The organism is Streptomyces thermocarboxydovorans, from assembly GCF_039524635.1.
Classification (GTDB): Bacteria; Actinomycetota; Actinomycetes; order Streptomycetales; family Streptomycetaceae; genus Streptomyces; species Streptomyces thermocarboxydovorans.
Genome location: NZ_BAAAGU010000025.1, coordinates 37541 through 86233, shown reverse-complemented (window position 1 = coordinate 86233; position 48693 = coordinate 37541). Strand labels below are relative to the sequence as shown.

General features: G+C 73.1%; 43 protein-coding genes, 2 pseudogenes and 1 riboswitch. Of the genes and pseudogenes, 30 read left to right on the top strand and 15 right to left on the bottom strand.

Going from position 1 to position 48693, the window contains the following annotated elements; translation table 11 throughout:
- Nucleotides 1-191: 191 nt before the first annotated feature.
- The 7 genes from ABD198_RS13900 to ABD198_RS13870 all read left to right on the top strand — a co-directional run bounded on the left by ABD198_RS13900 (nucleotide 192) and on the right by ABD198_RS13870 (nucleotide 9070).
- The gene (locus tag ABD198_RS13900; protein WP_344000900.1) at nucleotides 192-1658 is read left to right on the top strand and encodes an amino acid permease; all 1467 of its coding nucleotides are present in this window, start codon (nucleotides 192-194) and stop codon (nucleotides 1656-1658) included.
- Between the two features lie 10 nt (nucleotides 1659-1668).
- Entirely contained in the window at nucleotides 1669-2121 is a 453-nt protein-coding gene (locus ABD198_RS13895) for an Lrp/AsnC family transcriptional regulator (protein ID WP_033275118.1), read from the top strand.
- A 228-nt stretch (nucleotides 2122-2349) separates the two neighbouring features.
- Nucleotides 2350-3126: a hypothetical protein gene (locus ABD198_RS13890; RefSeq protein WP_344000897.1), complete on the top strand. Its 777-nt coding sequence runs from the start codon at nucleotides 2350-2352 to the stop codon at nucleotides 3124-3126.
- Nucleotides 3126-5306, top strand: a complete 2181-nt coding sequence (locus tag ABD198_RS13885) for a bifunctional polysaccharide deacetylase/glycosyltransferase family 2 protein (protein ID WP_344000894.1) — start codon at nucleotides 3126-3128, stop codon at nucleotides 5304-5306. The genes ABD198_RS13890 and ABD198_RS13885 overlap by 1 nt, the downstream gene beginning before the upstream one ends.
- Nucleotides 5307-5451: 145 nt before the next feature.
- Nucleotides 5452-6654 (top strand): MFS transporter, encoded by a 1203-nt coding sequence (locus tag ABD198_RS13880; protein ID WP_344000892.1) that lies wholly within the window; start codon nucleotides 5452-5454, stop codon nucleotides 6652-6654.
- Between the two features lie 83 nt (nucleotides 6655-6737).
- Entirely contained in the window at nucleotides 6738-8699 is a 1962-nt protein-coding gene (locus tag ABD198_RS13875; RefSeq protein WP_344000890.1) for a sensor histidine kinase, read from the top strand.
- Nucleotides 8696-9070 carry a DUF742 domain-containing protein gene (locus tag ABD198_RS13870; protein ID WP_344000888.1) on the top strand — a complete coding sequence of 125 codons (375 nt, stop codon included), beginning with the start codon at nucleotides 8696-8698 and terminating at the stop codon, nucleotides 9068-9070. The genes ABD198_RS13875 and ABD198_RS13870 overlap by 4 nt, the downstream gene beginning before the upstream one ends.
- Before the next feature lie 28 nt (nucleotides 9071-9098).
- Here the strand turns inward: ABD198_RS13870 and ABD198_RS13865 are convergent, their stop codons facing one another.
- Nucleotides 9099-9266, bottom strand: coding sequence for a hypothetical protein (locus tag ABD198_RS13865; RefSeq protein ID WP_344000886.1), 168 nt, complete (start codon nucleotides 9264-9266; stop codon nucleotides 9099-9101).
- A 324-nt stretch (nucleotides 9267-9590) separates the two neighbouring features.
- On the opposite strand from ABD198_RS13865, the gene ABD198_RS13860 reads away from it, so the two are divergent.
- Nucleotides 9591-10379 (top strand): carbon-nitrogen hydrolase family protein, encoded by a 789-nt coding sequence (locus ABD198_RS13860; RefSeq protein ID WP_344000885.1) that lies wholly within the window; start codon nucleotides 9591-9593, stop codon nucleotides 10377-10379.
- A gap of 65 nt (nucleotides 10380-10444) precedes the next feature.
- Nucleotides 10445-12157: a flavin monoamine oxidase family protein gene (locus tag ABD198_RS13855; protein WP_344000882.1), complete on the top strand. Its 1713-nt coding sequence runs from the start codon at nucleotides 10445-10447 to the stop codon at nucleotides 12155-12157.
- A gap of 23 nt (nucleotides 12158-12180) precedes the next feature.
- Here the strand turns inward: ABD198_RS13855 and ABD198_RS13850 are convergent, their stop codons facing one another.
- Nucleotides 12181-12867, bottom strand: a complete 687-nt coding sequence (locus ABD198_RS13850) for a DUF5995 family protein (protein ID WP_344000880.1) — start codon at nucleotides 12865-12867, stop codon at nucleotides 12181-12183.
- A gap of 169 nt (nucleotides 12868-13036) precedes the next feature.
- Between ABD198_RS13850 and ABD198_RS13845 the strand changes: the two genes are divergently transcribed.
- Nucleotides 13037-14152, top strand: a complete 1116-nt coding sequence (locus ABD198_RS13845; protein ID WP_344000902.1) for a glycoside hydrolase family 6 protein — start codon at nucleotides 13037-13039, stop codon at nucleotides 14150-14152.
- Here ABD198_RS13845 and ABD198_RS13840 read toward each other — a convergent pair.
- Complete coding sequence (locus tag ABD198_RS13840) at nucleotides 14134-15528, bottom strand: uracil-xanthine permease family protein (protein ID WP_344000877.1); 1395 nt, start codon at nucleotides 15526-15528, stop codon at nucleotides 14134-14136. The two genes, ABD198_RS13845 and ABD198_RS13840, sit on opposite strands and share 19 nt — an antisense overlap.
- A 132-nt stretch (nucleotides 15529-15660) precedes the next feature.
- Between ABD198_RS13840 and ABD198_RS13835 the strand changes: the two genes are divergently transcribed.
- Nucleotides 15661-16119, top strand: coding sequence for an acyl-CoA thioesterase (locus tag ABD198_RS13835; protein ID WP_344000875.1), 459 nt, complete (start codon nucleotides 15661-15663; stop codon nucleotides 16117-16119).
- Here ABD198_RS13835 and ABD198_RS13830 read toward each other — a convergent pair.
- The 3 genes and pseudogenes from ABD198_RS13830 to ABD198_RS13820 form a co-directional block, all read right to left on the bottom strand.
- A pseudogene (locus tag ABD198_RS13830) lies at nucleotides 16079-16594 on the bottom strand (MFS transporter); the annotation flags it as partial. The gene ABD198_RS13835 and the pseudogene ABD198_RS13830 sit on opposite strands and share 41 nt — an antisense overlap.
- A gap of 35 nt (nucleotides 16595-16629) precedes the next feature.
- Nucleotides 16630-17391 carry an SDR family oxidoreductase gene (locus tag ABD198_RS13825; protein ID WP_344000874.1) on the bottom strand — a complete coding sequence of 254 codons (762 nt, stop codon included), beginning with the start codon at nucleotides 17389-17391 and terminating at the stop codon, nucleotides 16630-16632.
- Nucleotides 17392-17564: 173 nt separating this feature from the next.
- Entirely contained in the window at nucleotides 17565-17897 is a 333-nt protein-coding gene (locus ABD198_RS13820) for a hypothetical protein (RefSeq protein WP_344000904.1), read from the bottom strand.
- A gap of 260 nt (nucleotides 17898-18157) precedes the next feature.
- A riboswitch (FMN riboswitch) is annotated at nucleotides 18158-18288 on the top strand.
- A 146-nt stretch (nucleotides 18289-18434) separates the two neighbouring features.
- Here ABD198_RS13820 and ABD198_RS13815 point away from each other — a divergent pair.
- The 9 genes from ABD198_RS13815 to ABD198_RS13775 all read left to right on the top strand — a co-directional run bounded on the left by ABD198_RS13815 (nucleotide 18435) and on the right by ABD198_RS13775 (nucleotide 25849).
- Nucleotides 18435-19049: a riboflavin synthase gene (locus tag ABD198_RS13815; protein WP_344000872.1), complete on the top strand. Its 615-nt coding sequence runs from the start codon at nucleotides 18435-18437 to the stop codon at nucleotides 19047-19049.
- A complete protein-coding gene (locus ABD198_RS13810) occupies nucleotides 19046-19687 on the top strand; it encodes a nicotinamide mononucleotide transporter family protein (RefSeq protein WP_344000870.1) in 642 nt (213 codons plus the stop codon). The genes ABD198_RS13815 and ABD198_RS13810 overlap by 4 nt, the downstream gene beginning before the upstream one ends.
- The gene (locus ABD198_RS13805; protein ID WP_344000867.1) at nucleotides 19684-20973 is read left to right on the top strand and encodes a bifunctional 3,4-dihydroxy-2-butanone-4-phosphate synthase/GTP cyclohydrolase II; all 1290 of its coding nucleotides are present in this window, start codon (nucleotides 19684-19686) and stop codon (nucleotides 20971-20973) included. Before ABD198_RS13810 ends, ABD198_RS13805 begins: the two co-directional genes overlap by 4 nt.
- A 50-nt stretch (nucleotides 20974-21023) precedes the next feature.
- Entirely contained in the window at nucleotides 21024-21509 is a 486-nt protein-coding gene (ribH, locus tag ABD198_RS13800; protein ID WP_167990762.1) for a 6,7-dimethyl-8-ribityllumazine synthase, read from the top strand.
- Between the two features lie 34 nt (nucleotides 21510-21543).
- On the top strand, nucleotides 21544-21816 hold the full coding sequence (locus ABD198_RS13795; RefSeq protein WP_004990764.1) for a phosphoribosyl-ATP diphosphatase: 273 nt from the start codon (nucleotides 21544-21546) through the stop codon (nucleotides 21814-21816).
- 51 nt (nucleotides 21817-21867) lie between these two features.
- Nucleotides 21868-22731 carry an ATP phosphoribosyltransferase gene (hisG, locus tag ABD198_RS13790; RefSeq protein WP_344000863.1) on the top strand — a complete coding sequence of 288 codons (864 nt, stop codon included), beginning with the start codon at nucleotides 21868-21870 and terminating at the stop codon, nucleotides 22729-22731.
- 66 nt (nucleotides 22732-22797) lie between these two features.
- The gene (locus ABD198_RS13785) at nucleotides 22798-23253 is read left to right on the top strand and encodes a PH domain-containing protein (protein WP_344000861.1); all 456 of its coding nucleotides are present in this window, start codon (nucleotides 22798-22800) and stop codon (nucleotides 23251-23253) included.
- 239 nt (nucleotides 23254-23492) lie between these two features.
- Nucleotides 23493-24824 carry a hemolysin family protein gene (locus tag ABD198_RS13780; protein WP_344000859.1) on the top strand — a complete coding sequence of 444 codons (1332 nt, stop codon included), beginning with the start codon at nucleotides 23493-23495 and terminating at the stop codon, nucleotides 24822-24824.
- A complete protein-coding gene (locus ABD198_RS13775; RefSeq protein WP_344000858.1) occupies nucleotides 24821-25849 on the top strand; it encodes a hemolysin family protein in 1029 nt (342 codons plus the stop codon). Before ABD198_RS13780 ends, ABD198_RS13775 begins: the two co-directional genes overlap by 4 nt.
- 77 nt (nucleotides 25850-25926) lie before the next feature.
- On the opposite strand, the gene ABD198_RS13770 is transcribed toward ABD198_RS13775, so the two are convergent.
- Both ABD198_RS13770 and ABD198_RS13765 read right to left on the bottom strand, forming a co-directional pair.
- Nucleotides 25927-27783 carry an AAA family ATPase gene (locus tag ABD198_RS13770; RefSeq protein ID WP_344000856.1) on the bottom strand — a complete coding sequence of 619 codons (1857 nt, stop codon included), beginning with the start codon at nucleotides 27781-27783 and terminating at the stop codon, nucleotides 25927-25929.
- Between the two features lie 431 nt (nucleotides 27784-28214).
- A pseudogene (locus ABD198_RS13765) lies at nucleotides 28215-28858 on the bottom strand (uridine kinase family protein).
- Between the two features lie 221 nt (nucleotides 28859-29079).
- Here ABD198_RS13765 and ABD198_RS13760 point away from each other — a divergent pair.
- From ABD198_RS13760 to ABD198_RS13750, 3 genes are all read left to right on the top strand, one after another.
- Nucleotides 29080-30456, top strand: coding sequence for a peptidase C39 family protein (locus ABD198_RS13760; RefSeq protein ID WP_344000854.1), 1377 nt, complete (start codon nucleotides 29080-29082; stop codon nucleotides 30454-30456).
- A 124-nt stretch (nucleotides 30457-30580) separates the two neighbouring features.
- On the top strand, nucleotides 30581-30721 hold the full coding sequence (locus ABD198_RS13755; protein WP_344000852.1) for an SCO1431 family membrane protein: 141 nt from the start codon (nucleotides 30581-30583) through the stop codon (nucleotides 30719-30721).
- Nucleotides 30722-31459: 738 nt separating this feature from the next.
- Nucleotides 31460-32632 carry an acyl-CoA dehydrogenase family protein gene (locus ABD198_RS13750; protein WP_344000850.1) on the top strand — a complete coding sequence of 391 codons (1173 nt, stop codon included), beginning with the start codon at nucleotides 31460-31462 and terminating at the stop codon, nucleotides 32630-32632.
- Nucleotides 32633-33009: 377 nt separating this feature from the next.
- On the opposite strand, the gene ABD198_RS13745 is transcribed toward ABD198_RS13750, so the two are convergent.
- On the bottom strand, nucleotides 33010-33444 hold the full coding sequence (locus ABD198_RS13745; RefSeq protein WP_344000848.1) for a hypothetical protein: 435 nt from the start codon (nucleotides 33442-33444) through the stop codon (nucleotides 33010-33012).
- 213 nt (nucleotides 33445-33657) lie between these two features.
- Here ABD198_RS13745 and ABD198_RS13740 point away from each other — a divergent pair, with 213 nt between their 5' ends.
- From ABD198_RS13740 to fxsA, 4 genes are all read left to right on the top strand, one after another.
- Nucleotides 33658-34098: an Lrp/AsnC family transcriptional regulator gene (locus ABD198_RS13740; RefSeq protein WP_344000846.1), complete on the top strand. Its 441-nt coding sequence runs from the start codon at nucleotides 33658-33660 to the stop codon at nucleotides 34096-34098.
- Between the two features lie 142 nt (nucleotides 34099-34240).
- Nucleotides 34241-35845 (top strand): amidohydrolase, encoded by a 1605-nt coding sequence (locus ABD198_RS13735; RefSeq protein ID WP_344000845.1) that lies wholly within the window; start codon nucleotides 34241-34243, stop codon nucleotides 35843-35845.
- A gap of 509 nt (nucleotides 35846-36354) precedes the next feature.
- Nucleotides 36355-37167: a polyprenol monophosphomannose synthase gene (locus ABD198_RS13730; RefSeq protein WP_344000843.1), complete on the top strand. Its 813-nt coding sequence runs from the start codon at nucleotides 36355-36357 to the stop codon at nucleotides 37165-37167.
- A gap of 104 nt (nucleotides 37168-37271) precedes the next feature.
- Nucleotides 37272-37838, top strand: a complete 567-nt coding sequence (gene fxsA / locus ABD198_RS13725) for an FxsA family membrane protein (protein WP_344000841.1) — start codon at nucleotides 37272-37274, stop codon at nucleotides 37836-37838.
- Nucleotides 37839-38008: 170 nt separating this feature from the next.
- On the opposite strand, the gene ABD198_RS13720 is transcribed toward fxsA, so the two are convergent.
- The 4 genes from ABD198_RS13720 to yczE all read right to left on the bottom strand — a co-directional run bounded on the left by ABD198_RS13720 (nucleotide 38009) and on the right by yczE (nucleotide 41553).
- On the bottom strand, nucleotides 38009-38383 hold the full coding sequence (locus tag ABD198_RS13720) for an RNA polymerase-binding protein RbpA (protein ID WP_125496038.1): 375 nt from the start codon (nucleotides 38381-38383) through the stop codon (nucleotides 38009-38011).
- Between the two features lie 278 nt (nucleotides 38384-38661).
- Nucleotides 38662-40017 carry an MFS transporter gene (locus ABD198_RS13715; protein ID WP_344000837.1) on the bottom strand — a complete coding sequence of 452 codons (1356 nt, stop codon included), beginning with the start codon at nucleotides 40015-40017 and terminating at the stop codon, nucleotides 38662-38664.
- Between the two features lie 52 nt (nucleotides 40018-40069).
- Entirely contained in the window at nucleotides 40070-40846 is a 777-nt protein-coding gene (locus ABD198_RS13710; RefSeq protein WP_344000835.1) for a glycerophosphodiester phosphodiesterase family protein, read from the bottom strand.
- A complete protein-coding gene (yczE, locus tag ABD198_RS13705) occupies nucleotides 40843-41553 on the bottom strand; it encodes a membrane protein YczE (protein ID WP_344000833.1) in 711 nt (236 codons plus the stop codon). The genes ABD198_RS13710 and yczE overlap by 4 nt, the downstream gene beginning before the upstream one ends.
- Before the next feature lie 64 nt (nucleotides 41554-41617).
- On the opposite strand from yczE, the gene ABD198_RS13700 reads away from it, so the two are divergent.
- Nucleotides 41618-43117, top strand: a complete 1500-nt coding sequence (locus ABD198_RS13700; protein ID WP_344000831.1) for an SCO1417 family PLP biosynthesis transcription factor — start codon at nucleotides 41618-41620, stop codon at nucleotides 43115-43117.
- A 511-nt stretch (nucleotides 43118-43628) separates the two neighbouring features.
- Here the strand turns inward: ABD198_RS13700 and ABD198_RS13695 are convergent.
- Together ABD198_RS13695 and ABD198_RS13690 are read right to left on the bottom strand one after the other, a co-directional pair.
- Nucleotides 43629-45356, bottom strand: coding sequence for a P-loop NTPase family protein (locus ABD198_RS13695; protein ID WP_344000829.1), 1728 nt, complete (start codon nucleotides 45354-45356; stop codon nucleotides 43629-43631).
- Nucleotides 45357-45405: 49 nt separating this feature from the next.
- The gene (locus tag ABD198_RS13690; RefSeq protein ID WP_167990790.1) at nucleotides 45406-45600 is read right to left on the bottom strand and encodes a hypothetical protein; all 195 of its coding nucleotides are present in this window, start codon (nucleotides 45598-45600) and stop codon (nucleotides 45406-45408) included.
- Between the two features lie 305 nt (nucleotides 45601-45905).
- Here ABD198_RS13690 and ABD198_RS13685 point away from each other — a divergent pair, with 305 nt between their 5' ends.
- Together ABD198_RS13685 and ABD198_RS13680 are read left to right on the top strand one after the other, a co-directional pair.
- Complete coding sequence (locus ABD198_RS13685; RefSeq protein WP_344000827.1) at nucleotides 45906-46298, top strand: ankyrin repeat domain-containing protein; 393 nt, start codon at nucleotides 45906-45908, stop codon at nucleotides 46296-46298.
- A gap of 324 nt (nucleotides 46299-46622) precedes the next feature.
- On the top strand, nucleotides 46623-48041 hold the full coding sequence (locus ABD198_RS13680; RefSeq protein ID WP_344000825.1) for a HEAT repeat domain-containing protein: 1419 nt from the start codon (nucleotides 46623-46625) through the stop codon (nucleotides 48039-48041).
- The last annotated feature ends 652 nt before the right edge of the window (nucleotides 48042-48693 follow it).

Sequence of the window (48693 nt, the reverse complement as noted above, 5' to 3'; positions counted from 1 at the left end):
CCACCGACCCCACACCGGCATCAGCGGCCGCCCACCAGCCAGCCGCGTCACCAACCTCTCCGAACAGCACACCTAGCTCATAGGGTTACGCGCTGTACGTGTGTGGCGGGGACCCCGCTCGACGGGTTCCCGCTGCCGCGGGCTCCGTCGGTCCCGGCCGCGCAGACCCGGAAGTGACAAGGAGTCAGCGCGTGCTCGATCAAGGCGCACCCTCACAGAGCAGCAGTACCACCGTCCCACCGTCCTCGGGTCTCGGTGCGCGCCTGATGCGCCGCAAGCCCGTGGAACGCCTGGTCGCGGAAGGCGGCCAGGGCGAGGGCGGCAGCCTGCGCCGCTCCCTCGGGCTGTGGCAGCTCACCATGATCAGTATCGGTGCCACCCTCGGCACCGGGATCTTCGTCGTCCTCGGTGACGCTGTCCCGGAGGCGGGCCCCGCCGTCACCCTGTCCTTCGTCATCGCCGGCCTGACGGCCCTGTTCTCGGCGCTGTCGTACGCGGAGCTGGCGGGCAGCATCCCGGTCGCGGGCTCCTCGTACTCGTATGCGTACGCAACCATGGGCGAGCTGGTCGCCTGGGTCTGCGGCTGGTGCCTGGTGCTGGAGTACGGCGTCTCGGTGGCCGCGGTCGCCGTCGGCTGGGGTGAGTACCTCAACGAGCTGCTGGACGGCACCATCGGCGTCACCGTCCCCGCCGTGCTGTCCTCCGCGCCCGGCGAGGGCGGCATCATCAATCTGCCCGCGCTGATCGTGGTGCTGCTGGCGATGGTGTTCCTGCTCGGCGGAGTCCGGGAGTCGGCGCGCGCCAACACCATCATGGTCGCGGTGAAGACGGCCGCCCTGCTGCTGTTCTGCGCGGTCGGCTTCATGGGCTTCAAGTCCGGCAACTACGCCGACTTCATGCCGCTCGGCATGGCGGGCGTGAGCGCCGCCGGCGCCACCCTGTTCTTCTCGTACATCGGTTTCGACGCCGCCTCCACCGCCGGTGAGGAGGCGAAGAACCCGAAGAAGGACCTGCCGCGGGCGATCATGCTGTCGCTGATCATCGTGACCGCGCTGTACGTGCTGGTCGCGGCCGTCGCCGTCGGCGCCTGGCACTGGACGAAGTTCGAGGGCTCCGACGCCTCGCTCGCCGCGATCATGCACGACGTCAGCGGCCAGAGCTTCTGGGGCACCCTGCTCGCCCTCGGCGCGGTCATCTCCATCGCGAGCGTGGTGCTCACCGTGCTCTACGGCCAGACCCGCATCCTCTTCGCGATGTCCCGTGACGGCCTGATGCCCAAGTCGCTGGGCAAGGTGCACCACACCACCGGCGCGCCGCGTCTCAACACGGTGATCGTGTCCCTGTTCTGCGGTGTCCTCGCCGCGCTGATCCCGCTCGGCAAGCTGGTCGACGCCACCAGCATCGGCACGCTCTTCGCCTTCGCGCTGGTCAACATCGCCGTGGTGGTGCTGCGTTACCGGCGCCCGGAGCTGGAGCGGACGTTCAAGGTGCCGTTCGGTCCGCTGCTGCCGGTGCTGGGCTTCGGCTTCTGCGCGTACAACATGTTCAGCCTCGACACCGTGACCTGGGTGGTCTTCGCATTCTGGATGGCCGCCGGTCTCGTGTTCTACTTCTCGTACGGCTACCGCCGTTCCCGGCTCGCAACGCTTGAGAAGTGAACGTCCCACAGTGCTGAACGATCTCGACGAACGCATCGTGCACGCCCTCGCCGAGGACGCCCGCCGTTCCTACGCGGACATCGGCCAGCTCGTCGGTCTCTCCGCGCCCGCCGTCAAACGGCGCGTGGACCGGCTGCGGGCCACCGGAGCCATCACCGGCTTCACCGTCCGCGTGGACCCGGCCGCCCTCGGCTGGGAGACCGAGGGGTTCGTCGAGATCTACTGCCGCAGCAACACCTCGCCGGAGACCATCCAGCGGGGCCTGGAGCGCTACCAGGAGGTCGTGGCCGCGTCCACCGTCACGGGGGACGCGGACGCGGTCGCCCAGGTCTTCGCCTCCGACATGCGGCACTTCGAGCGGGTCCTGGAACGCATCGCCGGGGAGCCGTTCGTGGAGCGGACCAAGTCCGTGCTGGTGCTCTCGCCGCTGCTGCGCCGGTTCTCCTCCGGCTCGCCGACCTGAGGCGACGACGGTCCGGGGCCGGGTGTCCGAGCCGGTGGCGGCGGAGATACGGACGTACGACCGCCGCGCCGGTGAAGGCGGGGTGCGGCGAGTTCCCCGGAGGGAGTTCCCGCGGGGCCGTATCGGTCGTAGCCTGATCACATGCCGCAAACCGCGCATTCCGGGCACCCAGGGCACGTTGGTCGAGCGAAGGTGCGGGCGCGGGCGCCGGCCGATGCCGGTACCCCCGTGTTCGTCGACTCATCCGGCCGCCGGGCACGGATGATCCGCCGCGGCGGATACGGGCTCGCCGGCCTCGCGGCCGCGTATCTGGCGGTGCTGGGGCTCAGTGTGATGGGCGCGACGCCGTTCGCCCCGGGCGCGATGCTTCCGCCCCTCCCCGAGACCGGCTCCGACGCACCGGGCCGGGACGGCTCGGGTGCGGCACCCTGGCTGCCCGGCGACGAACTGGTGCCGGGCCTGCAGCAGGGCCCCGGCGCCGACTCCGCTCCCGGGGTCCCGCCCGGACCGCTCACCGTTCCGCCCGGCGCGTCCGTGCCGCTGCTCCTGATGCCGTCAGGCGAACCGGGAGCCGCGCTCCTGGCGCCGGCCGGCGCCGCGGGAATTCCGTTGCTCGCCCCGCTGCTCGCCGCTCCGGGCGCCACCCCGGCGGCACCCGGATCCCCGGACGCAGCGCCGTCACCGGAGGAGCCCGCGCCCCCCGACGGGCCGTCCGGTCCCGACGCACCCGCGCCCGGCGACCCGTCCACCGGCCCCGAACCCCCGGCCGCCCCGGACCCCGGCGACGACCCGCCTGCCCCGCCCGCGCCGGAACCTCCCTCTCCGGAACCTCCCGCCCCCGAGCCGCCCGCCCCTGAGCCACCCGCCCCCGAGCCCGAGGTCCCCACGCCGCCGTCCGCCCCGCCGGACGACACACCGGCGCCCGACGCGCCCGACACCGAGGCCCCCTCCGCAGACCCGAGCGCCCCCGAGTCCTCCGATCCGCCGGCGGCCGAGGCGTCCTGATGCGCCGGCGCCCCCGGCCGCCCGACGGCCGCCCACCGGAGGAGCCCGGCCCGCGGCGGACCCGGGCGCCCCTGCCGCACCGGCACCGCTTCCGCGTCCTCGTCCCGCTCGTCCTGCTCGCTTTCGTCGCCTCCGTGCTGCTCGTCGAGGGCCTGACCACCCGGGGCTTCGCCGGTGACCAGGACCGCCGCGCCCCGCACTCCGCCCGCGGCGTCCCCCGCGAGGTCACCGGCGGCGGTCCCGTCGTCGACCTCACCGACGGCGTCCCACGCGACTACCGGGCACCCGCCCGCACGGTCGTGCTGACCTTCGACGACGGCCCCGACCCCACCTGGACGCCCCGGGTGCGGGCGGTGCTCGACCGCCACGACGTCCCCGGCACCTTCTTCGTCACCGGCCAGCAGGCCGTGCGCCACCCCGGCGTGCTGCGGCAGGTGATCCGCTCCGGCCACGAGATCGGCGTGCACACCTTCTCCCACCGCGACCTGGCCACCCAGTCCACCGGCGCCGTCGACCGGGAACTGGCTCTGACCCAGCTGGCCCTGGCCGGCGCCGGAGGCGTCACCAGCTCGCTGATACGGATGCCGTACTCCTCGACCACCTCCGCGCTCGACGGCCCCGAGTGGGCCGTGGCGAAGCGGCTCGCCGACAAGGGCTATGTGCTGGCCTTCATCGACCAGGACACCCAGGACTGGCGCCGCCCGGGTGCCCGGGCGATCGCGGACGCGGCCGTGCCCAGGGATCCGGACCGGGGCACCATCGTCCTGCTGCACGACGCGGGCGGCGACCGGTCCCAGACGGTCGAGGCGCTGGAGATCCTCGTGCCCCGGCTCAAGGAGCAGGGCTACCGCTTCACCACCCTCGCCGACGTCGTCGGCGCCCGGAGCCTCAACCGCCCGGTCGGGACCGAGGAACTGTGGCAGGGGAGGGTCTTCGTGGTGGCGGTCACCGTGTCGGCCGCGACCGTCTCGGTCCTCGGCACGCTGCTGCTGGTGGTCGGCGTGCTGGTGCTCGGCCGGGCCCTGCTGCTGATCGTCCTGGCCCGGCACCATGCGCGCCGCCGCCCCGGGCCCCGGCGCGGACCGCCCGTCACCCGGCCGGTCAGCGTGGTCATCCCCGCCTACAACGAGCGGATGTGCATCGCCAAGACGGTCCGCTCCCTCGCCGCCAGCGACCATCCGGTCGAGATCATCGTGGTGGACGACGGCTCCGACGACGGCACCGCCGACATCGCCGAGGCACTGGCCCTGCCGTCCGTCACGGTCGTGCGCACACCCAACGGCGGCAAGCCCGCCGCCCTCAACGCCGGCATCCGGCTCGCCTCCCACGACCTGATCGTCATGCTGGACGCCGACACCGTCTTCGCCCCCTCCACCGTCCGCCGCCTCGTCCAGCCGTTCGCCGACCCGGCCGTCGGCGCCACCGCGGGCAACGCCAAGGTCGGCAACCGGCGGCGCCTGCTCGGCCGCTGGCAGCACATCGAGTACGTGATGGGCTTCGCGCTCGAACGCCGCGTGTACGACCTGCTGCGCTGCATGCCCACCATCCCCGGCGCGGTGGGGGCCTTCCGCGCCGAGGCCCTGCGCGACGCCGGACTGCTCAGCGCCGACACCCTCGCCGAGGACACCGACCTCACCATGGCCCTGCACCGGGCCGGCCGGGAGGTCCGCTATGTGCCGGACGCCCTGGCGTGGACCGAGGCCCCGCACACCCTGCGCGAGCTGTGGCGCCAGCGCTACCGCTGGAGCTACGGCACCATGCAGGCCGCGTGGAAGCACCGGCACGCGCTTGTCGAGCGCGGCCACGCGGGCCACTTCGGCCGGATCGGGCTTTCGCTGCTGGCCCTCTTCCAGATCGTCACACCGCTGCTCGCCCCGCTGATCGACGTCCTGACCGTCTACGGTCTGGTCTTCGGCGACCCCGTGCGCACCATGCTGGCCTGGACCGGCGTGCTGGCCGTGCAGACCCTCAGCGCGGCCTGCGCCTTCCGCCTCGACGGCGAGCCGCTCCGGCCGCTGTGGGCGCTGCCCCTGCAACAGGTCGCCTACCGCCAGGTGATGTACCTGGTGCTGCTCCAGGCCTGCCTCACCGCGGTCAACGGATACCGGCTGCCCTGGCAGCGGCTCAGGCACAGCGGGGACGTCCTGCTGCCGCCGCAGCCGTCACCGCGCGGTCCCTGAGCACCTCCCGCCCGGTGCCCTCAGCGTCTACCATCGGTGACATGATCCGGCGACATTGATCCACCCGCCCTGCCTCCCGAGGGCCGCCTCGGCCGCCGTGCGCCTCAAGCGTCCGGTGACCGAACCGCCCCCTTGGGAAGGCCTCATGACTCTCACGCCCGCGCGCGTGCCCGGTCTCCGCGTCCGGCGGCTGACCAGCACGCTGTACGGTTACGCGTTCCTCGAAGACTTAGTCCTGCTCTACCCGGTGTACGCGCTGCTGTTCAGCGACGCCGGGCTCGCCGTCTGGCAGATCTCCTCGCTGTTCGCCCTGTGGTCGCTGACCGCCGTGCTGCTGGAGGTGCCCTCCGGCGCCTGGGCCGATGCGGTCTCCCGCCGGCTGCTGCTGTGGCTCGGCCCGCTGCTCACCGCCGCCGGCTTCGCCCTGTGGGTGCTCCGGCCGTCCTACGGCGCCTTCGCGCTGGGCTTCGTGCTGTGGGGCACCGGCGGGGCCCTGGCCTCCGGCGCGCTGGAGGCGCTGGTCTACGACGAACTGGAGCACCTCGGCGCCGCCGACCGCTACGCCCGGGTGATGGGCCGGGCCCGCGCGGCCGGACTGATCGCCGTGATGGCGGCGATGGGACTGGCGGGGCCGGTCCTCGCGCTGGGCGGACACACCGCGGTCGGTGCCGCCAGCGTGCTGGTGTGCCTGGCCACCGCGGCCACCGCCACCCGCTTCCCCGAGCACCGCACCCCGTCGGCCGGGCACGAGGGCTGGACGGCGACCCTGCGGGCCGGGCTCGCCGAGGCCCGCGCCGACCGCTCGGTGCGCGGCGCGCTGCTGCTCGTCCCGGCCGTGGGCGCGGTGTGGGGCGCCCTCGACGAGTACACGCCGCTGCTGGTGCGGGAGACGGGAGTCGCCGACGCGGCGGTGCCCTACCTTCTTCTGCTGATCTGGGCGGGTGCCACCGCCGGGAGCCTGCTGGCGGACCGGGGCGAGCGCCTGGGCACCCGCGGCCTCGCCGCGCTGCTGGCCGGCGCGGGACTTGCTCTCGCCGCCGGTGCGGCGACCGGCAGCCCGGCCGGACTGCTGCTGGTCGCCCTCGCCTTCGGCGGATTCCAGGCGGCGACCGTGCTGGCCGGTGTGCGGCTGCAGCGGCGCATCGAGGACAGCGGGCGGGCCACCCTCACCTCGGTCGCGGGACTGGGCACCGAGGTCGCCACGATCACGGTGTACGGCGGGTACGCTCTGGTCGCCGCATCCGGCGACCACGGCACGGCCTTCACCGTCTTCGCCCTGCCGTATCTGATGACGGCGGTGCTGCTGGTGCTGCTGAGGCCATTGCGGTCCGGGCGGCGCATCCCGTAGGTTGTCCGCCGATTCCTACCGGCGGGTAACACTGGGTGGTCACCGGATGGCCGCCCGACGCCCACAGCCTTCGGGGGAGATGTATGCGCCGGATCTTCGGCCGTCCCGCCACGGTCCGCTCGCGGATCGTGGCCCTCGCCCTCGCTCCGGCCCTCGCGCTGCTGGCCCTGTGGAGCTTCGTCATGGTGTCCGTCACCGGCGAACTGCGCGCGCTGATCCGCCTCGAGAGCGTCTACGAGGAGTTCGGCACGCCGGTGGACACCGCCGTCGGGCAGATCCAGATCGAACGCCGGCTCGCCGCGGCCTTCCTGGGCGGCACGGATCGCGCCGCGGGCCCGGTGCTCATGGAACAGCAGCGCCGCACCGACCGCGCGCTGACCGCCATGCGGGACGCCATCCGCGACGGCGACCGCGACCGGCTCTCCGAGCGGCAGCGGCAGTCGCTCGACGCCATGGCCGCCAGGAGCGACGACCTGGAGAGGCTGCGCCAGCGCGTGCTCTCCCGCGACCTGACCTGGGACCGGGCGGTCGAGGAGTACAGCGCCCTGGTGGAACCCGGCTTCGACGTCCAGTCCTCCCTCACCGCGCTGCAGGCGGGGCAGCTCGCCCGGGAGGCGCAGGTCGTCATCGAGCTGGTGCGGGTACGGGAGTTCGTCTCCCGCGAGGACGCCCTGGTCGCCGGGGCCCGGGCGGCCGGCGGGCTCACCGACCGGCAGTACGACACCCTCACCGCGACCATCGAGGACCGGCGGGTCTTCGAGCGCACCTATGTGCCCGACCTGCCGTCCGACTCGCGGTCGCTGTTCGAGGAGTTCCAGCGCGGGGAGCTGTACGCCGCGCTGACCCGGGGCGAGGACGCGCTGCTGCGGGCCGGCCCCGACCGGGCCGGTGAGGCCGTCGCCGCCGCATCCTGGCGCACCACCACCGACCGGGCCGTGAAGCGCTACATGGAGCTGTGCACCGAGTCGGCCCGCAACTCCGCCGAACGCGGACGGCAGTTCGCCCACCGGGAGCTGGCCAAGGCGGCCGTGGTCGGCGCGCTGGGACTGGCGGTGATGGGCCTGTCGCTGTGGTGGGCGGTGCGCGGCGCCCGCCGCATCTCCCGCCGCCTCGAACGGCTGCGGGACGCCGCCGACCTGCTCACCACCCGGCAACTGCCCGAGGTGATGGCCCGGTTGAGCGCGGGAGAGGAGGTGGACGCGGCCGCCGAGGCACCGCCGCTCGACGACTCGGAGGTGCGCCCGGACGAGATCGGCCAGGTCGGCCGCTCCTTCAACGCCGCCCGGCTCGCCGCCGTGGAGGCCGCCGTCCACCAGGCCACCCTGCGGCGCGGGCTGTTCGCCGCCCTGCTCACCATCGCCCGCCGCAACCAGACCCTGGTCCACCGCCAGCTGAAACTGGTCGACACCCTGGAGCGGCGCACCGACGACCCCGACGTGCTGGAGCAGCTCTTCCGCATCGACCACCTCACCACCCGGATGCGCCGCCACGCGGAGAACCTGATCATCCTCTCCGGAGCCGCCCCCGGACGCCGCTGGCGCCGCCCCGTGCCGGTCGCCGACGTCGTGGCCTCCGCGGTGGGGGAGATCGAGCACTACACGCGCGTGGAGGTCCCGCCGATGGACCGGGTCGGGATCGCCGCGGACGCGGTCGCCGACGTCATCCACCTCCTCGCCGAGCTGCTGGAGAACGCCACCGCCTTCTCACCCCCGCACACCCGGGTGACCCTGCGCACCGGCCCGGAGGGCGACGGCTTCGTGCTGCGCATCGACGACCGGGGACTCGGACTCGGCCGCGGACGCGCCCACGAGGCCCACCGCATCCTCGAGAGCCCCGACGACTTCGACCCCGCCCGGCACGACCGGCTCGGCCTGTACGTGGTCGGCAAGCTCGCCGCCCGCCACGCCGTCCGGGTCACCCTGGAGGAGTCCCCGTACGGCGGGACGACCGCCGTCGTACGGCTGCCGGCGGGCCTGCTCGCCGAGCTCGAGCCGGCCGGCACCGAGGAGACCGGCCGGACACCGGACGTGCCCGCGCAGCCGTGAGCGACGACGAGCACTGGTACGAGGACGAGACCGGCTCGCTGGTGCGCCCCTACACCGTCACCCGCGGGCGCACCCGGCCGCGAGGGCCCGCCGTCGACCTGCTCGCGCAGGTCACCGCGCTGGACGGGGAGCCCGGTCCCGGCGTCGACCACGCCCGCGCCGGCCTGCTCGACCTGCTGCGCCGCCGCGGCCCCCGGCCGGTGGTCGAACTCGCCGCGGACACCGGCCTGCCCCTCACCGTCCTGCGCGTCCTGCTCGCCGACCTCGCGGAGGCCGGCCTGATCCGCGTCACCCCGCCGCATCCCGCCCCGGGACCGGCGGCCGACCCGGCCCTCCTGCAGGAGATCCTCGCCCGCCTGCGTGAACTGTGAGGGGGAAGCGGCAGGCGAGGTGCTGACCTCAGACCTCGTCGTGGTCCGGCCCGGCCGGAGACGCGACGGCGACCGCGGTGACCTCCCGCTCGGGACGGTCCTCGTGGGGGCCGGAGGCGACGGCGGCGCCCGTGGTGACGGCGGCGAGCAGCAGCGCGGTGCAGAGCAGGACGGCCGTCGTACGGCGGCGCTTCATGGAGATCCTTCCAGCGGAGGGGAACCGGTGAACCGAACGCCCGCCACTGTTCCGGCCGCGGCCCGCAGGGCATCGCGCTCCGGGCGGAAGGCGCTCCGCCGGGCGGCGGAGGCCGGGTGACCCTGCCTGCGACCTGCGAAGGAGCCGTCCGGCCCGCCCCACGGGACCCCGCATCCGGCCCGCGCAACGAATCGACGCGAACCCCGTGGTGCACGCAACGAACCGCTCACCGGCGCGCAACGGCTTCTCCTTGTCCGGCCGAGCCGCCCGACCGTACCTTCTTTTCTGACCCCGCAAACCCCCGCGTACCGGTGAGGACGACCCATGCGCACCGCCCTGCTCCAGAGCTCCGGACGTCCCGGAGCCGTCGCCGAGAACCTCAAGGTCCTCGGCCAGGCCGCGGACCGTGCCGCGGCCGCGGGCGCCGGGCTGCTGGTCACCTCCGAGATGTTCCTCACCGGGTACGCCATCGGCGACGACATCGCCCGCCTCGCCGAGCCCGCCGACGGCGACGCCGCCGACGCGGTCGCCGGGATCGCGGCCCGGCACCGGCTGGCGATCGCCTACGCCTACCCCGAGCGGGACGGCGAGGCCGTCTATAACTCCGTGCAGCTGATCTCCGCCGACGGCACCCGGCTGGCGAACTACCGCAAGACGCACCTCTTCGGCTGCTTCGAGCGCGACCACTTCACCCCGGGCGAGCAGCAGGTCGTCCAGGCCGAGCTGAACGGCCTCACCGTCGGCCTGCTGATCTGCTACGACGTGGAGTTCCCGGAGAACGTCCGGGCCCACGCCCTCGCCGGGACCGACCTGCTGCTGGTGCCCACCGCCCAGATGCACCCCTTCCAGTTCGTCGCCGAGTCGGTGGTGCCGGTGCGGGCCTTCGAGAACCAGATGTACGTCGCCTACGTCAACCGGGTCGGCCCCGAGGGCGAGTTCGAGTTCGTGGGCCTGTCCGTCCTCGCCGGGCCCGACGGCGTCGCCCGCACCCGCGCCGGCCGCACGGAGGAACTCCTCCTCGCCGACGTCGACCCCGTCCTGCTCGCCGCCTCCCGCGAGCAGAACCCGTACCTGAAGGACCGCCGCCCCGGCCTGTACCGGTCCCTCGCCTGAACCTCCCCGTCTTCTCGAACTTCTCGAAGTCTTCTCGAACGTCACCTGCAAGGAGTCCGTACCCCATGACGTCCACGGTGCCCAACGCCGTCGAGCACACCGACGAGCAGCAGCCGCCGATCACCATGTTCGGCCCGGACTTCCCCTACGCCTACGACGACTACCTCGCCCACCCGGCGGGTCTCGGGCAGATACCCGCGACCGAGCACGGCACCGAGGTCGCGATCATCGGCGGCGGTCTGTCCGGCATCGTCGCGGCGTACGAGCTGATGAAGATGGGCCTCAAGCCCGTCGTCTACGAGGCCGACCAGATCGGCGGCCGGCTGCGCACCGTCGGATTCGACGGCTGCGACCCCGAGCTCACCGCCGAGATGGGCGCGATGCGCTTCCCGCCGTCCTCCACCGCCCTCCAGCACTACATCGACCTGGTGGGCCTGAAGACCCGTCCGTTCCCCAACCCGCTGGCGGACGCGACCCCGTCGACCGTGATCGACCTCAAGGGCGAGACCCACTACGCCGAGACCATCGACGACCTGCCGCAGGTCTACCGGGACGTCGCCGAGGCATGGAACAAGTGCCTGGAGGAGGGCGCCGACTTCTCCGACATGAACCGGGCCATCCGCGAGCGCGACGTCAAGCGCATCCGGGAGATCTGGTCCCGGCTGGTGGAGAAGCTCGACAACCAGACCTTCTACGGCTTCCTCTGCGACTCCGAGGCCTTCAAGTCCTTCCGGCACCGCGAGATCTTCGGCCAGGTCGGCTTCGGCACCGGCGGCTGGGACACCGACTTCCCCAACTCCATCCTGGAGATCCTCCGCGTCGTCTACACCGAGGCCGACGACCACCACCGGGGCATCGTCGGCGGCTCCCAGCAGCTGCCGCTGCGCCTGTGGGAGCGCGAGCCGGACAAGATCGTCCACTGGCCGTACGGCACCTCGCTGAAGTCGCTGCACGTCGACGGCAAGCCCCGCCCGGCCGTGACCCGGCTGCACCGCACCGCCGGCAACCGGATCACCGTGACCGACGCCAACGGCGACATCCGGACCTACAAGGCGGCCATCTTCACCGCCCAGTCCTGGATGCTGCTGTCCAAGATCGACTGCGACGACTCGCTCTTCCCGATCGACCACTGGACCGCGATCGAGCGCACCCACTACATGGAGTCCTCGAAGCTCTTCGTGCCGGTGGACCGGCCGTTCTGGCTGGACAAGGCCGTCGACGACAGGGGAAATCCGACCGGCCGGGACGTCATGTCGATGACGCTCACCGACCGCATGACCCGCGGCACCTACCTGCTGGACAACGGCCCGGACAAGCCCGCCGTGATCTGCCTGTCCTACACCTGGTGCGACGACAGCCTGAAGTGGCTGCCGCTGTCCGCGAACGAGCGGATGGAGGTCATGCTGAAGTCGCTCGGCGAGATCTACCCCAAGGTCGACATCCGCAAGCACATCATCGGCAGCCCGGTGACCGTCTCCTGGGAGAACGAGCCCTACTTCATGGGCGCGTTCAAGGCCAACCTGCCCGGGCACTACCGCTACCAGCGGCGCCTGTTCACCCACTTCATGCAGGACCGGCTGCCCGAGGACAAGCGGGGCATCTTCCTGGCCGGCGACGACATCTCCTGGACGGCCGGCTGGGCCGAGGGCGCCGTGCAGACCGCGCTCAACGCCGTCTGGGGCGTGATGCACCACTTCGGCGGCGAGACCGATCCGTCCAACCCCGGCCCGGGCGACCTCTACGACGAGATCGCGCCCGTGGAGCTCCCCGAGGACTGAGCCTCGAGGACGGGACGGGCCGTTCAGTCCGGCAGCGGAGTGAGCAGGATGCGGCCCGCGAAGCCGACCGCCGTGTCCAGCCGGACGGTGAACTCCTCGGCCACGTCCGGCAGATCCCGCAGCGCCCACAGGGCCCGGGCCGCCGTCCATGCGGCGTCCCGGGCCCTTTCCAGGCTCCAGGCACCGAGCAGATGGGTCAGCGGATCGGCGATCTGCAGCACGTCCGGGCCGGGCATGAGCTCCTCGCGGATCCGCTCCTCCAGCGCCACCAGCATCTCGCCCACCTGGTCGAACTCGTCCTCCAGCTGGACGGGTTCGCAGCCGAGCGTACGGCAGCTGTCCACCACGGCCAGCGCCAGATCGTGGCCGATGTGCGCATTGATGCCCGCCAGCGCGAACTGCAGCGGACGTACGCCGGGATGGCGGCGGAACTGCAGCAGCGGGCGCCAGCAGGCCGGCGGGCGCCGGTCCTCGGACACCGGGTCGACGGCGTCCAGATAGCGGCGGGCGAACCGCTCGTCCAGGGTGATCGCCGCCCGCGGGTCGGCGAACCGGCCCGCGTCGATGTGCCGGTCCACCTCCTCGGTCACGGCGAGGTAGACGCGGTTGAACACGGCTACCCCGTCCCGTTCGGGCAGGGCGGCGTCCAGGGCGCGCATACGGGAGACGACCCTGTCCACGGGGGTGAGGACTTGCTCGGGTTGCGCCATAGGCGCAGAGTCCCACCTTTAGGGTGGAGGCAGTGGCGGCGGGCCCGGGGCTTCCCCGGAACGGGGGAACGCGCCCGCCGCGGGGGAGGGGAGCAGTACGGTGTCAGGCTTGCGTGCGCAGCGCCTGGCCGCGCGGAAGGCCGAGCGCAGACGCCCCCGGCGCGGCACGATGGTCGCGGCGGCCTCCGTCGTGGTCGCCGTCGGCGCCACGGCGGGGATGGTGTCCGCCCTGGGGGAGGGGCGGGGTTCGGACGAGGCGCGGCCCGAGGTGACCTCCTCGCCGCTGCTGGTCCCGCCCCCGCACCAGCCGTCTGCCTCCCCGACGCTCTCCGCCTCGCCCTCGCCCAAGGCCTCGAAGAAGAAGGCGAGCCCCGAGCCGAGCCCCAGGAAGACCGAGCGGAAGCCGCGTTCGGCGCCCGTCTCCACCCGGCTGTACCTGCATCCGCAGTCCCGGGTCCTGGACTGGGTGCGGGCCAACCCCGGCGATCCGAGGCAGCCGGTCATCGAGGAGCGCATAGCGAACCAGCCCGCGGCGGTCTGGTTCGCCGACTACTCGCCGGGCACCGTCACCTCCCGGGTCCGCTCGGTCACCGCGGGCGGCGCCGCCCAGGGCAGGGTGCCGGTGCTCGTTCCGTACGCGATACCGGACCGCGACTGCGGCGGCCACTCCCAGGGCGGGGCACCGGACCTCGGCGCCTACGACGCCTGGATCGACAAGTTCGCCGCCGGGCTGGGCAGCGGCGAGGTCGTCGTCATCCTCGAACCCGACTCCGTAGCCCAGGCCGAGTGCCTCTCCGCCGGTCAGCGCGCCGACCGCTTCGCCTCGCTCGCCCGCGCCGGACGCGTGATCAAGAGCGCCAATCCGCGGGCGCGGGTCTACTACGACGCCGGGCACTCCGGCTGGAACTCCCCGGCCAGGCAGGCCGGCTGGCTGCGGCAGGCCGGAGCCGCCTCCACCGCCTCCTCCGACGGCATCTTCAGCAACGTCTCCAACTTCCACAGCACCGCCGACGAGATCGCCCACAACCGGGCGGTGCTCGCCGCGCTCGGCGGCCCGTCGAGGCTCGGCGCGGTCATCGACACCAGCCGCAACGGCGCGGGTGCCCCGCCGGACGGCGAGTGGTGCGACCCGGCGGGCCGCAAACTCGGCCGCGCCCCGACGCTCAGCACCGGCGAGTCGCGCATCGACGCCTACCTGTGGGTGAAGCTGCCCGGCGAGTCCGACGGCTGCCGGGGAGCGCCGGGCACCTTCACCCCGTCGTACGCCTACGAGCTGGCGGGCTGAGAGCCGCTCTCGTCGTAGGTGCTGGTGCCCTCGTCGAGCAGGGGGCGCTGCTGCTTGAGGTGGGCGGGCGCGAAGGCGCGCAGCGCGTGGTAGCCGGTGATGACGACGATGGTGCCCAGCGCGATGCCGCTCAGCGAGAAGGTGTCGGTGATCTCCAGGGAGACGTTGCCTACGCCGATGATGATGCCCGCGGCGGCCGGCACCAGGTTCAGCGGATTGCGCAGATCCACCTCGGCGTTGATCCAGATCTGGGCGCCGAGCAGGCCGATCATGCCGTAGAGGATGACGGTGATCCCGCCGAGCACCCCGCCGGGGATCGCCGCCACGACCGCGCCGAACTTGGGGCACAGGCCGAACAGCAGGGCGAAGCAGGCCGCGGCCCAGTAGGCGGCCGTGGAGTAGACGCGGGTCGCTGCCATCACGCCGATGTTCTCGGAGTAGGTGGTGGTGGGCGGGCCGCCGGCCGCCGTGGAGAGGACCGAGCCGACGCCGTCGGCGGAGATGGCGGTGCCCAGCTTGTCGTCCAGCGGGTCGCCGGTCATCTCGCCGACCGCCTTGACGTGCCCGGCGTTCTCCGCGATCAGCGCGATGACCACCGGCAGCGCGACCAGGATCGCCGACCACTCGAAGGACGGGGCGTGCACCGAGGGCAGCCCGATCCAGTCGGCCTGGCCGACCGCGGAGAGGTCCAGACGCCAGTGGTCGGTGACCTTGCCGCTGCCGTCCACCGAGTGGATCTTCCCGAAGATCCGGTCCAGGGCCCAGGAGAGCCCGTAGCCGAAGATCAGCCCCAGGAAGATCGCGATGCGGGACCAGAAGCCGCGCAGGCAGACCACGGCCAGACCGGTGAACAGCATCACCAGCAGCGCCGTCCACTGGTCCTGCGGCCAGTAGGTGGTGGCCGTCACCGGGGCCAGGTTGAAGCCGATCAGCATGACGACCGCGCCCGTGACGACCGGCGGCATCGCGGCGTGGATGATCCGCGCCCCGAAGCGCCGCACGGCCAGTCCGGCGAGGAACAGCGCGACCCCGACCACCAGCACGGCGCCGGTCACCGTGGCGCTGGAGCCCCCGTCGGCGCGGATGACGGCGGCGACCCCGACGAAGGACAGGGAGCAGCCGAGGTAGCTCGGCACCCGGCCGCGGGTGGCGAGCAGGAACACCATGGTCGCGACACCCGACATCATGATCGCGAGGTTGGGGTCGAGACCCATGAGCACGGGCGCCACGAAGGACGCGCCGAACATCGCGACCACGTGCTGCGCGCCGAGGCCCGCGGTGCGGGGCCAGGAGAGCCGTTCGTCCGGGCGGACGACGGCACCGGGAGCCGGGGTGCGTCCGTCGCCGTGCAGTTTCCAGCGGACGCCGAGATCCATGAGGGGGTCGCTTTCGTCGTGGGGCGGGCAGTGCGCCGACTATTGTCCCTGGTCCCAGGGGGTGCTGAGCGCCTGCTTAGGATGGGGTGGTTGAACGTTCCACCGCAAGTGCCGTCCCCCAGGAGACCATCCGTGACCGCCGAAGCCCCGCCCGCCCTCGTCCTGACGTACGGGCGGCTGATCCCCGTCACCGTCCACTTCGACGACCTGGACGCGCTGGGCCTGCTGCACAACGCCCGCTACCCGCTGCTGGTCGAGCGGGCCTGGACCGAGCTGTGGCAGGACAAGGGCATCCGCTTCGAGGGCGACTGGGCGGCGGCCGGCGACGCCTGCAACGCGGTCAAGGAACTGCGGATCACCTACGAGGCCCCGGTCACCCGGACCGGCGACTACGCCGTCCACCTGTGGCTGGACCGGCTCGGCACCACCGGCCTCACCTACGGCTTCCGCTTCTGCTCGGCGGACGGGACGGTCACCTACGCCCGGGGCAGCCGGGTGCTGGTGCGGCTGGACGCCGCCACGCTGCGCCCGGCGCCCTGGAGCGATGCCTTCAGGGCCGCGGCTCGGGAACTGCTGCGTCCGGACGCGTGACCTTCGGGCGGTCCTCGGCGCGCAGCACGCCCGCGAACGAGGCGACGCCGCAGGAGAGCACCGTGACCGGCACGAACGACACCACCAGGCTGGTCGCCTGGGCCAGCAGACCGATGGCGCCGGGGGCGATCAGCCCCGAGGTGTAGGTTATCGTCGCGACACCGGCGATCGCCAGGCTCGGGTTGGAGCCGCTGCGGCCCGCCGCCGCGAAGCACAGCGGCACCACCACCGCGATGCCGAGCCCCATCAGCGCGAACCCGGTCATCGCCGCCGCGGGGTGCTCCGCCAGCACGATCAGCAGCCCGCCGGCCACCGCGACGATCCCGCTGACGCGGACCGTGCGCACCGCGCCGAAGCGGTCCACCACCCGGTCCCCGGCGATCCGGGCGATCGCCGTGGTGAGCGTGAAACCGGTGGTGCAGGCGGCGGCGAGACCGGCCGAGGTGCCCAGCTCGTCGCGCAGGAAGACCGCCGTGCAGGGCCCGGAGATCCGATCCGGGTGAAGGGGCCTCAGCCCTTGCGCCTGCCGCTCCGCCTCGCATGCTCCGCCAGGTAGTCCTCGAACGTCCGCTTCCCCACCGCGTGCTCCGGGGTCAGATGGCCGCCTGCTCGGAAGGCCCGGTAGGCCTGGCCGCCCAGCGGCACCTTCACCACCGGCCGGCGACGGCCCGTGGCCCGCAGATACGACTCGGCCAGCGACTCGAAGGTGCGCACCTCGGGGCCGCCCATGTCGTCGACGCGCCCCGCGGGCGCCCCCTGGGTCAGCTCGGCCAGCCGCTCGGCGACCTCCGTGACCTCGATCGGCTGGTCCTTCACCCGGGCCGGGAGCAGCAGCACCGGCGCCTTCGACAGGGCCTGGAGCACCCGGAAGACCAGGTCGTGGAACTGGGTCGCGCGCAGGACGGTCCAGCCCAGGCCGGACTCCTCCACCAGCCGCTCCACCGCGAGCTTGGACCGGTAGTACGGGAACGGCACGCGATCGACGCCGACGATCGAGATGTACACCAGATGCGACACCCCGGCCCGCTGCGCCGCGGTGATCAGATTCCGCGTGGGCTGCTCGTCACCGCCGCGCGGGCTGGTCGCGCAGTGCACGATCGTCTCCACGTCCGCCACGGCCCGGTCCAGCGCCGGCCCGCCCTCGCGCAGGTCGACGGCGTAGGGCTGGGAGTGCCGGCTGAGCACCCGCACCTCGTGCCCGTCCGGCCGCAGCCGTTCGCAGACGTGCCTGCCGAGAGTTCCGGTACCGCCGGTCACCAGGATCGTGGTCATCGCTGTTCAGCCCCTTCGGACACTCGGCGCCCCCTGCTGGAGCGCCGCTCGTCAGCCAGGACGGGACGACCGCTCCCGTTCGTGACATCCTCGGCGGAGCCACGGGGGCGGTCCTGGGCGGGCACTCCGGCGCCGCGCCGGCTGACGACGTACGCAGTCCAGCTTGTCCGGGATCACCGCGGCCCGCACCCGCACGGAACGGCGTGTGGTGTGACCCGGCGGCGGGCAAGGGCCTTCGTCACCGCCGCCGGGCCGGTCTCATCGGAGGCGACCCGCGTCAGCAGGGTCCCCGGTCCCGCCGGGCGGGTAGTTGGAGTCGCCGAGCGGGATCTGGCCGAACTCCACACCGTGGTGCCGCCGGTGACGTTCTTGAACCCGCGGGTGTAGTACGGCAGTCCGATGTTGATGCGGCCGTCCACCCGGGTGCCGTCCGGCTCGAAGCAGCCGCCGGTTTCGGCCCAACCGCCCACCGGGATCAGCGTCTTGACGTCCGGGTGCTGCTTCACCGGGCGCCGGTGGTGGCTGTGAGGGGGACAGCACGGCCGGTTTCCTCTCGACGGAAGTTGCCCGAGACCCTAAGAGGACTAGACCACACCGTCAATAGGTATGGACCAATCTCGATGGCCGTTCAAACATGCCCCGAATCGGGGGAGTTGGCGTGCTGTGCCACGCTGGGCAGGGGCTCTGTCACCGGCTGTGAGCCACTCCACACCCCCCACGCGCTTCGACGACCTCCGGCCGTGGCACACTGGCCCTGTACCAGTAGCAGCGCACTCCGGGGTCGGTGAAAGTCCGAACCGGCGGTTACAGTCCGCGACCCGGTCGCCTCCAGCGGCCGGTTGACCAGGTGAAACTCCTGGACCGACGGTTAAAGTCCGGATGGGAGGCAGTGCGCGGCGGGCGGGCATCCATGCGCGCCGCCGTACCGGTTCGCCGTAGAGGCGACCCGTGGACCGGCGTCGCAGGCGGTGTCCCGGTCCGTACCTTCTGCCGTCATCGGCAGCCCCGGAGTCCGTGCCCGAAGAGGCAGGAGGACCCGGGAAGTGTTCACCGGAATCGTCGAAGAACTGGGCGAGGTCATCGCCGTCGAGACCCTCGACGACGCCTGTCGCTTCCGGCTGCGCGGACCCGTCGTCACCGAGGGCGCCAAGCACGGAGACTCCATCGCCGTCAACGGCGTCTGCCTCACCGTCGTCGAGCACGAGGGCGACGAGTTCACCGCCGACGTGATGGCCGAGACCCTCAACCGCTCCAGCCTCGGCGCGCTGACCGTCGGCTCCCGCGTCAACCTCGAACGCCCCATGGCCCTCGGCGCCCGGCTCGGCGGCCACATCATGCAGGGCCATGTCGACGGCACCGGCGAGATCCTCGAGCGCAAGCCGTCCGAGAACTGGGAGATCGTGAAGATCTCCCTGCCCGCCGACCTCTCCCGCTACGTCGTGGAGAAGGGCTCCATCACCGTCGACGGCATCAGCCTCACCGTGGTCGACGCCGGCCCCGACTTCTTCACCGTCAGCCTGATCCCCACCACGCTCGCGCTGACCACCCTCGGCATCAAGCAGCCCGGCGACCCGGTCAACCTCGAGGTGGACGTCATCGCCAAGTACGTCGAGCGGATGATCGGCGACCGCGCGACGGGCGAGGGGGCCGCGCGGTGAACTGGCTGAACTCCGAGGCGTTCACCCTCCTCGGCCAGCACATCAAGTGGTCCGACATGACCGGCAACGTGATCGGTCTGATCGGCCTCGCCCTCGGCTGGCGGCGCTCCCTGTGGACCTGGCCCGCCCAGTTCCTCTCCGGGCTGATCCTCTTCGCCGCCTTCGCCACCGCCCACCTCTCCGGCAGCGCCGGCAAGCAGATCGTCGTCATGCTGGTCGCCGCCTGGGGCTTCGCCCAGTGGCGCCGCGGCCAGGAGCGGGCGCAGGACGGAACGATCGCCGTCCGCTTCGCCACCTGGCGCGAGCGCGGCACCCTGGCCGGTGCCGCCGCCCTCGGCACCCTCGCCGTCGGCGGGCTGTTCACCCTCTACCCGTCGCTGTCCTGGGACCCCTGGCCGGACGCCTACATCTTCGTCGGCACCATCCTCGCCATGTACGCCCAGGCCCGCGGCATGGTCGAGTTCTGGTTCGCCTGGCTGCTGGTCGACCTCGTCGGCGTCCCGCTGAACTTCGCCAACGGCTTCGCATTCTCCGGCTTCGTCTACATCGTCTACGGCGCGCTCGTCCTGTGGGGCCTGCGCGACTGGTGGCTGCGCTCCCGCGACGCGCGGCCCGCCCTGGAAGGAGCGCCCGCATGACCGCGGCACCGATCCTGTACAGCACCGAGGGCCCCGAGGACTTCACCCTCGACCCCGTCGAGCAGGCCATCGCCGACATCGCGGCCGGCCGCCCCGTCGTCGTGGTCGACGACGAGGACCGCGAGAACGAGGGCGACCTCGTCATCGCGGCCGAGAAGGTCACCCCCGAGATGGTGGCCTTCATGATGAGCGAGTGCCGCGGCCTGATCTGCGCCCCCATGGAGGGCGAGGAGCTGGACCGGCTGAAGCTCCCGCAGATGGTCGAGGACAACACCGAGTCGATGCGCACGGCGTTCACCGTCTCCGTGGACGCCTCCGCCGCCCACGGGGTGACCACCGGCATCTCCGCCGCCGACCGCGCCACCACCCTGAAGCTCCTGGCGAGCGGCACCGCCGGGCCCGACGACCTGGTGCGCCCCGGGCACATCTTCCCGCTGCGCGCACGCCCCGGCGGCGTCCTGGCGCGCAACGGCCACACCGAGGCCGCCGTCGACCTCGCCCGCCTCGCCGGGCTGCGGCCCGCCGGAGCCATCGTCGAGATCGCCGGTGAGGACGGGCAGATGCTGCGGCTGCCGGAGCTGATCCCGTTCGCCCGCAAGCACGGCCTGTCGATCATCTCCATCGAGGACCTGATCGCCTACCGCCGCAGCAGCGAACCCACCGTCCGCCGCGAGGCCGAGGTCCGCCTGCCCACCTCCCACGGCGCCTTCACCGCCTACGGCTACCGCTCCACCGCCGACGGGGTCGAGCACGTCGCCCTCGTCCACGGCGACCTCGGCGACGGCGAGGGCGTGCTGGTGCGCATGCACTCCGAATGCCTCACCGGTGACGTGTTCGGCTCCCTGCGCTGCGACTGCGGCTCCCAGCTGGACGCCTCCCTGGACCGGATACAGGCCGAGGGCCGGGGCGTCGTCGTCTACCTGCGCGGACACGAGGGCCGGGGCATCGGCCTGATGTCCAAGCTGCGCGCCTACGAGCTGCAGGAACGCGGCCGGGACACCCTGGACGCCAACCTCGAACTCGGCCTGCCCGCCGACGCCCGCGACTACGGCGCCGGCGCGCAGATCCTCGCCGACCTCGGCGTGCGCAGCGTCCGCCTGATGACCAACAACCCCGACAAGTCCGCGGCGCTCGTCCGCCATGGCATCGAGGTCACCGGCCGTGAGCCGATGCCCGTCACCGCGGGCGAGCACAACCTGCGCTATCTGCGCACCAAGCGGGACCGGATGGGTCACGACCTGCCCTGGCTGGACGGACCGTCCGTGCCCACCTGCGGCAACCAGTAAGAGACGTGCCCACCTGCGGTAACAGTTAAGAGAAATTCCCGAGGAGCAACGTGAGCGGCAAGGGTGCACCGGAGCTGACCGTACGCAATGTGGGTGACCTCCGGGTCGCCGTCATCGCGGCGCAGTGGCACGAGAAGGTGATGGACGGGCTGGTCGACGGCGCGCTGCGCGCCCTGCACGACCTGGGCATCGACGAGCCGACCCTGCTGAGGGTCCCGGGCAGCTGGGAGCTGCCCGTCGTCGCAAAGGTCCTCGCCGGCCGGGGCTACGACGCGATCGTGGCCCTCGGCGTGGTCATCCGCGGCGGCACCCCGCACTTCGACTACGTGTGCCAGGGCGTCACCCAGGGCCTCACCCAGGTCTCGGTCGACACCGGAGTGCCCGTCGGCTTCGGCGTGCTCACCTGCGACACCGAGGAGCAGGCCCTGGACCGCGCCGGACTCGAGGGCTCCAGCGAGGACAAGGGCCACGAGGCGGTGACCGCGGCGGTGGCGACGGCGGCGACGCTCCGCTCGGTATCCGAACCGTGGCGCTAGGCGGGCGCCCGTACCGCGTAGAGTGGGCGCCACCATGTCCAAGAAGACGTTCGAGGAGCTCTTCACCGAGCTCCAGCACAAGGCCGCCCACGGCGACCCCGCCACCTCCCGCACCGCCGAGCTGGTGGACAAGGGGGTCCATGCCATCGGCAAGAAGGTCGTCGAGGAGGCCGCCGAGGTCTGGATGGCCGCCGAGTACGAGGGCAAGGAGGCGGCCGCCGAGGAGATCTCGCAGCTGCTGTACCACGTCCAGGTGATGATGGTCGCCCGCGGCATCTCCCTCGACGACGTCTACGCCCACCTGTAAGCACCCGTTCGACACACCGACACCCCCCGTCACGCAAAGGAAGCCGACCTCATGCTGCGCATCGCCGTCCCCAACAAGGGTTCACTCTCCGGCCCTGCGGCGGAGATGCTGCATGAGGCCGGCTACCAGCAGCGCCGCGAGTCCAAGGAACTGCGGATCGTCGACCCGGAGAACGAGGTGGAGTTCTTCTACCTCCGCCCCCGCGACATCGCGATCTACGTCTCCTCCGGCCGCCTCGACATCGGCATCACCGGCCGCGACCTGCTCGTCGACTCCGGCGCCGACGCCGAGGAGATCCTCGCCCTCGGCTTCGCCCGCTCCACCTTCCGCTACGCCACCAAGCCCGGCACCGTGCACACCCTCGCCGACCTCAACGGCAGGACGGTCGCCACCTCCTACGAGGGCATCGTCGGCAAGCACCTGAAGGACAACGGCATCGACGCCTCCGTCGTCCACCTGGACGGCGCCGTGGAGACCGCCATCGAGCTCGGCGTCGCCGAGGTCATCGCCGACGTGGTGGAGACCGGCACCTCGCTGCGCAACGCCGGCCTGGAGGTCATCGGCGACCCGATCATGAAGTCCGAGGCGGTCGTGATCCGCCGCACCAACGGCGCCGAAGGGGCCGACGAGAACGTCGAGTCCAAGGTGCAGCAGTTCCTGCGCCGCCTGCAGGGCGTCCTGGTGGCCCGCACCTACGTGATGATGGACTACGACTGCCGCGTCGAGCAGCTCGAGAAGGCCGTCGCCCTCACCCCGGGCCTGGAGTCCCCGACCGTCTCCCCGCTGCACAACGAGGGCTGGGTCGCCGTGCGCGCCATGGTCCCGGCGAAGGAGGCCCAGCGGATCATGGACGACCTCTACGACATCGGCGCCCGCGCCATCCTCACCACGGCCATCCACGCCTGCCGCCTGTGAGCACCCCGCCGCGAGCCGCATCGCCTTCACGAGCCGCTTCGAGAGCCGTACCGGGAGACGCGCGAGATGTCTGAGCTGCCCGACCTGCCGGTCACCTTCCGGCCCACGCGCACCCGCGCGGTGCTGCTCACGGCGGCCGCCGCGATCTTCGTGGTGATCACCGTGATCGCCGTGCTGCTGCCGCAGCTCGGCCCCGGCGAGCGGATCAGCTTCGTGTTCACCGCCGCCCTGCTGGCCGGCGTCCTGCTGATGCTGGCGCGGCCGAAAGTCGTCGCCGACGACAGCGGGGTCACCGTCGTCAACATCGCCTCCAGCCGCCGGCTGGAGTGGGCAGAGATCCTCCAGGTGCATCTCCGTCCGGGTGACCCCTGGGTGTTCCTCGACCTCAGCGACGGCACCAGCCTGCCCGCGCTCGGCATCCAGCCCGGCATCGCCCGGCAGCAGGCCCTCGCCGACGCGCGGGCCCTGCGGGCGCTGGCCGAGGAGCGCTCCACGGCCCACCCCGACACGCCCCAGGGGTGAGGTCCGGGACACCTCCGGGGCGTCCACCCTGCCGCAGTCGGGGCTGTCTTGATTAATCTGTTGGGCGGAGGCGCTCCCACAGAGCCTCCGCCCCTGTCGCCCCGACCGGTGCCACAGGGGCTCCTGCTACCCGAGGAGTGACTCCCTCCGGCGATGGACGGATCGTCCTGCAGTACCTGCGCCGCCCCCTGCCGACATAGCGCGGACCGAGTCCGCGCCCGTGCGGAGGCGGCGGCATCATGACCATCCCTCTGCTGCTTCTCGCAGCCGCGTTCCTGCTGATTCTCGCCAACGGATTCTTCGTGGCCGCCGAGTTCGGCCTGGTCACCGTCGAGCGACAGGACGCCGAGCAGGCCGCCGCGGACGGCGACCGCCGCGCCCGCCGCGTGGTCGCCTCCCTCAAGGAGCTGTCCTTCCAGCTCTCCGGCACCCAGCTCGGCATCACCATCACCTCCCTGGTCGTCGGCATGCTCGCCGAACCGGCGCTCGCCCAGCTCCTGGACGGCCCGCTCAAGGCGATCGGCATCCCCGGCGGTGCCGTGCCCGGCGTCTCGGTCGTCGTCGGCATGCTGGTGGCCTCGGCCGTGCAGATGGTGATCGGCGAACTCGTGCCCAAGAACTGGGCGGTCTCCCGCCCGCTCCAGGTCGCGCGCTTCGTGGCCGGCCCCCAGCACGTCTTCGCCCGCGTGTTCCGCCCGGTCATCGCCGGGCTGAACGCGGTCGCCAACCGCCTGGTGCGGCTGCTCGGCATCGAGCCCGCCGAGGAGCTGGCCTCCGCCCGCACCCCCGGCGAACTGGTCTCCCTCGCCCGGCACTCGGCGCGGGCCGGAGCCCTGGAACAGGACACCGCCGACCTGTTCGTGCGGACCCTGTCCCTGGGCGGGCTGACCGCCCAGCACGTGATGACCCCGCGCGTCAAGGTCAGCGCCCTCCAGGCCTCGGCCACCGCGCAGGACGTGGTGAACCTCACCCGGGCCACCGGACTGTCCCGCTTCCCCGTCTACCGGGAGCGGATCGACGAGATCACCGGCATGGTCCACCTCAAGGACGCCCTCGCGGTGCCGGCGGCCGACCGGCTGCGCACCCCGGTGCACGAGATCGCCCGCCCGGCGCTGCTCGTCCCGGAGACCCTGCCGGTGCGTCCGCTGCTGACCCGGCTGCGCAGCGAGCAGCCGATCGCCGTGGTCGTCGACGAGTACGGCGGCACCGCCGGTGTCGTCACCCTGGAGGACATCGTCGAGGAGATCGTCGGCGAGGTCCGCGACGAACACGACGGTCACGACGCCCCCGAGCTGATCGCCGCCCCGCCCGAGGACGGCAACCCGGCCTGGGACGTCGACGGCAGCGCCCGCCTGGACGTCCTGCTGCGCATCGGACTCGACGCCCCCGAGGGCCCGTACGAGACGGTCGCCGGCCTGGTCGCCGATCTGCTCGGCCGGATCCCGGCCGTCGGCGACCGGGCCGAGCTGCCCGGCTGGCAGCTGTCGGTGCGCCGGGTCGGGCACTACCGCGCCGAACGCGTCCGGCTGGTCCGCACCGCGCCGCTGCCGCTGGTGGAGGCGGCGGGATGAGCGTGCTGCAACTTCTCTTCGCCGCGCTGCTCGTGCTCGCCAACGGATTCTTCGTCGGCGCCGAGTTCGCGCTCGTGTCGGTCCGCCGCAGCCAGATCGAGCCGCTCGGCACGGCCCGCGCCCGCCAGGTCCTGTACGGCCTGGAGCATCTGCCGCAGATGATGGCGGCGGCCCAGTTCGGCATCACCGTCTGCTCGCTGACGCTGGGCGCGGTCGCCGAGCCCACCGTCGCCCGGCTGCTGGAGCCGGTCTTCACCTGGATCCATCTGCCGCACGGCATGGTCCACCCGCTGGGCTATGTCATCGCGCTCGCCGTGGTGGTCTTCTGCCATCTGGTCATCGGCGAGATGGTGCCGAAGAACCTCGCCATGGCGGCCCCCGAGAAGGCCGCGCTGTGGCTCAGCCCCGGCCTGGTGTGGTTCGCCCGGCTGTGCCGCCCGGTCACCGTGGCCCTCGGTGCCTGCGCGCACGCGGTGCTGCGGCTGTTCCGGGTCGAGCCGAAGGACGAGGTGGAGGCCGTCTTCACCAGCGAGCAGCTCAACCGGCTGGTGGAGGACGCCGGCCAGGCGGGTCTGCTCGACCCGGAGGAGGCCGAGCGCCTCGAGGACGCCCTGGAGCTGGGCTCCCGCCCGGTGACGGACGTCCTGCTGAAGCGCGAGTCCCTGGTCACGGTCGACCCGGCGGTGACCCCCGCGCAGATCGTGGAGCTGACCGCCCGCACGGGCTACAGCCGGTTCCCGATAGCGGTGGGCGACGGCGCCTTCATGGGCTACCTGCATGTGAAGGACGTGCTCGATCTGGAGGACTCCGACCGGGCGGTGCCGCAGCGGCTGTGGCGCCGGATGACGACCCTGCGCCCGGAACTCCCCCTGGACGACGCCCTCACGGTGATGCGGCGGGCCGCCACGCACCTCGCCCAGGTGACCGACGCCTCCGGCAAGGTGCTGGGCCTGGTCGCCCTGGAGGACGTCCTGGAGATGCTGGTGGGCGAGGTGCGCGACCCCGCGCACCGGCAGCTCGCCTAGCCGCACGCGAACCGGTGCCTCCCTCGTGCCCGCAGCGGGGCGGGGGAGGCACCGACGGGCTTCGCCCGGGTGAGGTCCTAGGTGAGGTCCTGCGGCCCGCGACCCGACAGGACCTCGCCGTACGCCTGCATCAGGTCCGGCAGCCGCAGCGTTGCCAGGTCCTCCCGGCTCAGCTCGCCCGGATACATCGACAGCCGCAGATCCCGGTAGGCGCAGCTCTTCTCGTACAGCGTGCGCAGGAACCGCCCGTTGCCCAGCTCGTCGATCCAGCCCTGGTCCACCACGTGCCCGGCGATGGAGCGCAGCTCCTCCACGGCCTCCTCGTCCCAGACGTCGCCGTTCTCCGCGGCCAGCACCTTGCCGATCTCCACCAGTTCCAGGGGCCGGTAGGAGGGGAAGTCGATGCGGGTGGTGAAGCGCGAGGACAGCCCCGGGTTGGCGGCGAGCAGGCGGTCCATGCCCTCGGGATAGCCGGCCAGGATCACCACCAGGTGGTCCCGGTTGTCCTCGGCCCGCTTCAGCAGCACCTGGAGCGCCTCGTCGCCGTAGGCGTCGCCCTTGCCGTAGCCGGAGTTGGACAGCGCGTACGCCTCGTCGACGAAGAGCACGCCGCCGAGCGCGGAGTCGATCAGTTCGTTCGCCTTGACGGCGGTCTGCCCCAGGTACTCGCCGACCAGGTCGGCCCGCTGGGCCTCCACCAGGTGGTCGCCGCCGAGGAGTCCGAGGGCGTAGAAGACCCGGCCGAGGATCCGGGCCACGGTGGTCTTTCCGGTGCCGGAGGGCCCGGAGAAGATGAAGTGCCGTTTGGGCGGCTGCACCGGCAGGCCCTGCCCGGCCCGCAGCCGGGCCATGTTCAACTGCGCCGACAGCGCCTTGACCTGGCGCTTGACCGGCTCCAGGCCCACCATGCGCTCGAGCTCGGCGAGCGCCTCCTCGAGTAACGCCGCGTCGGTGGGCCCGGTGGGCACGGGGGAGGCCGTTGCGCCCGTCCGCTCCCGCACCCCGGACCCGCCGCCCGGCGGCGTGGTCACCGGCGGTGCCTCGGGATCGCCGAGCCGCAGCTCCCGCCCCTCGGTGCCGAACAGCGGATCGAGGATGTCCGGACCGTCCAGCACGTCCTGGCCCGCGTCGGTGAGCGTGGCGGTGGCCAGGTCTGCCGAGTCGTCGTAGCCGTCGCCCTCGGCGATCGCCGCGAGCCGGGCCGAGGTGTCCATGAACGCCGGATCGACTCGGTGCACGGCCCGGTACAGGGGGAGCGCGGCGGCGCTCCGGCCGGTGCCCTCGTGCGCCCGCGCGAGCCAGTAGCGCAGCTCCTTGCGCTGTGGCTGCTCGCTGCGGCAGCGCATCAGGGCCGCCGACAGCAGCGGCTCGGCCTGCCCGTACATCTCCAGCCGCACCCGGGCCATGCCGCCGAACAGGCCGGCCTCGATGCCGAGCATCGGGTCGTCGAGCAGCGGGTCGGTGTGCCGGACGAGCTGCTCCCAGTCCTTGACGAGGTAGGCGCGGCAGGCGTGCAGGAAGCGGACCTGCGGGTCGGTGTCCACCGGGGGCAGCCCGGCGAGCGCCCGGTCCAGCTCCGGTACGTGCCGGCCGTCCAGCCAGTGGGAGGCGTGCGCCAGCAGCAGGTCGCGGGGCTTCTCCAGCACCGGCTGCACCCACCAGCCCAGCCAGTACCAGGAGTTGAGGGTGCGTCGGTGCCGGGCGCGCTGCTCGCCGAAGCGGTCCCGGTAGCGGAACATGCGCAGCAGCGCGGTCGTCGTGTCCACGCGCAGCGCGTGCAGGCCCAGCCAGGCGTCGGCCATGCCCGGGTCGAGCCGCACCGCGGTGCGGAACTCCTCCTCGGCCTGCGGATACGCGCCCATGGTGTAGGCGTCCACGCCTCGCAGCCAGGCGAGGTCGGCCGGGGCCTGCGGGCCCTGCGTGCCGAAGTCCATCACGTCCCCCACAAACCGTGCCCCCGTCGGTCTGCCGCCGGGCCCCTCGCCCGACAGCTGCCTCTGGTCGAACCGCTGTGCCGCGGACCGGAGTTGCAAGGTGCGCGAAGCAGTGTCCGTAGGTCGCACCGGGGTGCATCGTACCTGCGGGGGCGGGGCCTGACCCAGTGCGCCGTGCAGGTCGTGGTGGGGACCGGCGGAGGCGGCGGGGGCCGGACATGCTCACCCAGGGTGAGCAGAAGATGCCGCTCGGCGTCCGGGAAATGTGAAGTGGACAGAACGAAGCCCCCGATCACGGGGGAACAACCGGGGGCTTCGCGTCTGGCGGCGACTCGGTGAGTCGCACACCGAGAACGTAAGACCTGTACGGGCTTTGGGTCAAGCCGAGTTGGAGCACTCAGGACACTTGTCCGACACCCTTCTTCACAAGGTCAACACATCGCGGACGGCCCGTCACCGTCCGTACAGGAGGAGCCCAACTCACGCGTCACAACAGGCCCTGGAGCACCTCGTACCCCTCCTCGCGCTGCCGCACCAGAAGGTCGGCGTACGGGCGCGAGGGGTCGCGAGCGAAGTGCTCGCGCTCCGCCTTGACCCACCCGTCCCAGAACTCCCGCTGCTCCTCCCCGTCCCGTGCCCGGCCGCGGGCCCAGGCCTCCTTTTCGGGCAGGTCCATCCACAGCAGCAGCGCCAGATGCGGCCGCAGCGCCCGCCGTCCCGCGCCCACGCCCTCGACCAGGATCACCGAGGCGGGCGGCAGCGCGCGGGCCGGGCCGAAGCGCCGGGTCCGCCAGTCGTAGGGGGAGTAGTGGGCGGTTGCCGCCCGGCGGAGCGGCTCGATCACCTGACTCAGCAGCCGCTCCGTCCAGTCGAACAGCTGCTCGTGGCTGGCGATGTCGTCCAGCCGCAGCACGGGCGCGCCGCCCAGCGCACGGGCCAGCTCCATGGCGAAGGTGGACTTTCCGGACCCGGCGTGCCCGTCGACGCCCACCAGCCGCACCGGGCCGCAGGAGGGCGGGAGCCGGCGGATGCGGGAGGCGAGCGCGTGCAGGTCCGATTCCAGGGGAGCGTGAATGGCTGGTTCCAGGGGTGGAGGAGGGGGGACTGACGGGTGAACTCTAAGCCCTCCATTGGTCGAGTCCGATGTCGGTCGGCGCGGCACGGCCCGGAGTGCTGGCCAGGCCCGTCCCGCTGTGTTCATAGTGGGCGCACACCCGCTCCAACCGGTGGACGCACGCCGTCCGGCCGGCCCCGCACGGTCCTGCCCCGACTCGACACCTTGGGGGTCCTCCACCCATGAGCAGAGCCGAACAGCCGTCCCGCAGAACCCTCCTGGCCGCAGCCGTCGTCGCCGCCGTCGCGGGCGGCGCCGCCCCGGCGTCCGCGAGCAGCATGACCACCGTCCCTCCGGCCGGCGGCACCGCCGGCGGCCGGGCTCCCGCCCGCCCCGTGGACAACCGGGCCTGGATCACGTACACCGACTGGCGCTCCGGCACCGCCCGCGGCACCCGCGCCGTCGCCGGCACCCGCCCCGGCGTGGTGATCGCCAAGCCCGCGGGCACCACCGACTACACCGACCCGCACACCGGCCGCACCGCCGCCTGGGAGTACGCCGTCTGGACGTCCCCGGTCCACCGGCTCTCCGTCCCCGCCACCGAGGTCATCGCCTCCTGGAACGCGCACACCCCCGGCGGCACCTGGCTGCAGGTCGAGCTGAGGGCGACCTACTCCGACGGCACGGACAGCCCCTGGTACGTCATGGGCCGCTGGGCGGCCGGCGACCAGGACATCCGGCGCACCTCCGTGGACGACCAGAGCGACGGCACCAGCACCGTCTGGACCGACACGCTGTCCCTCGACGACCCCGCCCCGGGCCTGCGGATCGTCTCCTACCGCCTCCGCCTGACCCTCTACCGCAGGCCCGGCACCAAGCTCACCCCGACCGTGTGGCGGCTCGGCGCCATGGGCTCCGACATCCCCGACCGCTTCACCGTTCCGGCCACCGAGCCCGGCCTGGCCGAGGAACTGATCGTCCCGCGCTACTCGCAGGAGATCCACAAGGGCCAGTACCCCGAGTACGACAACGGCGGCGAGGCCTGGTGCAGCCCCACCTCCTCGCAGATGATCATCGAGTACTGGGGCGGCCGCCTCACCAAGGAGCAACTGTCCTGGGTGAACCCGGACTACGCCGACCCGCAGATCTGCCACGCGGCCCGCCACACCTACGACCACCAGTACGCCGGCTGCGGCAACTGGCCGTTCAACGCCGCCTACGCGGCCACCTTCAAGGACCTGCAGGGCGTGGTCACCCGGCTCGGGTCCCTCACCGACCTGGAGACGCTGATCGCGGCCGGCATCCCCGCCATCACCTCCCAGTCGTTCCTGAAGGAGGAGCTGACCGGCGCCGGCTACGGCACCTCGGGGCATCTGATGACTGTGATCGGCTTCACCGCCGAAGGCGACGTGATCGCCAACGATCCCGCCTCCCCGAGCAACGCGGCGGTGCGGCGCGTCTACCGGCGCCGGGAGTGGGAGAACATCTGGCTGAGGACCAAGCGCTACAACGCCTCCGGCAACGTCGTCTCCGGCACCGGAGGGGTCTGCTACCTCTACTTCCCGGCCCGCCCGACCGCGCGGCAGCGCAAGGCCCTCGCGGCGGTGGGCGTGCGCTGAGCCCGCCGGCCGTGTGACCAACGTCTCGGCCGCAAAAGCCGCTCTCGGTGGCAAGGTGGACACCGCCCCGGTCCCTGTCGTCCGGGGCGGACCACCGCACCACCGAGAGCAGCAGCGAGCAGCCATGACCGCGACCGCAGCCACCGCACCCCGCGTCCGCACCGGCGGACCCCAGGAAGACGGCCCGAAGATCCTCGAGCACGTCGCGGGATGGACTCTCGTCGTGGCCGTCGCGATGCTGGTGACCCAGCTCGGGCTGCTCTGAGCCGACCGGTCGGGGCTCTTCGAGCTCCCGTACCCCTTTGCGTGGCGGGCGCGCGGTTGCGAGCGGGCTCGTCCCAGCGCTGCGCGTGCGCTCCGCCGCGCCCCTGCCGATCCCGGCCGGCAGCGACTGCTCCCTGGGCGCGCCGCGCCGAACTCCCGGCCGTCGGGCGGAGGTTGTTCGCCTGCGCCTCCTGCCGCGCCCCCCTCCTTGGACGGCTTCGCCCGCCAGGCGCGGGCTCCAACTCCCGCCCGCCGGGCGGGTGCACCGCACCATCGACCGCTGTCCGCGGCGGAGCCGTCATCGCCGGCGCCCCGCACAGCTCTGACCTGCCCGAGCGCTGTTTCCCCCTCGCCCGCGCCGGCGGGCTGCCACGCTCCGGGGATGCCCGCACTCCGGGCGCCGCCCGTGTCGCTCAGCAGCTCCGCGAGCCGCCGCTGCCCCCCGGTGCGGCCCGGGTACCGCAGCCCCACGGGCGGAGCCCGTCTCGCCGCGCGGCGGGCCCGGAGAGCAGGTACGAAGGAAGGTGCGAAGGCAGCCGAAGGGTATCCTTGAGTGAGCGGTCGTTAACCAGTGACTTGCTGTGGTCCATCCGGCATACTCACAGCGCACAGCCGCTGGTCAGGACCCTCCGAGACCCGGAGGGGCGACCGCGGCCGAGGCGTCAGAACGACCCAGGCGGATGTGCCCTCACCACGGGGCCCGGCCGCCAGTGCCCGAAAGAGGGAGGAGAGCGTCGCCATGCCCGACCGCGCCCCGCAGCCGGTGGACCGGCAACTGCCCACGGACGAGGCCCGGGACCTGATCTCGCTCGTGCGTGACATCGCACAGCGTGAGATCGCCCCGAAGGCCGCCGAGGAGGAGGACGCCGGGCACTTCCCCCGCGAGCTGTTCTCCCTGCTCTCCGACTCGGGGCTGCTGGGCCTGCCCTACGACTCCGAGTACGGCGGCGGCGACCAGCCCTACGAGGTCTACCTCCAGGTGCTCGAAGAGCTCTCCATGGCGCGGCTGACCGTCGGACTCGGCGTCAGCGTGCACACCCTCGCCTCCTACGCGCTCGCCGCCTACGGGACGAAGGAGCAGCGGACCGAGCACCTGCCCGCGATGCTCGGCGGCGGCCTCCTCGGCGGCTACTGCCTCTCCGAACCGGCGTCCGGCTCCGACGCCGCCTCGCTGCGCACCCGGGCGGTGCGCGACGGCGACGACTGGGTCATCAACGGCACCAAGGCGTGGATCACCCACGGGGGCATCGCCGACTTCTACACCGTCATGGCCCGCACCGGAGAGGAGGGCCCGCGCGGGGTCACCGCCTTCCTGGTGCCCGGCGACGCGGAGGGGCTGAGCGCCGCCGCGCCCGAGAAGAAGATGGGGATGAAGGGCTCGCCCACCGCGCAGATCCACCTCGACGGCGTCCGCGTCTCCGACGACCGGCGGATCGGCGAGGAGGGCCAGGGCTTCTCCATCGCCCTGTCCGCCCTGGACGGGGGCCGGCTCGGCATCGCGGCCTGCGCGATCGGCCTGGCCCAGGCCGCGCTCGACGAGGCGCTGCGCTACGCCAAGGAGCGGCGCCAGTTCGGCAAGCCCATCGCGGACTTCCAGGGCCTGCGGTTCATGCTGGCCGACATGGCCACGCAGATCGAGGCGGGCCGCGCCCTGTACCTGTCAGCGGCCCGGCTGCGCGACGCCGGCCGGCCGTTCTCCAAGCAGGCCGCCATGGCCAAGCTGCACTGCACCGACACGGCGATGCGGGTCACCGCCGACGCCGTCCAGATCCTCGGCGGATACGGCTACACGGCGGACTTCCCGGTCGAGCGCTTCATGCGCGAGGCCAAGGTGCTGCAGATCGTCGAGGGCACCAATCAGATCCAGCGCATGGTCATCGCTCGTCATCTCGCGGGACCTGAGGCACGCTGAACTGACTGAGCCCCCGCCAGGGCGCCGCGAGCCGGGACCACTCCGGGTCGTGGCGCCCCGGCAGGGTGCGACCGCGGTCCGCCCAGGTCCGCATCATGTCCCGGTAGATGGGCGGGTCCGGCAGCTGCGGCGGGGCCGGCGCGAACGCCGGCGGCGGTACGAAGACACGGCGTTGACGCCCGGTCGTCGAATACGTGGGGGTCGTCATACCTGGGCAACGCGGGAGCCACCGGACAGGTCACCGACCCGCGGAATAGGGCGTGCGTTCGCCGGGGCGTCCGCGACCGGACGACGACCGGGGCGTCGCCGGTGATGGGCTGGTGATGGGCCGGTGATGGAGCGAGGGCGGCGCGGGGGCCGCCCCCGGCACGGTGCACTCAGGCGGCGTGGCGCCGCATCACGGGAACCCGGATCGGACGCGAGCCCGGGCCGCCCACGTGCGAGAACGGCTGGGTCCGCCAGTCGAGTCCCTGAGGGAGCGTCAACAGCAGTCCCGTGTCCTGCTCCTGGGGTGTGACGGTCTCGTCCGCCGGGCGGGCCTCCGAGGCGCTGCGGCCGGTGCCGGGGCACACCGTGAGGCCGAACGGGTTCCACGGAGAGGCGCACAGCGCGTGCTCCGGCAGGACCTCCTCGTCTGCCAGCAGGGCGATGGGCTGCGCGCAGTCCGGGCAGATCACCCGGTACATCTCGAAGGTGTCGTACGCGTCGTCCTCCTCGGCCAGGGCGTCGGGTTCGACGCCCTCCGGCTCGGGCTCGACGACCTGCTGCCGCCGCTTGGGCACGCTACGACCAGGGCGCTTAACACTCTGCATTGGGTTCTCCCCCTCGGGCTGGGCCGTTCAGGCACTGCGGCCTCGACCACAGCAAGCACTTCCCGCCGCCGATCCGGGGTAATCACGAGAACATCACGGAAGCCGTTCGAAGCTTGTGGTGTTCGTCACATGCCTGCGGCAGATCACGAACCGGGTGCTGCCTGGCCTGCTCAGGTATCCGAGGAGATCAAGCGCACTGTAGGTTCTTGCGCCATGGAGGAGCTGGACCGACAGATCGTGCAGCTGCTCGTCAAGGACGGGCGGATGAGCTACACAGACCTGGGCAAGGCCACGGGCCTGTCCACGTCGGCCGTGCACCAGCGGGTGCGCCGGCTGGAGCAGCGTGGCGTCATCCGCGGCTATACCGCGGTCGTCGACGCGGAGGCCGTCGGACTGCCCCTGACGGCGTTCATCTCGGTCAAACCCTTCGACCCCAGCGCCCCGGACGACATCGCGGACCGCCTCGCCGGAGTGCCCGAGATCGAGGCCTGCCACAGCGTCGCGGGCGACGAGAACTACATCCTCAAGGTCCGGGTCGCCACCCCGCACGAGCTCGAGGAACTCCTCGCCCGGGTCCGCTCCCTGGCGGGCGTCTCGACCCGCACGACCGTGGTCCTCTCCACGCCGTACGAGGCCCGCCCGCCGCGCATCTGACCGGCGGGGCCCCGACCTGCCGTGGGACGCCTGCCCGCCGTGCCGTGGGGCGGTCCCGGCCCGGCGCGGGGCGACCGCGCGACCTGCCGCAAGGCACGACCTGGTTGCCGGGCGGAGCGGGCGACGCGCGAGACTGTGGGGCATGAGTGAACGCGCCGCCCCCTCCCGCACCGTCCTGCTCCGCCGGGGAGAGATCCACAGCCCCGCCGACCCCTTCGCCACCGCGATGGTCGTGGAGCGGGGGCAGGTCGCCTGGGTCGGCTCCGAGGGGGCCGCCGACGCCTACGCGGACGGGGTCGACGAGGTGGTCGATCTCGACGGGGCGCTGGTCACCCCGGCGTTCACCGACGCGCATGTGCACACCACCGCGACCGGTCTCGCCCTCACCGGGCTGGACCTGTCCGGGGCGCCCACCCTCGAGGACGCGCTCGCCCGGGTACGGGAGTTCGCCGCCGCCCGCCCGCACGACCGGGTGCTGCTGGGGCACGGCTGGGACGCCGCCCGCTGGCCCGGCGGACGGCCGCCCACGCGTGCGGAACTGGACGAGGCCACCGGCGGACGCCCCCTGTACCTCAGCCGCATCGACGTCCACTCCGCGGTCGTCACCACCGCGCTCCTCGACCTCGCCGGCGGTGACGTGACCCGCGAGGACCGGCCGCTCACCGGCGACGACCACCACGCCGTGCGCGCCGCCGCGCTCGCCGCCGTCACGCCCGCCCAGCGCACCGAGGCCCAGCGCGCCGCCCTCGCCCGGGCCGCCTCGCTCGGCATCGGCACCGTCCACGAGTGCGGCGGCCCGGAGATCTCCTCCGAGGACGACTTCACCGGCCTGCTGCGCCTGGCCGCCGAGGAGGACGGCCCGCGGGTCGTCGGCTACTGGGCGGAGCGGGACGCCGCCAAGGCCCGTGAGCTGGGCGCGATCGGCGCCGCGGGCGACCTGTTCGCCGACGGCGCCCTCGGCTCGCACACGGCCTGCCTGCACGAGCCGTACGCCGACGCCGATCACACCGGCACCGCGCACCTGGACGCCGCCGCCGTCGCCGCCCATGTCGTCGACTGCACCGAGGCGGGCCTCCAGGCGGGCTTCCACGCCATCGGCGACGCCGCGGTCACCACCGTCGTCGAGGGCCTGCGCGCCGCCGCAGACAAGCTCGGCCTCAACCGGATCCGGGCCGCCCGGCACCGGATCGAGCACGCCGAGATGCTCACCGAGGAGACCATCGCCGCCCTCGCCGAACTCGGCCTCACCGCCTCCGTGCAGCCCGCCTTCGACGCCCTCTGGGGCGGCGAGGACGGCATGTACGCGCGGCGCCTCGGCCCCGAGCGGGCCAGGACCCTCAACCCCTTCGCGGCCCTGCTGCGCGCCGGCGTGCCGCTCGCCTTCGGCTCCGACAGCCCGGTCACCCCGCTCGACCCGTGGGGCACCGTGCGCGCCGCCGCCTTCCACCGCACCCCGGAGCACCGGGTCTCGGTGCGCGCCGCGTTCACCGCGCACACCCGGGGCGGCTGGCGGGCGATCGGCCGCGACGACGCGGGCGTCCTGGTGCCCGGAGCCCCCGCCGACTACGCCGTGTGGCGCACCGGGGAGCTGGTGGTCCAGGCGCCCGACGACCGGGTGGCCCGCTGGTCCACCGACCCCCGCTCCGGCACCCCCGGACTGCCCGACCTCACCCCCGGCCGTGACCTGCCGGTCTGCCTGCGCACGGTGGTCGGCGGGCGCACCGTGTACGTACGGCCGGGCGAGTGATCTACGGGTGCGGCGCGGTGACGATCATGCGCCGCGCCGCCGTGGCGCGACCTGCGCTTCCTCCACGCTGACCAGGCATTTGAACCACATTGTGCAGGTCAAACGACTGTTGACAGGCGGCGGATCGGGGCCGGTAGGTTCGGCCGGGTCCACCATCGGACGCCCCGACCGGGGAACTTCCGCCACTCGTGGCAGGCCGCTGGGTCAGGGACGGTGTGCCGCACCGGAGCACCGTCACTGGGAGCCAGGCTCAGCGTCGGCGCGGCGGCGAGGGGAACGTTCCGGCCGCCGGGGAGGTGCGACCCGGGTGGGGCCCGTGCGCTCAGTAGACAACGGCTTCAGGTCGACCCGCAGCCGGCGGGTCCCGGGCCGGCCCGAAGGGCGCCGGGCCTCCATCCGCCGCCGCACACGTAACTGGCATCACTGGCCGCCTCGAACGTCCCGTCACGTCAGCGCAGGCCGCGACCACTAAGGTGGGGACCCTGCGGACAGAACATGAAGGGGCAGCAGTGAACGACGGCGACGGGACCCTGGAGTCGGAGACCCAGGGGAGGCGGTTCGGCCCGCTCGGCACGACCTTGGTGATCATCCCGACCTACAACGAGGCGGAGAACATCAAGGCGATCGTCGGCCGGGTGCGCGAGGCCGTCCCGGAGGCGCACGTCCTGGTCGCCGACGACAACAGCCCCGACGGCACCGGCAAGCTCGCCGACGAACTGGCCGCCGAGGACGAGCAGGTCCAGGTGCTGCACCGCAAGGGCAAGGAGGGCCTCGGCGCCGCCTATCTCGCCGGCTTCCGCTGGGGCATGGAGCACGGCTACGGCGTGCTCGTCGAGATGGACGCCGACGGCTCCCACCAGCCCGAGGAGCTGCCCCGGCTGCTGACCGCGCTCAAGGGCGCCGACCTGGTGCTGGGCTCCCGCTGGGTGCCCGGAGGGCGCGTGGTGAACTGGCCGAAGTCCCGGGAGTTCATCTCGCGCGGCGGCAGCCTCTACTCGCGCCTGGCGCTGGATCTGCCGCTGCGCGACATCACCGGCGGCTTCCGCGCCTTCCGCCGCGAGACCCTGGAGGGCCTCGGACTGGACGACGTGGCCTCCCAGGGCTACTGCTTCCAGGTCGACCTCGCCCGCCGCGCGGTCAAGGCCGGCTACCACGTGGTCGAGGTGCCCATCACCTTCGTGGAGCGGGAGCTCGGCGACTCCAAGATGAGCCGCGACATCCTCGTCGAGGCGCTGTGGCGGGTCACCGCCTGGGGCGTGTCGGAGCGGGCGGGCAAGCTGCTCGGCCGGGGCGCGGGCAGGAAGCCCCGTACGGGCCGCTGATCACGGCAGCGACCGTCCGCCGATCACCGCATCGACTGCCTGACCCGCTTACCCCGCTTGCCCCGCTTATCCCGCACTGAGCCGGGCCCAGGCACACTGGAGTCATGACGACTGGCGCTCAGACCCCGTATCCCGCCCGGCCCCGCCGCTCCCGGCTGCGCACCTGGCTGCCGCTGGGCGTGGCCGCGTGGCTGGTGCTGGAGATCTGGCTGCTCACGCTGGTCGCCGGGGCGTCCAGCGGGCTGGTGGTCTTCCTGCTGCTGGTGGCGGGCGTGGTCCTCGGCTCCGTCGTCATCAAACGGGCCGGTCGCCGGGCGTTCAGGAGCCTGAGCGAGACCCTGCAACAGCAGCAGGGCGGCGTCGTTCCGGGCAGCCGGCCCAGCAGCGAGGGCAACGGGCTGACGATGCTCGGCGGTCTGCTGCTGATCATCCCCGGCCTGATCTCGGACGCGGTGGGTCTGCTGCTGCTCCTGCCGCCGGTGCAGAAGGCCGTCAGCCGCTACGCCGAGCGCACCTTCGAGCGCAAGCTGCGCGAGGCGGCCCAGGGCAGCCTGGGGGACGCCTTCCAGCAGGCCCGCATCCGCCGGCCGGACGGCAAGGTGGTGCAGGGCGAGGTCATCCGCGACGAACCGGACACCCCGCAGGAGCCCCGCCCGCCCCTGTCCCGCTGACGCCCGCCCCTGTCCCGCTGAGGCCTCTGTCCGCTCACGCGGGCACAGCACGGGGCGGGCCGAGGACCCGCACAGCACAGGACCGCGGGCGCGACACCGGATGATCCGTATCGCGCCCGCGGTCCTGTCACCGCTGTGCGCTGGGTGCTACTCCCAAGCCCCCGCAGGGGTCACGCCGACTTCCGGCTGTCCCGGGGATGAACAGCGATGTTCATCGCGCCGGAGCGCAGCACGGCCAGACGCTCCTCGAGGACCTCTTCGAGCTCCTCTCGGGTGCGCCGCTCCATCAGCATGTCCCAGTGCGTACGCGCGGGCTTGGCCTTCTTCTCCTCGGGGCCGTCGCCGTCCACCAGAAGTGCCTGGCCACCGCAGACCTTGCACTCCCACTCCGGCGGGATCTCCGCCTCGACCGAGAAGGGCATCTCGAAGCGGTGCCCCTTCTCGCATGCGTACTCCACGGCCTGGCGCGGAGCCAGGTCGATGCCGCGGTCCGTCTCGTAGCTGGTCACCACGAGGCGCGTGCCGCGAAGAGCTCGCTCACTCATGAATCGTGCCTCCCGGGCTTGTCGCCCACAGGACAGGTGTCGCTGTCGTCGTCATCCGGTCAACGTCCGGGCGGCGGTAAAGATTCCCGTCCCGAGTCCCGTTCCGGGTCATGCGTCGCCGTCGTAGCCGCAGCCTTGTCAACCAGTGCAGTACCCCCCGACGTCCGGTTTGTCACCTCTGTGGGCAGATGTGACCCAGCGGTTCGGCATCGTTGACGCGCAGTAACGGTACGCCTGGCAGGCCAAACGCGTACACTACAGCCCTTTCGCTCCGAGTGCTAAATCCGCTCGGGAACCGGGTTCCCCGCCTCACCGATCGCACGCCGCACCGGAACCCGCGCCAGCAGCACGAATCCGAGCACGAAGAACGCGACCAGCGAGACGATCGCGTCCCGGTAGCTGCCGGTGAGCTGGTAGGTGAGCCCGAACAGCAGCGGCCCGAGCCAGCTCATGCCGCGGTCGCTGATCTCGTACGCCGAGAAGTACTCGGCCTCCTTGCCCGGCGGGACCATGTGGGAGAACAGCGAACGGGACAGCGCCTGGGTGCCGCCGAGCACCAGGCCGATCCCGGCGGCCAGCACGAAGAACCACGCCGGAGCGCCGGCCGGGAGGAAGTAGCCGGCCGCCAATGTCAGCGTCCAGGCCACCAGCGAGCCGAGCACGGTCCGCTTCGTGCCGTGCCGGCGGGCCAGCCGGCCCAGCGCCAGCGCGCCCGCCACCGCCAGGACCTGCACCAGCAGCACGGCGGCGATCAGCGTGGACTGGCCGAGCCCCAGCTCCCTGGAGCCGTAGACCGAGGCCTGGGAGATCACCGTCTGGACGCCGTCGTTGTAGACGAGGTACGCCAGCAGGAACGCCAGGGTCAGCGGATGGCGCCGCATGTCGCGGAGCGTGGCGGCCAGCTGCCGGAACCCGGGCACGGCCGCCTCCCGTTCCTCCCCCGCTCCGGCGCGGCGGTCGCGCAGCCGGCGCAGCGGCACCAGGGTGAAGGCCCCCCACCACAGACCGGCCGAGGCCAGGCAGATCCGGACGGCCGTGCCCTCGGACACCCCGAAGGTGTCGTGCTGCGTGTAGAGGACCAGATTGGCGACGAGCACCAGGGCACCGGCCGCATAGCCGAAGGCCCAGCCGCGGGAGGAGACCGCGTCGCGCTCCTCGGGCGCGGCGATCTGCGGCAGATAGGAGTTGTAGAGCATCATCGCCACGGACTGCGCGGCGTTCGCCACCACCAGGAGCACTCCGCCGAGCAGATAGCGCTCACCGTCGAGGAAGAACATGCCGGCCGTGGCCCCCGCCCCGGTGTAGGCGGCGGCCGCGAGCAGCGGCTTCTTGCGCCCGGTGCGGTCGGCGGCGGCGCCCACCAGCGGCATCATCAGCACCGCAAGGATCACCGACAGCGACACGCAGTACGCGAAGAAGCTTCCCGCCCGCACCGGGACGCCCAGCGGGTGGACGAACCCGTCCGCGTCCGCCGCCGCCTCCGCGACCGTGGTCAGGTACGGGCCCAGGAAGACGGTGAGGACGCTCGTGGAGTACACGGAGCAGGCCCAGTCGTAGAAGTACCAGCCGCGCTGCTCGCGGCGCCTCCCGGCCGCCTCGTCCGGCGCCGGTGACCGCACGGTTCCGATGCCCACGCGTGCCCCTCGCTTTCCCCGTGAACGCGCTGCGAGGTGCCGGGGACCTGGTCTAGACCCAGATGCCGCGGTCCTCCATGACCCTGCGCAGTGTCTCGATGTGATCGGTCATGATGCCATCCACGCCCAGGTCCAGGAGCCGGTGCATCCGCTCCGGCTCGTTGACCGTCCAGACGTGCACCTGCAGCCCGAGCGCGTGGGCGGTGTTCACGAAGCGCCGGTCCACCACCGTCACGCCCGACTGCTCCTCGGGCACCTGGGCGGCCACCGCCGAGCGGCGCACCGGCGCCGGCAGGCCCCAGGAGCGCAGCCGCAGCCTCAGCACGCCCCGGGTGCCGAACGAGGTCGCCAGCCGCGGCCCGGCCAGCCGCTGGGCGCGCACCACGCGGGCCTCGGAGAACGAGCCCAGGCAGATCCGGTCCCAGGCGCCGGTGCGCTCGAGAAGCTCCAGGAGCGGCAGCAGGGCGGGCTCCGCCTTCACATCGACGTTCCAGCGCACCTCGGGGAAGGTCTCCAGCAGTTCCTCGAAGAGCGGCACCGGCTCCTCGCCCGCCACCCGCGCCTGCGCCACGTCCCGCCAGGGCAGGTCGGCGATCCGGCCGGCGCCGTCGGTCACCCGGTCCAGCGTCTCGTCGTGGAAGGCGACCAGCCGCCCGTCGCGGGTGGCGTGCACATCGGTCTCGATGTAGCGGTAGCCCGCCGCCACGGCCCTGCGGAACTGCCGCACGGTGTTCTCCAGGCCGTCCGCCGTCCCGCCCCGGTGGGCGAAGGCGATCGGGGCCGGGTGGTCGAGGTAGGGGTGGCGCGGCGGGCGTATCGGCGAGGTCACCGACGCAGTATCGCTCGCCGCGGCTGCCCGGCGGCAACCACCGTGGTGCCCTCCGGGCCCGTGGGGACGGCGAACAGGCGCAGGAACAGCTGGGCCAGCGGGCCGATCGCCAGCGCGTACAGCAGCGTGCCAAGGCCGACGGTGCCGCCGAGGACGAAGCCGGTGGCCACCACGGTGATCTCGAGGACCGTGCGGACCAGGCGGATGGACAGCCCCGTGCGCTGGTGCAGCCCTGTCATCAGCCCGTCCCGCGGGCCGGGGCCGAAGCGCGCCGCGATGTACAGCCCGGTGGCCGCGCCGTTCAGCACCACGCCCGCGACCATGAACGCCACCCGCGCGGGAAGGCCGTGCGCGTCCGGCACCACCGCGAGCGTGGCGTCCATCGCCGCGCCGATCACCAGCACGTTGGAGACCGTGCCCAGCCCGGGCCGCTGGCGCAGCGGGAGCCACAGCAGCAGCACCGCCGCGCCCACCACGGTCAGCACCAGGCCCATCGACAGTCCGGTGCGCTCGGACAGGCCCTGGTGCAGCACGTTCCACGGCTCGAGGCCCAGCCCCGATCTGACCAGCAGCGCCGAGCTCGCCCCGTACAGCGCCAGTCCCGCGTACAGCTGGAACAGCCGCCGTGGCAGCTGCCGGGGCCGGGATGAGTGACCGGACACGTGGATGCCCCCTGGAGGGAAGGTGGTGGAAGTGGACCGACGCATGACACCCTGTGGCTTGGACGGAGAAGCCATCCATGGCCAATCCGGGGAAGGTGGACTGATTCTCATGGCGCAGTGGACCTCGGCGGTGGGGGCCGCCCAGCTCGCCCGGCAGCTCAAGTCCCAGCAGGAGCGCCCGGCCGGGCCCGGCACCCGGCGCCCGCCCGCCTACCGGGCCCTCGCCGACGGCATCCGCCTGCTGGTGCTGGAGGGCCGTGTCCCGGTCGCCGCCCGGCTGCCCGCCGAGCGCGAACTGGCCCTCGCCCTGTCCGTCAGCCGCACCACCGTCGCCGCCGCCTACGAGGCGCTGCGCAGCGAGGGATTCCTGGAGTCCCGGCGCGGCGCGGGCAGCTGGACCGCCGTGCCGGCCGGCAACCCGGTGCCCGCGCGGGGCCTGGAGCCGCTGCCCCCGGAGGCGCTCGGCTCGCTGATCGACCTCGGCTGTGCGGCCCTTCCCGCGCCCGAACCCTGGCTGACCCGGGCCGTGCAGGGCGCCCTGGAGGAGCTCCCGCCCTATGCGCACACCCACGGCGACTATCCCGCCGGGCTGCCCGCGCTGCGCTCGATGATCGCCGAGCGCTACACGGCGCGCGGCATCCCGACCATGCCCGAGCAGATCATGGTGACCACCGGGGCGATGGGCGCCATCGACGCCATCTGCCACCTCTTCGGCGGCCGGGGCGAGCGCATCGCGGTGGAGTCGCCCTCGTACGCCAACATCCTCCAGCTGATGCGCGAGGCCGGCGCCCGTCTCGTTCCCGTCGCCATGGCCGAGGGCCTCGCGGGCTGGGACATGGACCGCTGGCGGCAGGTGCTGCGGGAGGCCGCACCCCGCATCGCCTACGTCGTCGCCGACTTCCACAACCCGACCGGGGCGCTCGCCGACGAGGACCAGCGGCGCCGCCTGGTGGACGGGGCCCGTTCGGCGGGGACGGTGCTGGTCGCCGACGAGACGATGAGCGAGCTGTGGCTCGACGAGGACGTGGAGATGCCCCGCCCCGTCTGCGCCTTCGACCCGGCCGGCTCCACCGTGATCACCGTCGGCTCGGCCAGCAAGGCCTTCTGGGCCGGCATGCGCATCGGCTGGGTGCGGGCCGCCCCCGACGTGATCCGCAGCCTGGTCGCCGCACGCGCCTACGCCGACCTCGGCACACCGGTGCTGGAGCAGCTGGCGGTGCACTGGCTGTTCGGCACGGGCGGCTGGGAGCAGGCCGTCGAGGTGCGGCGCACCCAGGCCCGCGAGAACCGGGACGCGCTGGTGGCCGCCGTGCGGCGGGAGCTGCCGGACTGGGAGTTCGAGGTGCCCCAGGGCGGACTGACCCTCTGGGTGCGCACCGGCGGTCTCTCCGGCTCCCGGCTCGCCGAGGCGGGCGAACGCGTCGGCGTCCGCGTCCCCTCCGGCCCGCGCTTCGGCGTCGACGGCGCCTTCGAGGGCTACGTCCGCCTGCCCTTCACCGTGGGCGGCGCCGTGGCCGAGGAGGCAGCCTCCCGCCTGGCCGCAGCGGCCCGCCTGGTCGAAACGGGCGGCACGTCGGGAGCGGAGCCGCCGCGGACGTTCGTGGCGTAGGGCCTGCGTGCCGCCGCTCGGCGGGGGAGCCCGTCGGCCGGATCGCGCCTCGGGGAGGCACTGGTGACGGCCTGAGGAGAGAGGCACCGGCGGTACTGGGGAGCCCAACGCGAGGAGCCGGCGGCCAGGAGCCCCAGGGCCGGGAGCCGGCGGTGGCCCGGGAGCGGGGCGCCCTGGGTGGTCCAGCGGGGCTCGGGGGCCTCACGCCCGAGCCTGCGCCAGGAACGTCGGGGCCGGGTGGTTCAGCGGGGTTCGGGGGCCTCACGCCCGGGCCTGCGCCAGGAGCGCCGGGGCCGGGTGGTTCAGCGGGGTTCGGGGGCCTCACGCCCGGGCCTGCGCCAGGAACGTCGGGGCCGGGAGCCGCGGGCCTCAGGGAGACCTTGGCGCCGGGAGCTCCGCGAGGGCGCGGGAGCGGGGCTGGGCCCGGAGTGGCGCAGGGCCTCGGCCTCGGGGCCCTGCGCCCCCATGAGCCTCGGGGCCGGGAGTCGGCACCCGCCGGGGGCGACGGTCCTCAGGAGGACTCGGCGACCGCCGCTTCCCGGGCCGGTTGCTGCGTGGTGGGGCCGGGGGCCAGGGCCTCGGCGGGGACCTTGGGCTCGTCGGGATCCGTCGTGTCCTGTGCGTCCCGGGCCGGGGCTCGGTCCGACGGGACCTTCTCCAGGCGGACCGCCGGGGCCGGGGTGTCCGCCTCCTGGGCGGCCGCGTCCTGGTGGGCTTCCTCGTCCGCCGGGGTCGTGCGCGGCGGGAGCAGCTCGAGGACGGCCTGGCGCAGGGACTCGCTGGTGGCGTCGTCGTAGGGGTTGGGGGTGGCCGGGACCTGGAGCCGGTGGACCGGGCCGGTGCCGAGGCGGGCGTAGCCGCGGCCGGCGGGGATCTGGTCGACCGGGGTGCTGGGCGGCGGGGCGCCCAGGACGGACTCCAGCTGCTCGGCCGTGGCCGGGCCGAGGACGACCCGCGCCCGGGTGTGCTGCCGCACGGTCTCGCTGAGGGTCTCCAGGCTGTCGAGCTGGTCGGCCACCACGACCGTGACGTTCGCCGGGCGGCCGTGCCGGAGCGGCATGTGGAGCAGCGCCTGGGGGTCCGGGCGGCCGTCCGCGGCGGCCAGATGCGTGAAGACGGTCGGGCGGTCCAGCAGGATCCACAGCGGCCGCCGGGTGTCCTCGGGCGGCGGGTCGCCCGCCTGGTGCGCCCGGTTGACGGCGATCAGCCGGCGCTCGGTCTCCTGCGCGGCCCACTTCAGGCTCTCCGCCGCCCCGGCCGGACCGCACTCGACGGCCAGCACGCCGTCCCGGCCGGTCAGGCAGGCGTACTCGCCGGTGCCGCCCCCGTCGATGATCACGACGTCGCCGTGCTGGAGGGCCTGCAGCGCGATGGAGCGCAGCAGGGTCGAGGTGCCGCTGCCCGGCTGGCCGAGGGCGAGCAGATGCGGGGCGGTGGAGCGGATGCCGGTGCGCCAGACCACGGGCGGCACGTCGCGCCGTTCCTCGCCATGGGTGAGCGGCAGGGTGCGCTGCACCCGGATCGGGTCGGTGAAGCCCAGGACGGTCTCGCCGGGGGACGTGACGAAGCGCTGGACGGCGATGTCGACCGGCAGCGGCGCGAGGGCGCACAGCGTGAGCAGGTTGCCCTCCTCGTCCCAGGCGAAGTGGTACTCGCGGTCGCGCCCCGACTTGGCGGCGAGCAGGTGCTCGATCCGGGCGCGGGACTCCGGCTCGCCGTCGGGGAAGTAGGCGGGGTAGCTGATCACCAGGTGGGTCATCCGGCTGGCGCCGTCGAACTCGTACTCCGGGAACGCCTTGTCCCACGCGCCGCCGTGGCTGTAGAGCGGCTCGGGGTCGTCGGGGGTGGAGAAGTACGGCACCAGCGCCTCGTAGAGCGACTTGAGGCGCTGGCTGCGGGACGGGTCCGGCCCCTGGGGGGCCTTCGGTCTGCGGTCCCGGCCCTGCCAGGCCGCCGCCGCCATCACGGTGATGACGGCGAGCAGCGGGCCGTACGGCATCAACGCCACGACCAGGACCACCGAGGCCGCCAGGAAGAGCAGCGGACCGCGCCGGTCCTTGGGGGTCTCCGCCCATCTGCGCCGGCCGGCCGAGGCCAGCCGGCGCAGTCCGCGCGTGATCGTGATGAGCGGATGGAGGACGTCCGTGGCGCTGTCGGCCGCCGTCCGGGCCAGCTCCCGGCTCCGGGCGAGCTGCGCGCCGCCGTGGCTGAGGATGCGGGGGAGGGGGCGCCGGGCCACTGATGCCTCCAGAGGGTGCGTACGAGCGGGCGGGGGGTGGGGCGGCGGCTCAGAACCTGAGCCCGCCCAGGAGACTGGCCAGGCTCTCGCCACCGGCCTTGATGCTGGGGGCGATGGCCGTGCTGGCCAGGTAGAAGCCGAACAGCATGGCGACCAGCGCGTGCGACAGCTTCAGTCCGTCCTTGCGGAAGAAGATGAAGACGACGATGCCGAGCAGCACCACGCATGAGATCGAGATGAACATGTGAGTTCTCCTGGTTCGGGGACGGTCACCCTGAGTACTTCCAGGCTCACAGGATGTGTCTATACGATAAAAGGTGCAACTGGGTGCATTTGGTCGCTTTTCGCTCACGTGGCTCAGAGGGCGTGTCGCCCCGTTGCCTCGGGTGGTTGCGTCCGGTCGGCTCTGCCGTGATCTTTACCTCGGGCGTCGCGGCTCATGTGCCGCACGAGCCAGTACCCTGGCGATTCACCCGTACGGCGCTGCACCGCTCGCAGGCGTACGCCCGTCCCCGCAGTCCCCGAAGCAAGTGAGAGGCGGTCCGGCCGATGACTGAAGCCCCCGACCCCGAGGTCGTGGAGCTGGCGACCAAGATCTTCGATCTGGCCCGCAGGGGCCGGACCGAGGAGCTCGTGGCCTACGTCGACGCGGGCGTCCCGGCCGGCCTCACCAACGACCGGGGCGACTCGCTGGTGATGCTCGCCGCCTACCACGGGCACGCCGGGACCGTACGGGCCCTCCTGGAGCGCGGCGCCGACGCCGACCGCGTCAACGACCGCGGCCAGACCCCCCTCGCGGGGGCGGCCTTCAAGGGCGACGCCGAGGTGACCAAGGCGCTCCTCGACGGCGGCGCCGATCCGAACGCGGGGACGCCCTCGGCCGTCGACACCGCGCGCATGTTCGGCCGGGCCGAACTGCTGAATCTGTTCGGCGAGCACTGAGCCGGACACCCGAGCGAGCGCCCGCCGGGGCGCTCTGACCAGTGAAGACACGGAAAACGGGGGAGGCGGTACAGGGCCGCCGAAATATCGGTCGCGGTGGATGTGACCGCCGGGTCATCATGACGACGTGGTTCACGGACGTGATGGCTGGGCAGCTCTTGCCGCACCGCGCGGGCCGTGATGCGGCCCGCCAGGGCCACCGACGAGAGGCAGAGGAAGATGGTCTACAGCAAGCAGGAAACGGCGGGCGCCCCGACGTGTTGTCACGCGGCCAGGTAGTGCACACCCCCGGTTGCGTCGACGCTTGATGTGAGGCTGTTTCCCATGTTCGATCCGGTCATAGCGCCCAGCGGTACGCTGCTCGGCCTGCTCCAGCGGGGCCGCGGCGACGGCACGCTGCACGCGCTCACCGCCCCGCGCTCCGAGGCGCTCGCGGCGCTGAACCACTGTGTGCTGCGCGACCCGCGCCACGACTGGCAGGTGGAGAACCGCTCCCTCTACTACGCCCGCCTCTACCTCGATCTGCACGGCGAACTGGACGCGATCGAGGCCCACCTCTTCGACCCCGAGGACGTGCTCGACACCGACGAGTCACGCACCGGACTCGCTCTCGCCGTCCTCGGTCATCTGGCTTCCTACGGCAGGCGGGAGGCCCTGGACCTGCTCCGCAGGTACGCCGCCCACGGCACCAACTGGACCTGGGCCCTGGACGAGCTGGCGCTGCGCGACGACGACGAGGGCCTGCGCGCCCTGGCCGAGCCCGTGCTGGCCCGGTTCCCCGAGGGCGCCGAGGGCGACGCGGAACTGGCCGCGACCGTGCGGGACTCCTTCGAACCCCGGCCCTGGCGGCTGTGGGCCGACGATCCCCGCCCCGCCGTCGCCGCCCGCGTGCGGGCCGCCCACGAGAGCGGCTGCTTCGACCGATGGCAGCGGCAGATGCGCCCGGCCGGACCCCGGCCCGGATGGAGCGTGCGGGCCGTTCTCGAATGGGCCCAGCAGGGCGTCGAACGCGGCGCCGCGCTCCACGTCCCCGCCGCCCGCTGCCTCACCGCCGTCGCGGGCCCCGAGGACCGGCCCGAGATCGTCCGGGCCGCCCAGGACGGCACCGAGGGAGCCCGCTGCACCGCCCTGCGCTACCTCGCCGACAGCAACGATCCCGAGGTGCTCGATTTGATCGAGCAGGCCGTGGCCACCGGCTCCGCACCCGTCGTGGAGGCCGCTGTCGACTCCTTCGAACGCATGCGCAGTCTCGCCGCCGTGGACCGGGCCCGCGCCTGGGCCCGCAGGCCCGACCGGCTGGGCGCCGCCGCCGGCCGCGTGCTCGCCTGCCGGGGCGGCGCCCAGGACCGCGACCTGGTCCTCGCCGCCCTCCGCGAGGCGGTACGCGGCGACGGACCCGACGCACCCACCCTGTGGACCCTCGTCGACGGCGCCGGACGCCTGGGCATCGGCTGCGCCGCCCCCGTCCTGCGCCACATCTACCGAGAGACCGCCTCCTCCCACCTGCGCGGCCGCGCCGCCCGCGCTCTCGCCGCCACCGACCCCTCCTTCGGCCGGGGCTTCGCCGTCGAATGCCTCTGGGACTGCGAGGAGACCACCCGCGAACTCGCCGCCCGCCACGCCGAGACCGGCGACACCCGCGTCGTCGAGCGCCTGCGCCGCCTCGCCGCCGACCCGGCCGAGGAGGCCGAGGTCCAGACGGCCGTCCGCAGCCGCATCGGCCAGGAAGGCACGGCCGTGTGAATCCCATCGCCGCCGCCGGCTGAACGGCGCCCACGAACGATCGAGGCGGCCCCGTCGGCCCTGTGTCCACGGAAGTGGGGCAGGGCCGGCGGGGCCGCCTTCGTGTGGCTTGAGGCGCGCGGGGTGTGAAGTCCACGGGGCGCCCGGGGAGGCGGCCGGGAGCTGCCGGGCGGATGACGGCGATGAGCGGTGGGCCGGCGATGCACCCCGCTCGGTGGGCGCAGGAAGGGCCGCCGCCGTCCGGCGGCGGGGCGCCGGACGGGCGTGAGCGCCGGGGACGGGCCTGGCCGGCGGTGCTCACTTGTGCTGCGTCGGCCGCACCCGCACAGCACGTCGTGGGGCTGACCTCGTGCGGCTCTGTGGCGGCGGGCCGGTGCGAGACGTGCGGGTGTGCCCGGGGGGCGCTCGGCGTCCACGTCTGCTGCGCCGACCGCGTGGCACGGCACGTCGTGGGACCGGCCTCGTGCGGCTCTGTGGCGGCGGGCCGGTGCGAGACGTGCGGGTGTGCCCGGGGGCGCTCGGCGTCCACGTCTGCTGCGCCGACCGCGTGGCACGGCACGTCGTGGGACCGGCCACGTGCGGCTCTGTGGCGGCGGGCCGGTGCGAGACGTGCGGGTGTGCCCGGGGGGCGCTCGGCGTCCACGTCTGCTGC

What these genes read in the sequence shown, in the direction of transcription:
- ABD198_RS13885 (WP_344000894.1), top strand. Translation starts at nt 3,126, where the DNA reads ATGCGCCGGCGCCCCCGGCCGCCCGACGGCCGCCCACCGGAGGAGCCC.
- ABD198_RS13880 (WP_344000892.1), top strand. Translation starts at nt 5,452, where the DNA reads ATGACTCTCACGCCCGCGCGCGTGCCCGGTCTCCGCGTCCGGCGGCTG.
- ABD198_RS13875 (WP_344000890.1), top strand. Translation starts at nt 6,738, where the DNA reads ATGCGCCGGATCTTCGGCCGTCCCGCCACGGTCCGCTCGCGGATCGTG.
- ABD198_RS13865 (WP_344000886.1), bottom strand. Translation starts at nt 9,266, where the DNA reads ATGAAGCGCCGCCGTACGACGGCCGTCCTGCTCTGCACCGCGCTGCTG.
- ABD198_RS13860 (WP_344000885.1), top strand. Translation starts at nt 9,591, where the DNA reads ATGCGCACCGCCCTGCTCCAGAGCTCCGGACGTCCCGGAGCCGTCGCC.
- ABD198_RS13855 (WP_344000882.1), top strand. Translation starts at nt 10,445, where the DNA reads ATGACGTCCACGGTGCCCAACGCCGTCGAGCACACCGACGAGCAGCAG.
- ABD198_RS13850 (WP_344000880.1), bottom strand. Translation starts at nt 12,867, where the DNA reads ATGGCGCAACCCGAGCAAGTCCTCACCCCCGTGGACAGGGTCGTCTCC.
- ABD198_RS13845 (WP_344000902.1), top strand. Translation starts at nt 13,037, where the DNA reads ATGGTCGCGGCGGCCTCCGTCGTGGTCGCCGTCGGCGCCACGGCGGGG.
- ABD198_RS13840 (WP_344000877.1), bottom strand. Translation starts at nt 15,528, where the DNA reads ATGGATCTCGGCGTCCGCTGGAAACTGCACGGCGACGGACGCACCCCG.
- ABD198_RS13825 (WP_344000874.1), bottom strand. Translation starts at nt 17,391, where the DNA reads ATGACCACGATCCTGGTGACCGGCGGTACCGGAACTCTCGGCAGGCAC.
- ABD198_RS13805 (WP_344000867.1), top strand. Translation starts at nt 19,684, where the DNA reads ATGACCGCGGCACCGATCCTGTACAGCACCGAGGGCCCCGAGGACTTC.
- ABD198_RS13795 (WP_004990764.1), top strand. Translation starts at nt 21,544, where the DNA reads ATGTCCAAGAAGACGTTCGAGGAGCTCTTCACCGAGCTCCAGCACAAG.
- hisG (WP_344000863.1), top strand. Translation starts at nt 21,868, where the DNA reads ATGCTGCGCATCGCCGTCCCCAACAAGGGTTCACTCTCCGGCCCTGCG.
- ABD198_RS13785 (WP_344000861.1), top strand. Translation starts at nt 22,798, where the DNA reads ATGTCTGAGCTGCCCGACCTGCCGGTCACCTTCCGGCCCACGCGCACC.
- ABD198_RS13780 (WP_344000859.1), top strand. Translation starts at nt 23,493, where the DNA reads ATGACCATCCCTCTGCTGCTTCTCGCAGCCGCGTTCCTGCTGATTCTC.
- ABD198_RS13775 (WP_344000858.1), top strand. Translation starts at nt 24,821, where the DNA reads ATGAGCGTGCTGCAACTTCTCTTCGCCGCGCTGCTCGTGCTCGCCAAC.
- ABD198_RS13770 (WP_344000856.1), bottom strand. Translation starts at nt 27,783, where the DNA reads ATGGACTTCGGCACGCAGGGCCCGCAGGCCCCGGCCGACCTCGCCTGG.
- ABD198_RS13760 (WP_344000854.1), top strand. Translation starts at nt 29,080, where the DNA reads ATGAGCAGAGCCGAACAGCCGTCCCGCAGAACCCTCCTGGCCGCAGCC.
- ABD198_RS13755 (WP_344000852.1), top strand. Translation starts at nt 30,581, where the DNA reads ATGACCGCGACCGCAGCCACCGCACCCCGCGTCCGCACCGGCGGACCC.
- ABD198_RS13750 (WP_344000850.1), top strand. Translation starts at nt 31,460, where the DNA reads ATGCCCGACCGCGCCCCGCAGCCGGTGGACCGGCAACTGCCCACGGAC.
- ABD198_RS13745 (WP_344000848.1), bottom strand. Translation starts at nt 33,444, where the DNA reads ATGCAGAGTGTTAAGCGCCCTGGTCGTAGCGTGCCCAAGCGGCGGCAG.
- ABD198_RS13740 (WP_344000846.1), top strand. Translation starts at nt 33,658, where the DNA reads ATGGAGGAGCTGGACCGACAGATCGTGCAGCTGCTCGTCAAGGACGGG.
- ABD198_RS13735 (WP_344000845.1), top strand. Translation starts at nt 34,241, where the DNA reads ATGAGTGAACGCGCCGCCCCCTCCCGCACCGTCCTGCTCCGCCGGGGA.
- fxsA (WP_344000841.1), top strand. Translation starts at nt 37,272, where the DNA reads ATGACGACTGGCGCTCAGACCCCGTATCCCGCCCGGCCCCGCCGCTCC.
- ABD198_RS13720 (WP_125496038.1), bottom strand. Translation starts at nt 38,383, where the DNA reads ATGAGTGAGCGAGCTCTTCGCGGCACGCGCCTCGTGGTGACCAGCTAC.
- yczE (WP_344000833.1), bottom strand. Translation starts at nt 41,553, where the DNA reads ATGCGTCGGTCCACTTCCACCACCTTCCCTCCAGGGGGCATCCACGTG.
- ABD198_RS13700 (WP_344000831.1), top strand. Translation starts at nt 41,618, where the DNA reads ATGGCGCAGTGGACCTCGGCGGTGGGGGCCGCCCAGCTCGCCCGGCAG.
- ABD198_RS13690 (WP_167990790.1), bottom strand. Translation starts at nt 45,600, where the DNA reads ATGTTCATCTCGATCTCATGCGTGGTGCTGCTCGGCATCGTCGTCTTC.
- ABD198_RS13685 (WP_344000827.1), top strand. Translation starts at nt 45,906, where the DNA reads ATGACTGAAGCCCCCGACCCCGAGGTCGTGGAGCTGGCGACCAAGATC.
- ABD198_RS13680 (WP_344000825.1), top strand. Translation starts at nt 46,623, where the DNA reads ATGTTCGATCCGGTCATAGCGCCCAGCGGTACGCTGCTCGGCCTGCTC.